Here is a 54,070-nt window from a genome sequence, read left to right on the forward strand (position 1 = left end):
GGACGTCGTGCTCGATTGCTCCGACAACTTCGCCACCCGTGAAGCGGTCAACGCCGCCTGCGTCGCTGCCGGCAGACCGCTGGTCAGCGGCGCGGCGATTCGTCTGGAAGGGCAGTTGTCGGTGTTCGACACCCGGCGCCCTGAAAGCCCCTGCTACCACTGCCTGTACGGGCATGGCAGCGAGGCGGAGCTGACGTGCAGCGAAGCGGGCGTGCTGGGGCCGCTGGTGGGGCTGGTGGGCAGCCTGCAAGCCTTGGAAGCGTTGAAGCTGCTGGCCGGCTTCGGCGAGCCGCTGATCGGCCGTCTGCTGTTGATCGACGGCTTGGGCACACGTCTGCGCGAGTTGCGGGTCAAGCGCGACCCTGCCTGCGCGGTGTGTGCCAAGCGCCATGGCTGAGCGTGCCGCGCCGGTGGGCGTGATGGATTCGGGTGTTGGCGGGCTGTCGGTGTTGCGCGAGATTCAGCACTTGTTGCCGCAGGAATCGCTGCTCTATGTCGCCGACTGTGGGCATGTGCCCTACGGCGAGAAATCGGCCGACTACATTCGTGAGCGCTGCCGGCACATTGCTGGCTTCTTTCGCGAACAGGGCGCCAAAGCCATGGTTCTGGCTTGCAACACCGCAACCGTGGCGGCAGTCGCCGACCTGCGCGGCCTCTACCCGAATTGGCCGCTGGTCGGTATGGAACCGGCGGTCAAGCCGGCGGCAGCGGCCACACGCTCGGGCGTGGTCGGCGTGTTGGCGACCACCGGTACCTTGCAAAGCGCCAAGTTCGCCGCCTTGCTCGACCGCTTCGCAGGCGACGTGCGGGTGGTCACGCAACCTTGTCCGGGGCTGGTGGAATGCATCGAGTCGGGTGACCTGCACAGCCCGCATTTGCGCCAGCTGCTGACAGGTTACGTCGAGCCGCTTCTGGCTGCCGGGTGCGACACCCTGATCCTCGGCTGCACCCACTATCCTTTCCTGCGTCCGCTGTTGGCCACCTTGGTGCCGAGCGAGATCGCCGTCATCGATACGGGCGCGGCCGTCGCGCGGCAATTGCAGCGTCTGTTGCGCGAGCGCGAGCTATTGGCCAGCGGGCCTGCCCGGGAAACCGCTTTCTGGACGAGCGCCGAGCCTCAGGCGTTCGGCGCTATCCTTCCGTTGCTTTGGGGTGGTGCTGGCAGCGTGCAACGTTTCGCACTGTAAGAAACATTGCTTGCTGTCGCCCTAGAACGACTTCAACGGCCACAGCGTTCGCAGCCCAAGGGCTTCAAAAACGATCTCTTCTTCACGGTCGGACAGCCTTGCCAGGATCTCGGCCGCAGCGCTCTGGGCCGTCCAGTGCTCTGGAATTTTGGGTACGGAATGCTTTGAGGGCGGCGCATAGGGCGTGATGACGGTCAGATCGATACCTGATGCCTTGAGCTGGGCGCGTTTGATCCGCAAGCGCTCTGGCAGACTGGTCGCGGCGCTTGCGGGAAAACTGGGATCGGACAGTTTCGCAGCGGTGTAGAGGTTGAGGATCACCGCGACGTGCGGGCGCCGGGCTTCGATCAAAAGCGGTAGCGCAGCGTCCAGATAGCGCTCCACAGCCTCGGTATTGGTTTTGATCAGCGCCTGCAAGAGCTGACCCTCGGTAATGTCGGCAGGCAAATAGTCACAGGTGCCGGCGTTGATGATCAGCGTATCCAGAGCGCCCCACTCGAGCTTCAAGCGATCGGCTTGTTGCGGGACACTGCCGTCGAGTGCCGATAGATGCCTGCCATGGCGCCTGGCCATGGCATGGAATTGCAGATTGTTGCGTCCACTGGCCGCAACGCGCACGCGTTGCTCGACCAGTTGTTCGATCAGGGCCGCGCCCAGCCCGTTAGTGCTGGCCGTGACCCAAAAACTCTGTGAATCGTCCACGATCCTGCCCCCATTGTGCTGTCAACGGGGGAGGCTTTTGAACGCCTCCAGCGCGCGTTGACGACTGCTGTCGAGACTGACTATAGGCTTTGTATACGTGTTTGTAGCAAGTCGTGTCTTCGATTTTGCGGGGAAGTGAACGCTTTTTTTGTCCAGTTGGTCGAGCTCGGGCAGCCAGTGGACGATGAAGCGTCCCTCCGGATCGAACCGCTGGGACTGTGTGACCGGGTTGAAAATACGGAAATACGGCACCGAATCCGTGCCCGTGGAGGCACTCCATTGCCAACCCCCGTTGTTCGCCGCCAAGTCGCCGTCGATCAGATGACGCATGAAGTGGCGCTCGCCTTCGCGCCAGTCGATCAACAGGTTCTTGCTCAGGAACATGGCCGTCACCATGCGCAGGCGATTATGCATCCAGCCCGTTTCGAGCAGTTGACGCATGGCGGCATCGATCAAGGGAAAGCCGGTACGCCCTTCCTGCCATGCACGCAATTCCTCAGGCGCCTTGCGCCAGGGCAACGCCTCGGTATGCGAGCGGAATGCGCGGTGCATCGACACCTGGGGGTAGCCCACCAGAATGTGCTTGTAGAATTCACGCCAGATCAATTCGCCGATCCAGGTCTGCACTCCACGATTGCCACTGTCCAATTCACCCTTGTTACACGCCAAGGCAGCGTGCAGGCATTGGCGCGGTGAAATTACGCCTGCTGCCAGGTAGGCCGACAGCTGGCTTGTGCCAGGACGGGCGGGCAGGTCGCGGGCGACATCGTAGTCTTCGATGACTTCATCGACGAAGCGCTGCAAGCGCGCCTGGGCCTCGGCTTCGCCGGCCGGCCATTGCTTGCGCAGGCCATCGCTGGGTTTATCGAAGCCTTCTACCTGGCGTGGAATGGCGTCGCTGCGAACCGACAGCGGCACTTGCGCCTTGATCGGGCCGGCGCTGTCGGGAGCGCCAACATGCAGACGCTCCATGCACACTTTCTTGAACTGCCCGAAGACCTGGAAGTAGCCGCCGCTGCGGGTCAGGATGCTGCCGGGTTTGAACAGCAGCTGGTCGAGGTAGCCGTGTGCGCCAATGCCCTCAGCTTCCAGAGCTTCGCGCACCTCGTCGTCACGGCGTTGCTCGTTGACGCCGTACTCGTCGTTCCAATGGACCGCCTTGATCTTGTGCTGCTGACAAAGATGCAGCACGGCCTTGGGTACCTGTGCCCAGGTGTCGCAAGTGCGTATCAGCAGCGGGATGTGCAGGTCATCCAGTTGCTTGCGTAACTCACGCAGGTTGCGCAACCAGAAATCGACTTTGCAGGGTGCTTCGTCGTGTTGCTGCCATTGCTTGGGGCTGACGATCCACAGGGCCAGGGTGGGGCCTCGTTCGCAGGCGGCTGCCAGTGCGGTATTGTCGGTAACGCGCAGATCGCTGCGCAGCCAGATCAACTGCATGAAGGTTCTCCAACGGCCTGGATAAGGTAATGCGGCTCAGTCACTGGGCGCGCAGACGCTGAAACTCGCGTAGCGCGTGTGGCGGGCTGTCGAACAAACATAGATTGGCAAGCGCCAACGCCTGCAACTCGGTCTCGTGGATGCTCGCTGCCAGCCCGCCCAGTAGCACGGGTTGGGTCGTCTCCTGCAATGTCTTGAACAGTACCGCGCGTTCCAGCTGGGCGCCGACGCACAGCACCACCGTGCTTGGATTCAACTGTGCGATGGCGTTGCGCAATTGCCCTAGACCGATGGGCTGCTCCAGGACCACGACGGGTTGTCCGGTGCTGCTGAGCAGCCAGGCGCATAGCCATACGTCGGCGCTGAACGAACCGTCGTCTTCCTGCACGATCAGCGTAGGTGGACCGTCGAGGAGCTGGTTGTCGTGGTAGACCCGCGCGCCTAGCTTGCTGCGCAGCCAGGTGTGGAAGAAGGCCTGCTCCAGGCGCGCGTTGAATCCGCTGCGCCAGCGCTCGGCCAGCTGAGCCATCAGTGGCAATAGCAGGTGTTCACATAGCGTTACCGAAGGGTAGAGCGCCATGACCTGGTTGAAGTGGTGGTCGAGGCTGCGTGAGGAGAGGTGGGTGACGGCATCGGCCAACTGCTGGCAGCGAACCTGCCAATCACCTTGGGGGGCGACACTGGGTTTGCGATCCAGCAACTCGCGCACTTGGCCGACCGATGCGCCGCGCGCCAACCAGTGCAGGATGTCCTGCACGCGCTGGACCTGGTCAGGACCATAAAGCCGGTGGCCCTTTGGGGTACGGTGAGGCACGAGCAGGCCATGGCGGCGTTCCCAGGCCCTGAGCGTGACCGGGTTGACTCCGGTCAAACGCGCCACATCGCGTATGGGAATCAGCTGCTCAGAGTGCATTGCGCAGTCCAAGTTTGGCCGGGTGCGGGTGCAGGTAGGCCTGCTGCATCAGATAGGGGTCGGGATGGTTGCGCAGGTGGTGCTTGAACAACGTCAACGGCACGACCAACGGCACACTGCCGTTGTGGTACTGCTCGATCAGTTGCTGCAGTTCCTGGCGGTCATCGCTGTCGAGCGCATCGCGCAGGTAGCCGGTCATGTGCTGCAGCACGTTGCAATGCGTGCCGCGGTTGGCGCAACGGCGCAGGGCCTGCATCAGGCGGCTGAAATAGCGCGCACCCACTTCGTTGGGGTCGTCATCGCGCTTGAGCGTGCCGAGCAGACGCCCGATGTCGCGGTAGGCCTGAGGGTTGTTGGCCATCAGCAGATACTTGTAGCGCGAATGGAAAGCGATGATGCCGCCACGGGTCAGGCCCTGGGCGAGCAGGGCTTGCCAGTCGATGTAGGCGTACACGCGGCTGATGAAATTCTCCCTCAGCACCGGATCGTGCAAGCGGCCTTCCTCTTCCACGGGCAGATCGGGGCGCTGCGCAGTGAAGGCTTCGGCGAAAGCGCCGCGGCCTCCCTTGAGCGCCGGGCGTCCGCCGCTCTGGTACACCTTGACTCGCTCCAGCCCGCAAGACGGCGATTTCTGCATGAACACATAGCCACAGAGGTCATCGAGGTGCTTGGCCATGTAATTGCCATATTCGCGCAGCGGTGCGGAGAAGTCCTGGCTGGCGTCGCGGGTGCCGACCACTTGCGGATGGTCCGGATCGCCGATCAGGCGGATGGGCTCACGCGGAATACCCAGGCCGATGGCCACTTCCGGGCAGACCGGCACCCAGTCGAACTGCTCGTCGAACAGCTTATGGCACAACGAAGAGGCTTTATGGCCGCCGTTGTAGCGTACGTTGTCGCCGACCAGGCATGCGCTGATGCCGATGCGGAACTTGCCAGTTGGAGAAGTCCCCGTCATTACTGCCCCCGGATTCTTGTACAAGGTAGAAAACTTATACAAGTAATACCCATGATCGCCAGGAGTCGTTCAATAAAAACGCTCGCCGCCGATCACTCCAGGTGTTCCAGCAGCCTGCGTGCCGCCTCCTGGCCGCTTAGCCAGGCACCCTCCACACGCCCGGACAGGCACCAGTCGCCGCACGCGTAGAGACCTTGATCGGGATCGCCCAAAGCTCCCCACTCGTGATTGCCGGCGGGGCGTGCGTACAACCAGCGGTGTGCCAACGAGAAGCTGGGCACCGGCACCACGCAGCCGACCAGCTCGGCGAACGCACCGCAGAGCTGCTCGATCGCCTGGTCCTTGCTCAGGTCGATGTGCTGCTTGCTCCAAGGTGCAGTCGCGTGCAACACCCACGTGTCCGGTTGGGCATCACGGCCGGGTTTGCTGGGGTTGCGCGCCAGCCAGTCGATCGGATTGTCCTGCACGAAGCAGCCCTGCATGGGCGTTGCCAAGGGTTCGGCGAAGCCCATGGCGACGGCCCAGGTCGGCTCCATCTGCACACCGGCGGCGATACCCGCAAGCTTGGGTACGGCGGCCAGCAAGGGCGTGGCCTGAGGCGCGGGCACGGCGATCACGACGCGCTCGTAGGGGCCGTGGGTCACGCCGTCGGCATCTTGCAGGTGCCAGTATTCGACGCCTCGGAACACCTCGGTGATGCGGCATTCGAACCTCACCGTCATGCCCTCCAGCAGGCCACGGGTGATGGCGCTCATGCGCGGCACACCGACCCAGCGGGTCTGTTCGTCGGGCGAAGGCGTCAGTTGGCCGCCGCGGGCGTTGTACAACTGCGGTTGCCACTCTGCGGCCCAGCCTGCCGCCACCCATTGCCGCACCTGTTCGACGAAACGCCGGTCGCGCGCAGTGAAATATTGTGCGCCCAAGTCGAGCGAGCCGGCTTCGCTGGCCTTGCTAGCCATGCGTCCGCCGCTGCCGCGACCCTTGTCGAACACGTGCACGGTCTGCCCGGCCGCTTGCAACGCCTGGGCAGCTGACAAGCCGGCAATGCCGGCACCGATGATGGCAATGGGTACAGTCATGGTGGCCTCTTGTTGAACCCCGCTTGGGTCAGCCTACGCCGCTGGGCTAACCTGTACAATGTCTTGAACTTGTATAAGGTTGTACCGCCAAATATTTCAGCCTGACCGATCAATCAGTAAGCGTTGGGTCAACCGAGCGGGATGGTCTTTGAACATGGACCACAGCTGTACAACACGAGGACACTGCAATGCATATCCTACTGACCGGCGGTACGGGGCTGATTGGTCGACACCTTTGCCGTCTCTGGAGCGCTCAAGGCCATCGCCTGACGGTCTGGAGCCGTTCGCCGCAGCAGGTGGAAAAACGCTGTGGGCCTGACGTGCGTGGGGTCGCGCGGCTCGAGGACATCGCCGACGACGAGCCGCTGGATGTGGTGGTCAACCTGGCGGGCGCCCCGATCGCCAGCCGGCCCTGGACCAGCATGCGGCGGGTGGAACTGTGGAACAGCCGCGTCACTTTGACCGAACAGCTGCTGCGCTGGCTAGAAGGCCGAACGCAGCGCCCCGAAGTGTTGGTGTCGGGTTCGGCGGTCGGCTGGTACGGCGATGGGGGCGAGCGCAAGTTGACCGAGGCTTCGGCACCGGTCAAACCCGATTTCGCCAGCCAGCTCTGCGTCGCCTGGGAAGAAACCGCTTCACGCGCACAAGGTTTGGGCATGCGCGTGGTGCTGGTGCGCACGGGCCTGGTGCTGGCCAGCGACGGCGGTCTATTGGCGCGGCTGCGCTGGCCGTTCAAGCTGGGTTTGGGCGGGCCGATCGGCAATGGTCGGCAGTGGATGCCGTGGGTGCATGTGGACGATTACGTGGCACTGGTCAATTTTCTGGTGCGAAACCGCGACGCCAGTGGTCCGTATAATGCCTGCGCGCCTGAACCCGTACGCAACCGCGATTTCAGCCAGTGCTTGGGGCGCGCGTTGCATCGACCGGCCTTCATGCCGCTGCCGGCCCCATTGCTCAAACTTGGCCTTGGCGAGTTGTCGGTACTGCTGCTGGGCGGCCAACGGGCCTATCCGGTGCGGCTGCTGGAAGCAGGTTTCAGCTTCAGCTACACCGATCTGCAACCGGCCCTGGACGATCTGTCCAAGGCTCTCTGACATTAGGATGCTGCATGACCGATCACGCCTTGCTGCTGGTCAATCTGGGCTCTCCAGCCTCGCCCTCGGTAGGTGACGTACGCCGCTACCTCGACCAGTTCCTCATGGACCCTTATGTGGTCGATCTGCCCTGGCCGCTGCGCCGCCTGCTGGTGTCGCTGATCCTGATCAAGCGGCCGGAGCAGTCGGCGCACGCCTATGGCTCGATCTGGTGGGACGAGGGTTCGCCATTGGTGGTACTGACCCGCCGGTTGCAGACCGCCATTACGCCGTATTGGCCCCATGGTCCGGTAGAGATCGCCATGCGCTACGGCCAGCCGGCGTTGCCCGAGGTACTGCAGCGTCTGGCCGCGCAGGGTGTGCGTCAGGTCACTTTGGCGCCGCTGTATCCGCAGTTCGCCGACAGCACCGTCACCACTGTCATCGAACTGGCCAAGCAGACCATCGACGAGCACAAGCTGCCGTTGCAGATGCGCGTGCTGACACCTTTCTACGACGATCCGAGCTACATCGAGGCCCTGGCCGATAGCGCCAGACCTTACCTCGACCAGGGTTACGACCACTTGTTGCTGAGCTTCCATGGCCTGCCCGAACGCCACCTGAAGAAGCTTTTCCCAAAGGGCACGCGGCACGATCTGCGCGCCGCACAGTGCTGCGTCGGCGCCAGCCCCGAAGTGCGTGCGGTGTGCTATCGCGGTCAGTGCCTGGCCACCGCCGCCGCCGTGGCCAAACGGTTGGGCATTGCCGACGGCAAATGGTCGGTGTCGTTCCAGTCGCGCTTGGGTCGCGACAAGTGGATCGAGCCCTATACTGAGAATCGCCTGGACGAGCTGGGTAAGGCCGGGGTGAAGAAACTGCTGGTCATGTGCCCGGCCTTCGTCGCCGACTGCATCGAGACGCTCGAAGAGATTGGTATGCGCGGCAGTGAACAGTTCGTCGAGGCCGGCGGGCAAGAGCTGGTGCTAGTGCCGTGCTTGAACGATGACGTGCACTGGGCGCAGGTGTTGGCGGGGCTCTGCGAGCGGGCCTGAGCCCAGAAACGCCGAACCGGCCTGGAAGGGCCGGTTCGTGTAGAAGTTGCCTTTCGATCAGGGCAATTGGTCGTCCAGCGTCTTGTTCTTCCAGCCGTCGTTGCCTGGCAGGATGAGATTCAATGCAATGGCCACCACCGCGCACAGCGCGATGCCCTTCAAACCCCAATCGTCCGGGCCGTCGCCGCTGCCGATCAGCACGCCGCCGATGCCGAACACCAGGGTCACTGAGACGATCACCAGGTTGCGCGCCTCGGCCAGGTCGATCTTGTGCCGGATCAGGGTGTTCATCCCCACTGCGGCGATCGAGCCGAACAGCAAACACAGAATGCCGCCCATGACCGGCACCGGAATGCTCTGCAACAGCGCACCGAACTTGCCGATGAAGGCCAGGGTGATGGCGAACACCGCCGCCCAGGTCATGATCTTCGGGTTGTAGTTCTTGGTCAGCATTACCGCGCCGGTCACTTCGGCATAGGTGGTGTTGGGCGGGCCGCCGAACAGGCCGGCAGCCGTGGTGGCCAGACCGTCGCCAAGCAGCGTGCGGTGCAGGCCGGGCTTTTTCAGGTAGTCGCGGCCGGTCACGCTGCCTACCGCGATCACGCCGCCGATGTGCTCGATGGCCGGCGCCAACGCGACCGGCACGATGAACAGGATCGCCTGCCAGTTGAAGGCCGGGGCGGTGAAGTTGGGCAGCTCCAACCACGGTGCGGCGGCGATCTTGGCGGTGTCTACCACACCGAAGGCGAACGCCAACGCGAAGCCCACCAGCACGCCGGAGATGATCGGCACCAGGCGGAACATGCCCTTGCCGAACACTGCCACCAGCAAGGTGGTGAGCAGGGCCGGCATGGAGATCAGCATGGCCGTCTGGTACGGCATCAGCGCCGTGCCGTCACCGTTCTTGCCCATCGCCATGTTGGCGGCGATCGGCGCCATGGCCAGACCGATGGAGATGATCACTGGGCCGATCACTACCGGCGGCAGCAGGCGGTCGATGAAGCCGGTGCCTTTGATCTTCACCATCAGGCCCATGAAGGTGTAGACGAAACCGGCCGCCATTACGCCGCCCATGGTTTCGGCCAGGCCGAACTGACCCTTGGCGAGAATGATCGGCGTGATGAAGGCGAAGCTCGATGCCAGGAACACTGGCACCTGACGCCCGGTGACCAGCTGGAACAGCAGCGTGCCGATGCCTGCCGTGAATAACGCGACGTTGGGGTCCAGGCCGGTGATCAGCGGCATCAGCACCAGCGCGCCGAATGCCACGAAGAGCATCTGCGCGCCCGAAACGACCTGGCGCCAGAGCGGGTCGTCGAAGCCGTCCTGCATGGTCAGGCGTCCTTCTGCTTGGTGCCGAAGATCTTGTCACCGGCATCGCCCAGACCCGGCACGATGTAGGAGTCTTCGTTCAAACCCTGGTCGATCGAGGCGGTGAAGATACGCACGTCCGGGTGGGCCTTTTCGACCGTGGCGATGCCTTCCGGGGCGGCCACCAGCACCATGGCGCGGATGTCCCGGCAGCCGGCGCGTTTGAGCAGGTCGATGGTCGCGACCATGGAGTTGCCGGTGGCCAGCATCGGGTCGATGATCAGGGCCAGGCGCTGGTTGATCTCCGGCGCGAGCTTTTCCAGGTAGGTGTGGGCTTGCAGGGTCTCTTCATTGCGCGCCACGCCCACGGCACTGACCTTGGCGCCCGGAATCAGGCTGAGCACGCCATCGAGCATGCCGATGCCGGCGCGCAGGATCGGCACGACGGTGATCTTCTTGCCGGCGATCTTCTCGACTGGCACCTTGCCGCACCAACCGTCGATTTCGTAGGTTTCCAGGGCCAGGTCCTGGGTGGCTTCATAGGTCAGCAGCGCGCCGACTTCCTGGGCGAGTTCGCGAAAATTCTTGGTGCTGATGTCGGCGCGGCGCATGAGGCCGAGCTTATGGCGGATCAGCGGATGGCGGATCTCACGAGTAGGCATAGAAGGGGGGCTCCGGAAGGCGGGCAAAAAAACCGCGCTAGATTAATCTATTCAGCTCGGCATGTCGTCCAGTCATTGTGGACGTTAGTGCAGATTCGCTTGATCTGCGGCGAACGGATGCGTACCTTTGCCCGCTTTTCCATTTCCAAGCCCCTGGAGCGCGCCATGTCCGCTGATCTCGAGCATATCCGTCAAGTCATGCACGAGGCTGACTGCCTGTACACCGAAGCCGAAGTGGAAGCCGCCATCGCCAAGGTCGGTGAGCACATTTCCCGCGAGCTGCACGACAAGAACCCCGTGGTGTTCTGCGTGATGAACGGCGGCCTGATCTTCGCCGGCAAACTGCTCACCCACTTGCAGTTCCCGCTGGAAGCCTCTTACCTGCACGCCACCCGCTACCGCAACCAGACCAGCGGCGGCGAGCTGTTCTGGAAGGCCAAGCCGGAAGTCTCGTTCATCGACCGCGACGTGCTGATCGTCGACGACATCCTCGACGAGGGCCATACCCTGGGTGCCATCGTCGACTTCTGCAAGCATGCCGGCGCCCGCGCCGTGCACACGGCAGTGTTGATCGACAAGGACCACGACCGCAAGGCGCGCCCCGAGCTCAAGGCCAACTTCGTCGGCTTGCCGTGCATCGACCGCTACATCTTCGGCTACGGCATGGACTACAAGGGCTACTGGCGCAACGCCAATGGCATCTTTGCCGTCAAAGGGATGTGATCCTGCGCCAGCCCGGCTTCATCGGACGATCCTCGTTCGCCGGGCTGGCGCCCTAGACCTGTTTGGATCTGCATGCGATGGGGTGTGCTAGGCTGCCGGCTCATGCCAAGGAGCCTTCCCATGCGCGCACTCGTTCCGCTGCTGCTGGCCGTCAGCCTGCCGTTATCCGCCGCGCCTCTGCACAGCCAGTTCCTGCCCCCGGACGATCAGTCCCTGCGTCAACAGGCGCCCAACGCCCAGCAGTTGCTGCAAGTCACCGACTATACGGTGGTGGTCGGGGCCCAGCGGCAGTCCGACCAGCAGCCGATTCCCATCACCTCCAGCCTGCAGATCGCGCTCAAAGGCAAGCCGCTGAACAAGGGCGCCACCCTGAGCCAGGTGCTGCTGACCTTCGATGCCGAAGGCGGCAAGAGCCTGAAGAAGCCGGTGTACGACGAAGCGGCACGGCGCTTGACCCTGACCTACCCAGTGAGCGACTACCGGGTGGTCATGGACCTGCTGCGCAACGACACCGTCTACGTGCAGTTCCTCACCTACGACAATGGCCACATCTGGGCCGACCTGCACACCGGCACGGTACGTACGCGTTGAGGGCGATCGGCGCAGGGGGGTACACTGCGGCGCTTTGACGTTCTATGACCGAATTCAGCCGGAGCCTTTGATGCGTAAAGACAAGAAGCAGGTAATTGGTGATGAGATCAGCGATGACTACATCAAGGCCTTTTTGCAGTTCGAGCCTGCCGATGGCATGACTTCGCCCTCGCTGCACAAGCTGGTCAAGGCCTACCGCGGCCTGCGCATCGACGACTTCGAGCGCTTCGTCGGCTTCTTCGTCGAAGCCGGCTTCGACCTCGACGGCAAGGACGCGCAAGGCCAAACCTTCGCCGAGCAGATCGCCGACCAGCGCACGGCGCCCGAATACATCGAGATCATCGACAAGGCCCGGCGCTGAAGTTTTCGCCGCCACAAGACAGCACCCAAAAAAAACGCCCCGAAGGGCGTTTTTCTTGCGGGCGGATCAGGCGTAGTCCTGCGCCGGGTGCGTCTCCACCATGCGCAGCGTGGTGTCGTTGTCGGCACTGATGCGCTGGTACAGCGCGGCATCGGTGGCCAACGCTTTCTCGCGGGCCGGGAAGATCGTCTGCAACTTGGCTGCCCAAGCACCCTTGGCTTGGTCGGGGAAGCAGCGCTCGATCAGCTCCAGCATGATCGACACCGTCACCGAAGCGCCAGGCGAAGCGCCGAGCAGTGCTGCCAGGCTGCCGTCCTGGGCCGCTACCAGTTCGGTGCCGAACTGCAGCACGCCGCCTTTCTTCGGATCTTTCTTGATGATCTGCACGCGCTGACCGGCCACTTCCAGGCGCCAGTCTTCGGCCTTGGCACCGGGATAGAAGCGGCGCAGCGATTCCAGACGCTGTTCCATCGACTGCATGACTTCGCTGACCAGGTATTTGGTCAGGTCCATGTTGTCGCGCGCCACGGCGAGCATCGGGCCGATGTTGCCCATGCGCACCGAGAAGGGCAGGTCGGTGAACGAGCCGTGCTTGAGGAACTTGGTGGTAAAGCCGGCGTAGGGACCGAACAGCAGCGAGGTCTTGCCGTCCACGACACGGGTGTCGAGGTGCGGCACCGACATCGGCGGCGCACCGACCGCGGCCTGGCTATAGACCTTGGCCTGGTGCTGGCGGACGATGTCCTGGTTGTCGCAGCGCAACCATTGGCCGCTGACGGGGAAGCCGCCATAGCCCTTGCTTTCCGGGATGCCCGAGGCCTGCAGCAGCGGCAGCGCCGCGCCACCGGCACCGAGGAACACGAAACGGGCGTCGACCTCGCGGCTGCCGCCGCCGTTGACGTCCTTGACGGTCACGGTCCAGCCGCTGCCGTTGCGCCGCAGGCCGGTCACCTTCTTGCTGTACTTGACCTGCGCGTCCTGGGTCTGGCCCAGGTGCTTGAGCAGTTGGTTGGTCAGGGCGCCGAAGTTGACGTCGGTGCCTTTCATGACGCGGGTGGCGGCGATGTGCTGGTCGGCCGGACGGCCTGGCATCATCAGCGGCATCCACTGCTGCATCACGGCCTTGTCTTCGGTGTATTCCATCTCGGCGAAGGCGTGGTGCTGCTTGAGCAGCTCGAAGCGCTTCTTGAGGAAGGCGATGCCCTTGTCACCTTCGACGTAGCTCAGGTGCGGGATCGGGTTGATGAAATCGCGGGGTGCGCCGAGGCTGCCGTTCTTGATCAGGTACGACCAGAACTGCCGCGAGACCTCGAACTGCGTGTTGATATGCACGGCTTTCTTGATGTCGATGCTGCCATCGGCCGCTTGCGGGGTGTAGTTCAGCTCGCACAGGCCCGCGTGGCCGGTGCCTGCGTTGTTCCAAGGGTTGGAGCTTTCCGCGGCCCCCGAGTCCATGGCTTCGACCACTTCCAGCTTGAGGGTAGGGTCGAGCTCCTTGAGCAGTACGGCCAGGGTGGCACTCATGATGCCCGCGCCTACCAGTACCACATCAACCGATTCGTTCTGCGCCATTAACGCGTCTCCACAATCTACAGCACCTAATTGACAGCACAGGATTCCCAGGATGCCAGGATCGCCATGTCCGACGTTTCGCAGTTCTTGCAATGCTCGCCGACACCGCCAATAAGCCCTTACGTTCGTCTATTGAACGCTTTTTGCCCTGCCTGCGGCAATTCGACTTATGGTCAAGGTGCCCTGCGTGCGTTATGCACCGGCCTCGACGCCCACCTTCGATGGGCATGTCGGCCGCCTGTTCGGCGCTGATGGAGACGCTTCTACCGCGTGTACACATGCCAGACTGTTCATTGCTCGCCACACTCTTGTGAAGTAGTGAATAACCCGTTTTCCACGTTCTTTTGGAAACGTGAACCTCAAAAGGCGGGCTGCGCGCTGGCAACCCGCAGGTCCATGTGCGGCCGCGTCCGAAAGATTGCGGACGACAGCCACCCTGGCCTGAGTGGAAGGCTCTCTGTGGGCGAGGCGGTGTAGGTGCCGAGGTCAAACGGCGGATGCGGGGGCCCGATCAGGAGACGTCCTTATAATCGGGGCCAGATTATAGCCAGGTCGTGGGCAGAAAAGTCGCCCGAAAGGGATTTTATTGCGACGTTTGTCAGGCGGGGAGACTGCGTGGCTGCCAATGCCCGTTTGCGTTGCGGCAAACCCTGACGCTCTGCGGCAAAGGTCGATTCAGCCAGGCCAGGCGCATTTCCGTGACCTCGACCCACGTGCCGGTGTCTGGCCGGGCGCAGCAGTGTTTGAAGGCCAGGCAATGGCCTTGTCCGTCGAGACGTACGTAGGTGCGCCGACGTGGGCGTGTGAACAGCAGGTTCCAGAGCGAGGTCATGGCAGCGATTCCTGTCGGGGGTGGCTGCAAGCGAGGTTAGCCACAGCCGGTTAAAGCATTGTGACAAGTGCGTCGGGCCAATGGCTGGCCGCCCGGGGCGTGCGTATACTGTCGCCCTTTGCGGCCTTTTCTGGAGAAACGCGCATGTTGCAACGTCTGTTGTTCGGTTTGATCGCGGTAGCCGGCCTCGGCCTGGCCGGATGTGCCCACAGCCCGCAGCAACTCAGCCCGCAGCCCAAGATCACCGCTGCGTTGGCGCCCGTCGGGCATGGCCAACCGGTGGTGGTGAGGGTGGTCGACGGCCGACCATCGCCTTCGCTCGGCACGCGCGGTGGCATGTACCCGGAAACCAGCACCATCAGCGTCAGCGGCAACGATGTGCTGCCCAAGCTGCAAGCCCAGGCCGAAGCGGCCGTGCGCCTGCTGGGCTTCACGCCCAGCGCCGGTACGTCCAGCGCGCCCAAGCTGACGGTGACCCTGGCCGAGCTCAAGTACCAGTCGCCCAAGGACAAGATGTACGTGACCGAAGCCACCATCGGCGCCACCTTCCGCGCGGATGTGGTCAACGGTGGTCGCAACTACAGCGGTCGCTACGGCGCTTCGCTGGACCAGCGCTTCGGCATGGCGCCGAATCAGGACACCAACAACAAGCTGGTCGGCGATGTGCTCAGCGATGCGCTGACGCGCCTGTTCAAGGACCAGACCATCGGCCAGATGCTGGCCCAATAAGCCCGCCCGGTTGCACGAAAAAGCCCGCGATCGCGGGCTTTTTCGTGATTGCGATTCAGGCCGCCTGCACGTGCAGGTCCAGCACGCTGATGCCGGTCAGCAGGTCCACGTCGGGCAGGTCCTGGTGGTTATGGCCGCCCAGGGCGCAATACACCAGCCATTGGCGGTCCTGCACATTGATGGCGAAGCCGTCGATCAGTGCCTGTTGTTCGTCGCTCTGGGCGATCAGGTAGAGGCGGTCCTGGTTCTGGGCGTGCAGCATGGTCACACTCCGTCGTGAGAAGGCCGATAGGGTGGCCTCTCTCCATGACGAGCGTGTGACATCGAAATTCAAGCCCCCGGTCGTCTCGACCGGGGTGGTCGGAACTTCAGCAGGCCAGGGCGTCCTGCTGCTTGACCTGGTACTGGTTGCGCACGGGCGTGGCGTACTGCAGCACCAGGTAAGGCCGCTGCTCGACCGGGCAAGCCTCCAGACGCGTTTGCCATTGGGCCTTGGCCTTCTCCAGTTCGGCGGCCGGGAACACCTGCTCGGCGGCTGGCACCTGCAAGGCGTCGTCCTTGTCGGCCCACATGGCGTAGGCCAGGTAGTGCACCGGAAACAGGCGATAGCCGCCGAGAATTTCCTGATCGATGGCCTGGGCCAGTTGCTTGGTGTCTTCGTGGTAGGCGGTGACCGGCGGCGCGAAGTGGATGTGCACCCGGCCCTTGTAACCGGTGATGCCCAGGCCGATGCTGTTGTCGTCCTCGCCCGGCGTCTTGGTGTAGCTGCCAGTCGTCGCGCGGATGTACAGCTCGCGGGCCTTTGCCAGGTCGCAGGGGTCGTACTCGTAGCTGATCGACACAGGCGTCAGGTTCAGGCTCTGGATCACGGCGCCGAAGGGTTCGTCCTTGCGGCTCATGTGGAACATCTTGAGGATCGCCGAATCGGTACGGTCGTCGCCGTCCTTGGCCCGGCCTTCGGCCTGGGCGATCCAGATCGACGCGCCGTCGTTGCGGATCGAGTGGTTGATGTAGGCCGACAGCAACTGGAACGCCGCGAGCTTTTCCCGGCGCCCGCTCAGCGAGCGGTGCACGATGAAGCTCTTGTTCAGGCGCATCATGTCGCTGACGAAGGGTCGTTGCAGCAGGTTGTCGCCGATGGCGATGCGTGGCGTCGGCAGGCCGGCATGGTAGACCGCATAGTTGACGAAGGCCGGGTCCATGACGATGTCGCGGTGGTTGGCCAGGAACAGGTACGGCGTGCCGGACTTGAGCTGCTCCACACCGGTGTAGGTGACGCCGTCGGTGGCGTTGTCGATGGTCTGGTCGACATAGTGCTCGACCTTGTCCTGCAAGGTCGATACACAGGTGACGCCAGCGAACTGCTGGCGCAGGCGCCGGGCGATCAGCGGCTTGAGCAGCCAGCCGAAGGCGCCGGCCGCACGCGGGAAACGGTAACGGGTGAGAAGGTCCAGAAAGGCCGGATCGCTGAGCAGGCGCGCCAGAACGGCAGGGACTTCAGCGTCGTCATAGGGTCGGATGGCATCGAATTCGCCCATCATGCTCTCTTGTTGGAAACGGCTAAGGTGATAGAGGCAGGGCAGGGCCCGAGAAATGGCTCGGTCGCCCGCAGGCCCTGCAGACAGAACGGCGATTATACGCACAAGTCCATGGGGAGACCGCGATGCTGGAAGAGGATGGGTACGATTGCCCGTATTGCGGCGAGAGGGTACAAACCTTGGTCGACCTGTCGGCCGGGGATCAGGTGTATACCGAAGACTGCCAAGTGTGTTGCCAGCCGGTGGTGTTCGTGTTGCAGGTCGACGGCGACCAATGGTGGCTCGAAACACGACGCGAGGACGACGCCTGATGCGGCGCATCTACGAACCGGAAAACCTCATGGAGGCGCAAATGCTGATCGGCATGCTGGCCAGCGAGGGCATCGAAGCGTTCCTTGCCGGGCGCGATCTGGTCGGCGCCACGGGCGAAGTACCGATCCATGGTCTGCTGGGGCTTGCCGTGGCCGACGAGCAGGCCGGCTACGCACGGCAGCTGATCGATGCGTACAATGCCGCCCAGCCCATGCCGGGCGACGAACCGGACAGCTATCCCGGTACGCTCATCTGCTAGGTTCCCGTATTCCCCATGTCTGGACGTTACGCGCTGTTTCGTTGGTCCCCCGCATTCGCCGCGCTGCCCGGCTTTCCCACCGACCAGCAGCCGCATTGGAACATCGCCCCCGGGGCCTCGGTGCTGATCCAGCGCTGCCTCGATGACGAGCCGTCGCTCGTTCGTGCGCGCTGGGGGCTGACCCCGCCCTGGCTCACCGACATGACCCGCACCCCGGCCCATGCCCGCGCCGAAACCCTGGCCGACCAGCCGATGTTCCGCGAACCCTTCGCCCAACGTCGCTGCCTGATGCCGGCCAACGGCTTCTACGAATGGCGCGGCAGTGTGCGCAAGCGCCCGTACTGGCTGACCTCGGGCGAAGGCGCGACCCTGTACATGGCCGCGATCTGGGAAGCCTACCCGGTGCAGGAGCAGGTCTGGCTCAGCTGTGCGATGGTCACCCAGGCGGCGATGAACCAGCGCCGCCCGCTGTTGCTCGACGCCGCCGGCCAGGCCGCTTGGCTCGACGCCGAGACACCGCTGGCGCGCTTGCACGAGCTGCTCGCGCAGCCGCCCGCCGTGCTTCGGGAACGCGCCCTGGCCAACCTGGTCAATGATCCCAGCCTCGACGCGCCGCAGTGCCTGACGCCTGCATGAGCGTGCACCAGTAAATTCGCCAACCAGACCCTAGCGGCGCCCCATCTGTGCGCCTAGGATAGGCGCCACGTAAAAAGGAGTTTCTCAATGCGTAAGATCTTTCTCGTCAGCCTGCTGAGCGCAGGCGTCGTGCTGGGCGGCTGCCAGGCGGTGAACACCACCTCGGGCGACTCGGTGGGCGTACAGCGCAAGCAATACATGTTCAGCATGCTGTCGACCGACGAAGTCAACCAGATGTACGCCCAGTCGTATCAGAAGACCCTCAGCGAGGCGTCGAGCCAAGGCGCCCTGGCCAAGAACAGCGCCGATGCGCGCCGCGTCCAGGCCATCGCCGACCGGCTGATCGCTCAGGCACCGAAATTGCGCCCCGATTCGGCGCAGTGGAAGTGGGAAGTCAACGTCATCCAGAGCGACGAGCTCAACGCCAACTGCGGCCCTGGCGGCAAGATCATCGTCTACACCGGGCTGATCGATAAGCTCAAGTTGACCGACGATGAAATCGCCGCCGTCATGGGCCATGAAATCGCCCACGCCTTGCGCGAGCACGGTCGCGAGGCCATGTCCAAAGCCTATGGCGTGCAGATGGCACGCAATGGCGCCGGCGCCTTGCTGGGCCTGGGCGAGGGCGGTCTGGCCGTGGCCGACACCGTGGTCAACTACGCCATGACCCTGCCCAACAGCCGCGCCAACGAGAACGAGGCCGACCTGCTCGGCCTGGAACTGGCAGCCCGTGGCGGCTACAACCCCAATGCCGCCATCACTTTGTGGAACAAGATGAGCAAGGCGTCCGAAGGTTCGCCGCCCGAGTTCATGAGCACCCACCCGGCCTCGGAAAGCCGGATCGCCGCATTGCAAGCGGCCATTCCCAAGGTGATGCCGCTGTATCAGGCAGCGAAGAAGTAACACCTCCCGCCCGCTTGCGTTGGGGCGGGTCTGCACGTCAGACCCGACCCAACCGGCACCTGCGGTGCGATCAGCCCACCCAGCCGCTGGTCTTCATCGCCGAATACACAGCCACCAACGCCAAGACCACGAACGCCGTCGCCGCCAGGCGTCGAATCAGCGTCAGCGGCAGCTTGTCGGCTGCGAAATTACCCGCCAGCACCACCGGCACGTTGGCGATCAACATCCCCAGCGTCGTGCCGATGATGACCATGATCAGGTCCGGATACTGCGCCGCCAGCATGACCGTGGCCACCTGGGTCTTGTCGCCGATCTCGGCCAGGAAGAAGGCGATCAACGTGGTCAGGAACGGGCCGAAACGCCGCGTGTTGCCGGCCTCGTCATCGTCCATCTTGTCTGGCACCAGGGTCCACAAGGCCGTGGCGGTGAAGCTGGCCGCCAGCACCCAGTGCAGCACCGCTTCGCTGAAGAAACTGCTGAACCAGGCGCCCACGGCACCGGCGGCGGCATGGTTGGCGAGGGTGGCGGCGACGATGCCGGCGATGATCGGCCAGGGCTTGCGGAAGCGTGCGGCGAGAATGAGGGCGAGCAGTTGCGTCTTGTCGCCGATTTCGGCGAGGGCAACGATGGCGGTGGGGACCAGCAGGGATTCCAACATCAGGGTTCCTACGGGGGCGGGTCGACACGGCTATGACACGTACGACCTTCCCGCCCCGGGTAAGGTGTGCGTGTCATAGGTCTTGTCAAACCCCGGACCCGTCTGTGCGGGTCCTTGGGTCGCACGCGCCATGGTCGGAGGACCAAGCATGTTGACGCGTACCGGGCGAGCGCTGGGCTCGCGGGAGACTACTCCCCTAGGACGGGGCGGATTCTGCCTAGGCCGAGCGCATTCGGCAAGCGCTGATTGTTATCTGCGCGTTGCCTGGTAAATGCGGAAGCCGGCGTCTTCGGTCAGTATCGAACAGTTGCCCAAAGCCGCCTCGATCAGCGGTTTGTAACGCAGGAAGGTATTGGCGACCAAGCGCATTTCGCCGCCTTTTCGCAGATGTTCGCCTGATTTTTCCATCAAGGCTTCCGAGGCGCGGTAGTCCGTGTGGACACCGGTATGGAACGGCGGATTGCTCAGGATCAGGTCCAGTTCCACTGGCGCATGGTCGATACCGTCGCCGCTGATGACGTCGGCGTCCAGGCCATTGGCCGCCAGTGTCAAACGGCTGCTGGCCACGGCAAAGGCGTCGACGTCCAGCAGCGACACCTGGCTTTCGGGGTAACGGCGCTTGACGATCGCCCCCAGTACGCCGGCCCCGCAACCAAAATCCAGCACCTTGCCGGTGGGCAAATCTTCCAGGTGTTGCAACAGCAGCGCCGTACCGCGGTCCAGGCGCCCATGGCTGAACACGCCGGGCAGACTGAGCACCTGCAACGGGCCGTCGGCCAGCGGCAGTTCGAAGCGCTGGGCCAGATCGTTCAGCACCGGCGCGACAGGGGCGCGTTCGACGGTGACCTGCCACAGTTGGCAGTGGCGGGCGCTGTCGAGTTTGCGCGGGGTGCCGAAGGCTTTCAGGGTCTTGGCAGCGCCTTCGATGCCGCCGCGTTTTTCGCCGACCAGGAACAGTTCGCGTCCGGGCAGCCGCGCGGCGAGGGCGTCGAGCAGGTAGCTGGCCAGCTCGCGGGATTTGGGCAGAAACACCACCGCCGCCTCGAAGTCCACCGCCGGTACGTCGGTGCCGTAGTGGCTGCGCCCGGCGAAACGGCTGTCGAGCAGGGCGTGGTCGCCGGCGTGCCAGGTCCAAGCCTGGGCGTTGGGCAGGCGGCCGAGCAGGTCGTCCGGAGCGGCCCCTGCGATGAGCAGCGGGCCTTGGAACAGCTCTGCCTGGCGGAGCAACACTTCACTGCGCGGGTCCATGGACGGCGTCTCCTGGAAAAAAGCGCGGAGTGTAACAGAGCCGCGCCAGCCCCCTCAGCCCACCGTACGCCGCGGCTGCCCGGCGAAGAACGCCTGGGCGTTCTCGGCGAGTTGGCCGACGATGCGCTGCCGCGCCTCAACCGCGCCCCAGGCCGAATGGGGTGTGACGATCAGGCGTGGTATGTCGCCGGCCAGCAAAGGGTTGCCGTTGACGGGCGGCTCGACGCTCAGCACATCCGTCGCCGCCCCGCCTAGATGGCCGCTGCGCAGGGCGTCGGCCAGTGCCTGTTCGTCGATCAATCCACCGCGCGCCGTGTTGATCACCAGCGCGCCCGGTTTGAGCAAGGCCAGCTCGGCCGCCCCGAGCATGTTCCGCGTCTGCTCGGTGAGCGGGCAATGCAAGGTCAGCGCATCGACCTGCGGCAGCAGCTCGGCCAGCGGCAGGCGGTCGTCACGGGTGGGGCGGCCGGGTACCTGGCCACTGAGCACGCGCATGCCGAAGGCTTCGGCCAGGCGCGCCACGGCGCTGCCCAGCTCGCCATGGCCGAGCAGGCCAAGCGTCTTGCCTTCGAGTTCGACGATGGGGAAGTCCAGCAGGCAGAACTGCGGGGCAGCGGCCCAGCGGCCGCCTGCGACCGCGCGCTGGTAGTCGCACAGGCGTGTGGCCAGGGCCAGGAGCAGGGCCAGGGTGTGCTGGGCGACCGACGGCGTGCCGTAGCCCTGGCAGTTGCACACCGTGACACCCTGGGCGCGTGCGGCCTTGAGGTCGACATTGTTGGTGCCGGTGGCGGCCACCAGGATCAGTCGCACCTGTGGGTTGGCGGCCAGCACTTCGGCGTCGATCACCACCTTGTTGGTGATGATCACTTCGGCGCCTTGCAGGCGCTGCGCGACGTCGCCTGGCGCGGTGGCCTCGTGCAAGCGCAGCTCGTCGAAGGCGCTGGACAGCGGGGCGAGGTCGAGATCGCCCAGGTCGAGGGAGGCAAGGTCGAGAAACACGGCGCGACGCAGACTGGGCATGGGGGCTCCGGTGGTCGGATGGGAGGGCAGGGATGTCAATCAACCTGAAGGGGGTGGGGGTGTCAAGGCGGGCAGCTGGCTTTGGGCAAGGCGCATCGAGGGATCGAGCGCAAATGCCCATCGCATCGGTGATGTGACCGACCCCCCTCGTCGAACACCGACTTCGGCTGGCCGCGCAGGTCGCTTCGGCAGCGCAGCGCGTTGCGCGCGGACGTGTGATCGGCACCCAGGCTGGGCATAATGCGGCACCGCGTGCGGCAACTGAGTGGCACCTTGCCATTGTGTAGAAATCAGCCATGCTTCACTCCGCCCAGGCCCGCTCCACTGTAGCGCCGAAGGGGTGGATATCCAGCTTGCATCTGGGGAAATCGAGGCCGCTGCCCAGGCTGGCCTCAGTCTCGGCAGGGGATGTTCGGAAACGGATGAAACGCCTGGCACCTGGGCGTGCCTTGAGCATTGCTGAGTGCACTCGTTGCCATAACAAGAAACGACACGGAGTAAGGTCGATGAAATCTGCCAACATCCTCTGGCGCCGGGCCAAGTTGCCCCTGGCCGCCAGCCTCGCTTCAACCCTTGCCGGCCCTGCGTTCGGGGTCAACTTCAACATCGGCGAGATCGAGGGCCAGTTCGACTCGTCGCTGTCGATCGGCGCCAGTTGGTCCACGGCCAGCCCCAACAGGAACCTGATCGGCGTCAACAACGGCGGCAAGGGCCTGTCGCAGACCTCCGACGATGGCCACCTCAACTTCAAGCGCGGCGAGACCTTCTCGAAGATCTTCAAGGGCATCCACGACCTGGAGCTCAAGTACGGCGATACCGGCGTGTTCGTGCGCGGCAAGTACTGGTACGACTTCGAACTCAAAGACGAAGGCCGCGAGTTCAAGGACATCAGCGACTCCAACCGCAAGGAAGGCGCCAAATCGTCGGGCGCCGAACTGCTCGACGCCTTCGTCTACCACAACTATTCGATCGGCGATCAACCGGGTTCGGTGCGTTTCGGCAAGCAGGTGGTGAGCTGGGGCGAAAGCACCTTCATCGGTAGCGGCATCAACGCCATCAACCCCATCGACGTATCGGCCTTTCGCCGGCCCGGCGCCGAGATCAAGGAAGGCCTGATTCCGGTCAACATGTTCTACGTGTCGCAGAGCCTGACCGACAACCTGTCCGCCGAGGCCTTCTACCAGTTGGAATGGGACCAGACGGTGGTGGACAACTGCGGCACCTTCTTCTCCCAGGCCGACATCATCGCCGACGGCTGCGACGGCAACCTGCGCGTGCTCAACAGCAGCCGCACCTTGCCGGCCGCTGCCCGGGGCTTTCTCGCCAGCCAGGGCGTCAATGTCAATGAAGAGGGCGTGCTGGTGCGCCGTGGCGCGGACCGCGATGCCCGCGACAGCGGCCAGTTCGGCGTGGCGTTGCGCTACATGTTCGAGCCGCTGGACACCGAATTCGGCGCCTACTTCATGAACTACCACAGCCGTGCGCCGATCTTCAGCGCCACCGGCGCGCCGGTCTCGGCGTTCCGCGGCGTGGGCGGCCTACCGGCGGCCTTGCGGCCCTTGGCGCCTTTGGTGATCGCCGGCAGTTCGCAGTACTTCGTCGAGTACCCGGAAGACATCCGCCTGTACGGCCTGAGCTTCTCCACCACGCTGCCAACTGGCACGGCGTGGAGCGGCGAGGTGAGCTACCGGCCCAACGCACCGGTGCAGCTCAACACCACCGACATCCTCTATTCCGGCGTACGGCCACTGGGCGGGGCGCTGAGCAACGCCTCCCTGCTCAACGGCGTGCCGGGCCAGGACCTGCACGGCTACCGGCGCAAGGAAGTGACCCAGTTCCAGACCACCCTCACGCACTTCTTCGACCAGGTGATGGGTGCGAGCCGCATGACGGTGGTCGGCGAGCTGGGCGTGACCCATGTGGGCGGGCTGGAAAGCGCCTACGACACCCGTTACGGCCGCGATCCGGTGTTCGGCCCCGGCCCCTTGCCGGCCACCGGTGGGCAGAACACCTGCCAGGCGCTCAACGCCAGCACCCTCGGTGGGGCGGGCGCAGGCGCTTCCACGGCCAACCTCAACCGCAAGTGCGAGAACGACGGTTACACCACCAGCACCTCGTGGGGTTATCGCACGCGGGTGATCTGGGAGTACCCGGACGTCTTCGCCGGGGTCAACCTCAAACCCAGCGTGGCCTGGTCCCACGACGTGTCCGGCTACTCGCCAGGTCCCGGCGGCAACTTCGAGGAGGGCCGCAAGGCCGTCAGCCTGGGGGTGGATGCCGAATACCAGAACACCTACACCACCAGCCTGTCGTACACCAACTTCTTCGACGGCAAGTACAGCACCGTGGATGACCGCGACTTCGTCGCCCTCAGCTTCGGCGTGAACTTCTAAGCACTCGATCAGGATGACAAACGCATGAAGACTTCCTCACGCTTGTTTTGCGCCGGTGCCCTCGGCCTGTCCTTGCTCAGCAGTAGCGTCATGGCGGCGGTTTCCGCCGAAGAAGCGGCCAAGCTCGGCACCACCCTGACGCCCATGGGCGCCGAGAAGGCCGGCAACGCCGACGGCTCGATCGGACCGTGGGAGCCACTGTCCAAGACCGCCGGCAGCGTCGACGGCAAAGGTTTCCTCGCCGACCCGTACGGCAGCGAGAAACCGCTGTTCACCATCACCGCGCAGAACGTCGAGCAGTACAAGGCCAAGCTGTCGCCCGGCCAATTGGCGATGTTCAAGAGCTACCCCGACACCTACCGTCTGCCGGTGTACAAGACCCACCGCGGCGCCACGGTGCCGGACGAGGTGTTCGCCGCGATCAAGCAGAACGCCACCAAGACCACCCTGGTCGAGGGCGGCAACGGCTTGCAGGACTTCCAGACCGCGATTCCCTTCCCCTTGCCCAAGTCGGGCCTGGAGGTGATCTGGAACCACATCACCCGTTACCGCGGCGGTAGCGTCACGCGCCTGGTGGCGCAGGTCACGCCGCAGCAGAACGGCTCCTACAGCGCCGTGTCGTTCCAGGACCAGTTCGTGTTCCGCGACCGCCTCAAGGACTACGATCCGGCCAACCCGGGCAATGTGCTGTTCTACTTCAAGCAGAAGGTCACCGCGCCCGCGCGCCTGGCCGGCACGGTGTTGCTGGTCCACGAGACCCTCGACCAGGTCAAGGACCCACGCAAGGCCTGGATCTACAACGCCGGCCAGCGCCGCGTGCGGCAGGCGCCGCAGGTGTCGTACGACGGGCCGGGCACGGCGGCCGACGGCCTGCGCACCTCCGACAACCTCGACATGTTCAACGGCGCCCCCGACCGCTACGACTGGAAGCTGGAGGGCAAGAAGGAGCTGTACATCGCCTCCAACGCCTTCAAGCTCGACTCGCCCAGCCTCAAGTACGAGCAGATCGTCAAGGCCGGGCACATCAACCAGGACCTCACCCGCTACGAACTGCGCCGCGTCTGGCACGTGGTCGCGACCCTCAAGCCCGGCCAGCGGCACATCTATGCCAAGCGCGACTTCTACATCGACGAAGACACCTGGCAAGCCGCGGTGATCGACCAGTACGACGGCCGTAACCAACTGTGGCGGGTCTCGGAAGCCCATGCGCAGCCGTACTACAACGTTCAGGTGCCGTGGTACACCTTGGAGGCGATCTACGACCTGCAATCCAAGCGCTACCTGGCCCTGGGCATGAAGAACGAAGAAAAGCGCGCGTACGACTTCGGCTTCAGTGCCAACAAGAGCGACTTCCAACCCGCCGCCCTGCGCCAGGACGGCGTGCGTTGAAACCAGCGCTGCGGGAGCGGCCCTGCGCCGTCTTCCGCGGCGCGTGAGATTTGCCATTCAGTTTTCACGCCGCCGGCCGATACACAGGCCGGCGGCTACGCGTTCGCGCGCACCCTATGTCCAACTTCCTACTACAACAGGGCGTGTTGATGCTGCAGTACGGGCAAAAAAGCTTTCTGATCGTCGACGACTACACGGACTTTCGCACCGCCACGCGCTCCATGCTGCGTGAATTGGGTGCTCGTGAAGTCGATACCGCCGACAGTGGCGAGCAGGCGATACGCCTGTGTGCGCAGAAGCGCTACGACTTCATCCTCCAGGACTTCCACCTGGGCGATGGCAAGAAGAACGGCCAGCAGGTGCTCGAAGACCTGATTCTCGACAAGCAGATCAGCCATGAGTGCGTGTTCGTCATGGTCACGGCCGAGAGCAGCCAGTCGATCGTGCTCAGCGCCCTGGAGCACGAGCCCGACGCCTACATCACCAAACCCTTCAACCGCGTCGGCCTGGCTCAGCGGTTGGAGAAGCTGGTGCAGCGCAAAGCCTTGCTCAAGCCCATCCTGCAAGCGCTGGACCGCGGCCGCCCGGCCGAGGTGCTGGCCGCCTGCACCGAGGTGTGCAAGCAGGACCCGCGCTTCGCACCGCTGTGCCTGCGCTACCGGGCCGACGCATTGCGCGACCTGAACCGCTTCGACGAGCTGGAAAAGTACCTCACCGCCATCCTCGCCAGCCGCCCGCAGCCCTGGGTGTACGCGGCGCTCGGCAAGCTGCTGCACAAGCGCGGACGCAACGCCCAGGCCCAGGGCGTTTTCGAACAGGCGCTCAAGGCCTTCCCGATCATGCCCAACCTGTACGACGGCATGGTCGAGGTGCTGATCGCCCAAGGCGACAACCGCCGCGCGCAAGGCCTGCTGGAAGAAGCGGTGCGCTTGTCGCCACTGTCGGTCAAGCGCCAGGCGACCCTGGGCAAGCTGGCCTATGAGAACGAAGATTTCGACAGCGCCGCCAAAGCCTTCCGCCAGGCGGTGAACCAGGGGCAAAGCTCGCGCTATAAAGACCCGGAAAGCAACCTCGGCCTGGCCCAGGCGTTGATGAGCCGCAGCGCGGGCGGGCTGGATGCGCGCACCCGGGTGGAAATCAACAACGCCTTGGGCGAAGTGGCCAAGGACTATCCCGAAGACCAGGGTATGCAGGTGCGTGCGCGGATGATGAAGGCCGCTAGCCTGGTGCAGGCCGGCGACGCCGAGTCGGCCGCCAAGCTCACCGAGCAGGCCGTGCAGCGGCTGGGCAAGATGAACCAGTTCTTCTCCGTCGAATCGGCGCTGACCGTAGCGGCGCAGATGAAGGCGATGGGGCAGGGGGCAGCCGCCAAGTCGGTGCTCAAGGCCTGCGTCGAGTCCTATGGCGACGACCCGAAGGTGATGGAGAGCGTCGGCAAGCTGACCGAAGATCCCGACGTGCTCAACGCCGTGGCCGATGCCGTGGACCTCAACCGCCAGGGCGTGCGCGCCTACCAGGCCGGCCACCTCGAACTGGCGCTGAGCATGTTCCGCCGCGCGCTGGCGCTGCAAGGCAAGAACATCAGCATCGCACTGAATACCGCCCAGGCGCTGCTGCGCGTGGCCGGCGACAAACTGACCCCGGAGGTCATCGAGGAATGCCGCGCCTGCCTCGGCAGCGTGGCCGGTATTCCCCCCGGTGACAGCCGTTACGATCGTTACCGCAAGCTGCATATCCGAGTGTTCGGCGCATGAATCAGACAGACCAGGGGCTGGATTTTTCCACGGTGATCGCCTCCACCGTGCATGACATGAAGAACTCGCTTTCGGCGCTGATCCAGGCCCATCACCAGTGGCTGGAACGCATTCCCGATGCATTGCGCGAAGGCAGCGAACTGGGTGTGGTCGAGCATGAGCTGAGCCACCTCAACGGCATGCTGGTGCAGCTGCTCGGGCTGTACAAGCTGAACGTCAACCAGTTGCCGATCTGCCCGGACTACCACGAGCTCGACGATTTCCTCGAAGCGCAACTGGCGGTCCATGAGGACGTCATCAAGCACCGCGGCATCGTCGCCACCTGGCGCCTGGACAGCGCAGCGCCGCTGGCCTTCTTCGACCGTGAACTGGTGGCTTCGGTGGTCTCGAACATGCTCACCAACGCCATCCGCCATGCCGACAAGGCGCTGGTGCTGAGCATCGAAGAGGCCGGAACGGAGCTGGTGATCTGCATCAACGACGACGGCCCGGGCTACCCCCAGCGCCTGATCGAGCAACAGCTCGACTACGTGCCCGGCATCGACCAGAGCAGCGGCAGCACCGGCCTTGGCCTGTACTTCGCCGCACGCATCGCGGCGCTGCACGAACAGAGCGGGGTGCAGGGGCGGATCGAGATCGCCAATGGTGGGGAGTTGGGTGGGGGGTTGTTCAAGTTGTATTTGCCTTGAGGGTCGTTAGAGCGCGAGGGCTGGCATTGCGCTGGCCTTATCGCATGTGGGAGATGCGTATCTGAAATTGACGGTCATAAACGATGTACTGATCGTGTCTTTTAAGGAGCTTTGAACATGAAATGTCCTGTTTGCGGCGCTGCGGAACTGATCCAGGATACGCGTGACCTGCCGTATATCTACAAAGGCGAAAGCACCACGATTTCCTCCGTCACAGGCGAATTCTGTCCGGCATGCGATGAGTCCGTGCTCGGGTTGCCTGAGTCGGATCGGGTCATGAAGGAAATGGGCGCTTTTGCCAAGCAGGTCAACGCAGCGATTGTCGATCCCGTCTTCATCGCAACGGTGCGCAAAAAGCTCTTGCTCGATCAGCGCGAAGCCGCCGAGTTGTTCGGCGGAGGCGTCAATGCTTTTTCGCGTTATGAAAATGGTAAAACCAAGCCCCCATTGGCGCTGGTGCAGTTGCTGAAGGTGCTGGATCGCCATCCCGAACTGCTGAATGAAGTCAGAGGCGGTTGAGCGCATGGGGGGCAACTGGGGGGGGTAGCCTTTTCCACAAATAAGAATACTGCGACGCCTACTCGGCGCTCTTGTAGTCAGTGATACGGGAATTTTCCTCCCCCGACACACTCCAACCCCGGTACGGATCGCCCGCCGATCGCTGCAACTTTTCATCCTGCCTCAGGAGCTTGCCCATGTTTTCCATGCGTCCCTTGATCGTCCTTGCCACTGCGGCTGCGTTGATGTCCGGCTGTGCCAGCCAGAACCCTTACGAGAACCAGGGCCAGGCACAAGGCTCGGGCGGCGTGAGCAAGACCGCCAAGTACGGCGGCCTGGGTGCCCTGGCCGGTGCCGTGGCAGGTGCTGCCATCGACCATAACCACCGTGGCAAGGGTGCACTGATCGGCGCCGCCGCCGTGGGCGCCGCCGCTGCCGGTTACGGCTATTACGCCGACCGCCAGGAGAAAGCCCTGCGTGAAAGCATGGCCAACACCGGTGTAGAAGTGCAGCGCGAAGGCGATCAGATCAAGCTGATCATGCCGGGCAACATCACCTTCGCCACCGATTCGGCCAGCATCGCGCCGAGCTTCTATTCGCCGCTGAACAACCTGGCGAACTCGTTCAAGCAGTTCAACCAGAACACCATCGAGGTGGTCGGCTTTACCGACAGCACCGGTGCCCGCCAGCACAATATGGACCTGTCCCAACGCCGCGCGCAGTCGGTCGGCACCTACCTGACCTCCCAAGGCGTGGACGCTTCGCGTGTGACCGTGCGCGGTCTGGGCCCGGACCAGCCGGTCGCGAGCAACGCCGACGCCAATGGCCGTGCGCAGAACCGCCGCGTAGAAGTCAACCTCAAGCCGATTCCCGGCCAGGACTATCAGCAACCGGCCCAGCAGCAAGGCCAGGTGCAGCAATACCCTTGATGCGCTGAATCCCTGACACCAGCGGGGCAGTTCGGGAGACCGACTGCCCCGCTGTGCGTTTCAGAGCGCCTGGCTGGCCTGGATCGCGGTCAGGGCGATGGTGTGCACGATGTCGTCGACCTGCGCGCCGCGCGGCAGGTCGTTCACCGGCTTGCGCAGCCCTTGCAGCATCGGGCCCAGGCTGACGCCGTCGGCGCTGCGCTGCACGGCCTTGTGTGTGGTGTTGCCGGTGTTCAGGTCGGGGAACACGAATACCGTGGCGCGGCCGGCTACGGCGCTGCCCGGCGCCAGTTGGCGGGCGACGTCCGGGTTGGCGGCCGCGTCGTACTGCAGCGGGCCGTCGATCAACAGACCTGGTACCGCGCTTTGCGCCAGGCGTGTGGCCTCGCGCACCTTGCCCACTTCCTCGTCGCTGGCCGAGTCGCTGGAATAGCTGATCATCGCCACCCGCGGTGCGATGCCGAACGAATCCGCCGACGCCGCGCTCTGCCGGGCGATCTCCGCGAGCTCCTCGGCGCTGGGATGGGGGTTCATCACGCAGTCGCCATAGACCAGCACCTGGTCGGGGAACAGCATGAAGAACACCGAAGACACCAGGCTGCACCCCGGCGCGGTCTTGATCAGTTGCAGCGCCGGGCGAATGGTGTTGGCCGTGGAGTGCACCAGGCCCGAAACCAGCCCGTCGACCTCGCCCAAGGCCAGCATCACCGTAGCCAGCACCACCGGGTCTTCGAGCTGCTGTTCGGCCATCGGTGCGTTGAGGTTTTTGCTCTTGCGCAGGGCCACCATCGGCTCCACATAGCGGCTGCGGATCGACTCGGGGTCGAGGATTTCCAGGTCGGCCGGCAGGTCGATGCCTTGTGCGCGGGCTACGGCTTGGACGTCTTCGGGGCGTGCAAGCAACACGCAGCGGGCGATGCCGCGCGCCTGGCACAAGGCCGCCGCCTGCACCAGCAAGGGCTCTGCGCCTTCAGGCAGGACGATGCGCTTGTTGGCCTGTTGCGCACGTTGGATCAGTTGGTAGCGGAACACCGCCGGCGACAGGCGCAGCTCGCGGGGCGTGCCGCAACGCTGGTGCAGCCAGGCGGCGTCCAGGTGGCTGGCGACGAAATCGGTAATGACCTCGGCGCGCTCGCGGTCGTCGATGGGGATCTCGCGGTTCAGCGAATTGAGTCGGGTCGCGGTGTCGTAAGAGCCGGTGCTTACCGACAGAATCGGCAGCCCCGCCTGCAAGGCCCCGCGGCACAGCTCAAGAATGCGTGCGTCGGGCTTGCTGTCGCTGGTCAGTAGCAGCCCGGCCAGGGGCACGCCGTTGATCGCAGCCAGGCTCACGGCCAGGATAATGTCGTCGCGGTCACCGGGCGTCACTACCAAGGTGCCGGGCTTGAGCAGCGGCACGGTGTTGGCCACGGTACGGGCGCAGATGATGATGGTGTTCATGCGCCGCTGTTCGTAGTCGCCGGCGTTGAGCACCTGGGCGCCGAGCAGATCGGCCACGTCGCGTGTGCGCGGTGCGTTCAGCTCGGCCTGGAAGGGGATGCAGCCGAGCAGACGGAAATCGCCGCCGCGCAGCAGCGGCGAGTGCTCGCGCAAGCGGTGGGCGAAGTCGGCCATGGGTTCGTCGGAGCGCACCTTGTTGAGGATCACCCCCAGCACCTTCGGGTCGCGCGGGCCGCCGAACAGCTGCGCCTGCAGCTCGACCCGTCCGGACAGCTCGCTGAGCACTTCGTTTTCCGGGGCCGAAACCAGGATCACCTCGGCGTCCAGGCTCTTGGCCAGGTGCTGGTTGACCCGTGCCGCGTAGCTGGCGTGCCGAGTGGGCACCATGCCCTCGACCACCACCACGTCCTTGCCGACGCAGGCTTGCTGGTACAGGCGCACGATGGCTTCGAGCAACTCATCGAGCTGGCCGTCACCAAGCATGCGCTCGACCTGGGCCAGGCTCAGCGGCGTGGGTGGTTGAATGCCATGGGTGCGCGCCACCAGCTCGGTGGAGCGCTCGGGGCCGATGTCGCCGGGGTGCGGCTGGGCCACCGGTTTGAGGAAGCCGACCTTGAGCCCGGCGCGTTCCAGCGTGCGCACCAGGCCCAGGCTGATCGAAGTCAGACCGACGGCGAAATCGGTCGGTGCGATGAAAAATGTCTGCATGTGTGCGTCTCGGCTATAGGCGGGCACAGAATCAATCGGCAAGGGTAGCGCCATCGGCCCCCTGGGCGCACCAACCGCAGGCGAAGGGCTGACCAATGCGCCGTTGCCGCGCTTGCGGGTCGAGCACCCACGGGCGCGATTGCCAAGGCGGTTGGTGACGCAGGTGCTGGGTATGGCCACAGGACAACTGCACGACCCAGTGTCCCTCCTGGTCGAGGTGCCAACCGGTGATACGACCGTTCGGTCGTCCATGGCTACCGTTGGGTCGTGCCGGAGCCAGGGCCGGTTCGCAATCGGGCGATGCGTTGGTTACACTTCCAGGTTCTACATTCTTTTGCAAAGGTCTCGCCCCATGCTGATCGCCGCCAACAAGGCTGTCTCTATCGAATATACCCTGACCAACGAAGCTGGTGAGGTCATCGACAGCTCCGCCGGCGGTGCGCCGTTGGTGTACCTGCACGGTGCTTCGAACATCATCCCAGGCTTGGAAAAGCAGCTCGAAGGCAAGCAGGCCGGCGACGAACTGAACGTCACCGTCGAGCCCGAAGAAGCCTACGGCGAATACTCGGCCGAATTGGTCAGCACCCTCAACCGCAGCCTGTTCGAAGGCGTCGACGAGCTGGAAGTGGGCATGCAGTTCCACGCTTCGGCGCCGGACGGCCAGATGCAGATCGTCACCATCCGCGACGTCGACGGCGACGACGTGACCGTCGACGGCAACCACCCGCTGGCCGGCCAGCGTCTGAACTTCCAGGTCAAGGTCGTCGACGTGCGCGATGCTTCCGAAGAAGAAGTCGCCCACGGCCATGTGCACGGCGAAGGTGGTCATCACCACTGATCGTTCTGCGCTAAGCTCAGAACGTCGCCAGGCGCTCGGCCAAGCCGGACATTCCCACGGGAAGTCGACCGGCTTGGCCCGGCGCCTTTTTGCTGGGCCCGGTTTGCCCACAGCGCAATGCGTGAAGCCATCGAGGGAGAGATTCATGAGTGCATTTCATCAGGTGAAGCTGCAGGCGCTGCAAGGTGGCGAACTGTCGCTCGCGCCATTCAAAGGCCAGGTGGTGCTGGTGGTCAATGTGGCCTCCAAATGTGGCCTGACACCGCAATATGCCGCTCTGGAGCAATTGCAGCAGCGCTATGGTGCCCAAGGTTTCAGCGTGCTGGGCCTGCCGTGCAACCAGTTCGCCGGCCAGGAACCGGGCAGCGAACAGGACATCCAGACCTTTTGCGAAACGCACTACGGCGTGAGCTTCCCGCTGTCGGCCAAACTCGAGGTCAACGGCCCGCAGCGGCATGCGCTGTATCGCTTGCTGGCCGGGGAGGGCGCGGAGTTCCCAGGCGACATCAGCTGGAATTTCGAGAAATTCCTGGTGGGCAAGGACGGTCGCGTGCTGGCGCGCTTCTCGCCCCGTACTGCGCCAGACGATCCAGCGTTAGTGCAGGCGATCGAGAAAGCGCTGGCCTGAGCGTTGCAGGGTCAGCGCCCGTCCATCATGGATAGGCCTGGTCCAGCGTCCCTTGTGCGCCATGCGCCAGACACGCCTGCACCAGGTAGGCCTCGAACCGTTCGACGACCCCCGGCCAGCCCTGCTGCAGGGCATGGTGCCGGGCGTTGAGGCGTACGCGTCGCACGCTCTCGTGGTCTTCGAGCAGCCAGCACGCCGCCTCGATGAAGCCGGCACTATCGCCAGGCATGGCAACTGCGCCGCTGTGCCCATGCCGAACGTGCTGGGCGGCGGCCTGGTCGAACGCCACCACCGCCAACCCCGATGCCATGGCTTCGAGCACCAAATTGCCGAGGGTCTCGGTCAGGCTGGGAAACAGAAACAGGTCGCCACTGGCGTAATGCTCGGCCAAGGCTTCGCCCCATTGCGCACCGCAAAACACGGCGTCGGGCCAGCGCTGGGCGAGCACGTCGCGTTGCGGCCCCTCACCGACCAGAACCAAGCGTACGCGTCGGTGCGGGCAGGTCTGCTGCAAAGCCGCCAGGCAGGGTTCGAGCAGGTCCAGATTGTTTTCCGCCGCCAGTCGGCCCACGTGCAGAACGGCAATGTCTTCGGGGCTCAGCCCCCAACGCTCGCGCAGCGACGGGCTGCGCCGCGCGGGGTTGAACAGGTGGGCATCGACGCCAGGCGTCAGCAGTTCCACCCGCTCGAAGCCACGGCGTTGCAGAGCCAGGCGCTGACTGGCGCTGGGCACCAGGGTGATTGCGGTACGGCGATGGAAACCGCGCAGGTAGCAGGTCAGTGCGCGGGCTAGCAAACCTGAGCCGCAGGATCCAGCGGATGGCGCGAAATGCCCATGAAAGCCACTGACCACTGCAATGCCCAGACGCCGCGCCGCACGCAGTGCGCTCAAGCCGAGCGGGCCGTGGGTGGCGATGTACAGGACATCGGGCCGTTGCCGCCGCCAACGCCGCCAAAGTATGTGCATCGGCACTCGGCCCCATTGCAGACCCGCATGGCCGGGCAAGGGCAGGCCTGCCACCAGCAGCAGATCGGGCCCTTCTTGGCCGGGCGCGTCGCCGGCTTGGCGCGGTCGAACGATTTCCACACGGTGCCCACGCCGGCGTAGCCCCTCGGTCAGGTGAGCCAGGGTCTTGGCTACGCCATTGGTTTCAGATGCGAAGGATCCGCTGACCAAGGCGATGTACATAGGTGGTGTGTTCATGCGAAAAGTGTCCACCTAGCCCGTTGCCATTGCGTGACAGGCACGTGGCAGATACTTGAACGACAGGGCGTGACGGGCTGAAGAATATTTCATCGAGCACCCCTCAAGAACCGCGCAGCGCCAGCCGATGGAGAGGCATCAAATGACAGGTGCTCGGGTGAGTGTGATGTTCAACAAGAAATTGAAGCAGGAAATGCAGCAACTGCGCGAAGACCTGCTTTCGGTCGAGCAGGTCAAGGACAGCCTCGACAGTGAAATGCTGGTCATCCAGCTCGACCCGGACGGTCGTATCCAGCACGTCAACGAAAACTTCGCCAGGGAAATGCACTACAAGCCCGAGCAACTGCTGGGCCGTGCCCTCGAAGACTTCGTGCCCGCCCATGTACGCTCGCTGGACTTCTACCAGCGCATGCACAAGGCCTTGAGCCGCGGCGAGCACCTGCACGGCGCCTTCCGCCTCCTGCGCGGCAACGGCGAGGAAGCCTGGTTGCGCTCGATCCTGCAACCGGTACGCGGCAGCGATGGCCGCCTCAAGTATTTCAGCCTGCACTCCAGCGACCTTACCCGTACCATCAAGACCTCCCGCGAGCACGAAAGCCTGATCAAGGCGCTGATGCGCTCCACCGCGGTGATCGAATTCACCCTCGACGGCGAAGTGCTGACCGCCAACGACCGCTTCCTGCAATCGCTGGGCTATCGCCTCGAACAGGTACGCGGCCGCCACCACCGCATGTTCTGCGAGCCGCAGGAAGCCAACTCGCCCGATTATCAGGCCTTCTGGGACAAGCTGCGCCGCGGCGAGTACATCGCCGACCGCTTCAAGCGTGTCGATGCCCACGGCAATACGGTGTGGCTGGAAGCCTCTTACAACCCGATCTTCGATGCCCACGACGTGCTCTACAAAGTGGTCAAGTTCGCCACGGTGATCACCGATCAGGTCAACCGCGAGCAGGCTGTGGCGCAGGCCGCCGACATCGCCTACTCGACCTCGCTCGACACCGACGCCAGCGCCAACAAGGCCACCGGCGTGATGGGCCAGAGCGTCGAGGTGATGCGCGGGCTGGAGGCGTCGATGCAGCGCGCTGCCGAGAGCATTCAGGCGCTGGACAAGCAGTCGAAGGTGATCGGCGCGATCATCAAGACCATCAGCGACATCGCCAGCCAGACCAACCTGCTGGCCCTCAACGCGGCCATCGAGGCCGCCCGCGCCGGTGAGCAGGGACGTGGCTTCGCCGTGGTGGCCGACGAGGTGCGCCAACTCGCTTCGCGCACCAGCAGCGCCACCGAAGAGATCGCCCGTGTGGTGCAGCAGAACGAGCAGCTCGCGCAAGCGGCCGTGGACATCATCGACACCAGCAAGCGCCAGGCCGAGCAAGGCCTGAGCCTGGCCGACGAAACCGGCCGGGTGATCGACGAGATCCAGGATGGGGCCAAGAAGGTGGTGGACGCGGTAGGGCAGTTCTCCAATCAGCTCAATGGCTGATGCCGCTGTCCCGGCTACTGGAAAGTAGCCGGGGCCTCGCTTCGGAAACCTTGACGTTGCCTGCGCTCAGAGCGGGGGGGGCAGGTGCGCACATCGACTGGCTGTCCAACCGCGGGAACAGCCGTTTGGCGGCCTGGCCGCTCGGCCAAGGGCGCGGCTACCGCCAGCCCATCGCCCACACCTGGGCATCGCGCAGCACTCGCCAGTCCAGCCACTCGCTGCGCCCGCTGTGCACGGCTTGTAACTCCACCCGCAGCAGGACGCCGGCTTCGTCATGCTCCAGGTCGGTCACCAGAAAGTGCTTTTCACGGTTGACCGGCTGCGTCGCGGTCCATTTCGATAGCTTGAGTTTGGCGGGGCTGAAGCGATTCATGGACGGCTCCTGTGGGCGGGATGGCATGGGCTCAGACTCGATGCTCGGGCGTCTTCGCGACCCGGCCATCGTCCTTCTCCCGCACCCAGAACAAGGTCGCGCCAGCCACCGCCGCCGGCATCATCAGGATGTTCACGCCCGGAATCAGCAGCGCCAGGTAGGTCACCCCACCGAAGCTCAGCGACTGCCAGCGTTTGCTGCGCAACCAGGCGAGCATGTCTTGCCAGCTCATCTTGTTGTTGTCGGCCGGGTAGTCGATGTACTGGATGGCCATCATCCACACGCCGAAAATCAGCCACAGCGGCGCAGCGACGACGTTGACCACCGGAATCAACGAGAGGACGAATAACCCCAGCGCCCGCGGCAGGAAATAGCCCAGCTTGCGCATTTCGCGGGAAAAGGTGCGCGGCACCATCGCCGCCAACTCGCCCCAGCTGAAAGGCGGGAAATGGTCTTCGCCACGGGCCACCACCTCGACCTTTTCCGCGAGGAAACCGTTGAAGGGCGCGGCCACGATGTTGGCCACCAAAGTGAAGCTGAAGAACACCATCAGCACCACCAAGGCCACGAACAGCGGCCAGAGGATGTAGGACAGAAAGCTCAGCCATTGCGGCAGGCTGGGCATCAGGGTATCGACCCACAGGTCGAACTGGTGGTAGGCGAAATACACCAGGCCACCGAACAGCAGCAGGTTGATGGTCAAGGGCAGCAGCACGAAAAGCCGCAGGCCGGGGCTCAACACCAGCTTCAAGCCTTCGCGCAGGTACTGCGGGCCGGACAGAACAGGGGCGGGCATGGACAGCTCCAGAAAGGTCGGGGAAACCGCGCTGACCTTACCGAGTTTGCCGGGTGCGGGGAAGGCATGCGGCAGCCTCCGACGCTGCCAGTAATTGGTCAGGCCGCCCTTGGCGGTGCATAGCGCTTGCCTATGGAGTGGATTGTCTAAGGATATTTCCTTACTCTCTGCCACCTCGCTACAGTCTGCCCCACAGCTTTCTGCGGCCCGTGCGGCCCGACATCGCACAGGCCCTTCAATTCCAGCCTGCCCACCCGGCGCCCGACGCCGGCCCTGGCAGATCTACAGGAGTTCGACATGTCCGAAGTTCGTCATTCGCGGGTCATCATTCTGGGTTCCGGCCCTGCCGGCTACAGCGCGGCGGTGTACGCGGCCCGTGCCAACCTCAAGCCGCTGCTGATCACCGGCATGCAGGCCGGCGGCCAGTTGACCACCACCACCGAAGTCGACAACTGGCCGGGCGACCCCCATGGCCTGACCGGCCCGGCACTGATGCAGCGCATGCAGGAGCACGCCGAGCGTTTCGAGACCGAGATCGTCTTCGACCACATCAACGCCGTGGACCTGGCCAGCAAGCCGCACACCCTGACCGGTGACAACGGCACCTACACCTGCGATGCGCTGATCGTCGCCACCGGCGCCAGCGCCCGTTACCTGGGCCTGCCGTCGGAAGAGGCGTTCATGGGCAAGGGCGTGTCGGCCTGCGCCACCTGCGACGGCTTCTTCTACCGCAACAAGCCGGTCGCCGTGGTCGGCGGTGGTAACACCGCCGTGGAAGAGGCGCTGTACCTGGCCAACATCGCCAGCAAGGTCACCTTGATTCACCGCCGCGATACCTTCCGTGCCGAGAAGATCCTGATCGACAAGCTCAACGCCCGCGTGGCCGAAGGCAAGATCGAGCTCAAGCTCAACGCCAACCTCGACGAAGTGCTGGGCGACACTATGGGCGTGACGGGTGCGCGGTTGAAGAACAACGATGGCAGCTTCGACGAAATCACCGTCGACGGCGTCTTCATCGCCATCGGCCACACTCCCAACACCTCGCTGTTCGAGGGCCAGCTGACCCTCAAGGACGGCTACCTGGTGGTCAACGGCGGCCGTGAAGGCAATGCCACCGCCACTAACGTCGAGGGCGTGTTCGCTGCAGGCGACGTGGCCGACCACGTCTACCGCCAGGCGATCACCTCGGCCGGTGCTGGCTGCATGGCGGCGCTGGATGTCGAGCGCTACCTGGACGGCTTGGCCGAAGCCTCGTTCTGATCGCTGTGTAGCAGATGGCCGGAGTACCGGCCGTCTGCTGCTAAAGGCTCAAGCGCATCGACAGGTCGACGGCTTTGACGTCCTTGGTCAGGGCGCCGATCGAGATATAGTCCACGCCGGTCTCGGCGATCACCCGCAACGTCTGTTCGTTCACGCCACCGCTGGCCTCCAGCTTGGCCTTGCCGGCATTCAGGCGCACCGCTTCGCGCATCTCATCCAGGCTCAGTTCGTCGAGCATGACGATATCCGCCCCGGCCTCCAGCGCCTGGCGCAGCTCTTCCAGACTTTCCACTTCGATCTCCACCGGCTTGCCCGGCGCGATGCGCTGTGCGGCCTGCACGGCCTCGGCCACGCCCCCGCAGGCGGCGATGTGGTTTTCCTTGATCAAAAATGCGTCGTACAGGCCGATGCGGTGGTTGTGGCAGCCGCCGCAGGTCACGGCGTACTTCTGCGCCAGACGCAACCCCGGCAAGGTCTTGCGCGTGTCGAGCAGGCGCACGCCCGTGCCTTCGACCAAGCTTGCCAAGGCCTGGGCGCGGGTGGCCACGCCAGACAGCAGTTGCAGGAAATTCAAGGCCGCACGCTCGCCACTGAGCAGCGAACGGGCCGGGCCTTCGAGGTGGAACAGCGCCTGGTCGGCGGCGGCATGTTGGCCGTCGGTCACCTGCCAGTGCACCGCCACGCGTGGGTCGAGCTGGCGAAACACCGCATCGACCCAGGCCGTGCCAGCGACCACGCAGGCCTCACGGGTGATGATGGTGGCTTTGGCCAGGCGTTCGGCGGGGATCAACTGGGCGGTTATGTCACCGTTGCCGATGTCTTCGAGCAGCGCCCGGCGCACGTTGGCTTCGATTTCGGCGGTCAGGTCGGCGAGGCGTAGGTTCGGCATGGTCGGCTCCACAGGCAAAGTGCCGGCGATTATAGGGCAGGGCAGCCGCCTGTACACCCGCCAGACCGAAGTGGCCCGCACCTGCCCGTGCCCTTATACTCGCGCCGCCGCCATTGTGACGCTGCGCACATCTTTCGGCCCAGGAAGCGACCTTTGATCGGTTCGCCGGAGACCGGGGAACATCTGCCGGTCATCAGTATCGAACCCCGCAGCGATCGTCCCGCCATGAATACGATTTCTCTGGCCTCACGCACCTCGTCAAGGATTGACCCTTTCTCATGAACAGCAAGGAGCTCGACATGCGGCACGAAGGCAATGTGATCCCACTGGCCTCGGCCCTCGACCGCCGCACGGCGTCGCTTGCGCCCGGCTTGCCGGTGTTGCTGTTGCGGGTACGTGATCGCGCTGCCGTGCATTTGAGCAAGGACGTGCAGACCCTGTTCGATGCGGCCGAAGAAGTCCTGCTCGAACGGCTCGACAAAATTCGCGACATGGCCGAGCAGCAGCGCGCCCAGCAGATCACGCGCAACGTCCGTCTCAAGCGCAAGCATGTCGAATTCGAGCTGCTCGATGCGTTCCACCAGGCCATCGCAGGATTGGCGCAGGGCACCGGCAAAGCCCTGTTCGACAATGACCTGGTGCGGGTGCCGCAACCCCGTCTGGCGCGCACCGACAATGCCCAGACCTTGGCCATGGTCGCACGAGCGCACGGCCGCGAAGGCGTTGCGCTCGACCAACTGAACGCCCGTTTGGAAGCGTTGCTCGAGAGGCCGCTGACGCTGGCGCGCGGCAATCCGCTGAGCCCGGCCTGCCTGTGCCGGTACTTCGCCCAGGCCTGTGGCGAGCTGCGTGTGGATGAAGCGACTACCGCCGTGCTGTTCGACCTGTTCGACCGGCACGTTCTGGGCCGGCTGGGCACGCTTTACGACGAGGCCAATCAGTTGCTGGCGGGCTCAGGCGTGCTGCCAGCGCTCGCGCCTGCCGCTGCGGCGTACGGCATGCGGCGCCCGCCACGGTCCGGCACGCCGACGCTGACGGCCGGGCAGGGGCAGGCGACCGCTCTGCAAGCGGCAGGCCAAGCGTTCTTCGCTTCCATGCAAGGGTGGCTGGCACCGCTGCGCGGGCAGCTCACCCCACGATTGCGCGCCACCGGCGCCACTGCAGTCACTGCCCAGGACTTGGCCCGCATGCTGTCGCATCTGCAGCGCCACAGTGCGGTTGAAGCCGGCATCGGCGCCTTCGACCTTGGCGAAGAGTTGCAGCGCCTGTTGCTCAAGATCAGCGCGCGCAGCGGCACACGGCGCTGTCTGGGCCAGGCTGAGGAAGACACCATCAACCTGCTGGGGCGCGTGTTCGCCGCTTTCGCGCAGGACCCTGGTTTGCATCCACGCATGCGCGCCTTGCTCGCGCGGCTGCACCTGCCGCTGCTCAAGGTGGCGGTGCTCGACAAAAGCCTGCTGACCCGCGCCAGCCATCCGGCACGGCGCCTGTTCAACGAGTTGGCCAGTACCGCCATCGGCTGCCAAGGCGAGGCCGACAGTCTCTGCCTGCGTCTGGAAAACGTGGTGCAACGCGTGCTCGACGACACCGTCGAGGACAGCTCGGCCTTCAAGAGCCAATTGGACACCTTTCTCGCCGCCAGCCTGGAAGAGCGTCGTCGCAACGATTTGCTCGAACAGCGCGCCCGTGACGCGGAAGAGGGCCACCTGCGCATGCAGCGGGCGCGGCACGATGTCGAAGCTGCGCTCGACCGGCGTCTACGTGGCAAGCGCTTGCCGCTGAGCGTGCTGAGCTTGGTTCAGGACGCCTGGAGCCAGGTGCTGTTGATGGCCTGGCTCAAGCACGGTGTGCAGTCCGCAACCTGGGAGGAGGCACTGCTGACCGTCGAACAGTTGCTCGCAAGTATTGCCCCGCACACCCGTGCCGAAGCGCGCGACCGTCTGTTGGCGGGCCTGCCGGCGCTGCTCAAGGCGTTGCGCGAGGGCCTGGGCAGCATCGCCCTCGATTCGTCGACCAGTCGGGAGTTCTTCTGCGAACTGGAGCGCCTGCATGTGCAGGCCTGCACGCAGGCAGGCGATGAGGCCGCCGTACCTGACCCGAGCTGGATAAAGATCACCGAGCCGATTCGCTTGCCAGGCGCCGAACCGCTTCCGGCATTCAATGAGGCCGACGACGTGCCGCCTTGCGCCTTCAAGATGCTCGAGCGCCTGCGCATCGGCACATGGGTCGAGGTGCGCGAAGCCGACAGCGTACTGCGTTGCCGGCTTCTGGCGCGTGTGGAAGGCAGCGACCGTTACGTGTTCGCCAACCATGAGGGCGTGAAACTGCGCGAATGGCATCGCGTGGCCCTGGCGCGGGCCGTGCACCATGGCGAGGTGCGCTTGCTCAACGGCGGCCGCGCTTTCGACCGCGCCCTGCGCAAAGCGCTCCACCAACTGAGCGCTGGCCAGACGCGCTGACCGCTCGAAAACCCGGCCCTCGTTCATTCACAGGCCGGGTAACGCAGCGCATACTGGGCGCCCCCAGACGCCTCACAGGATCGGCTTCCATGCACCTGGACCCTGCCACTGGCTGGTTCCGCGACGTGACGCACTGCCCGTCGCCCAACTGCAATGCGCGCCCGCTCGGCCAAGCGCCGTCTTTGTTGGTCATCCACAACATCAGCCTGCCGCCGGCGTGCTTCGGCACCGGCAAGGTGCAGGCCTTCTTCCAGAACCGCCTCGACCCGGACGAACACCCTTATTTCCAGGGTATCCAGCACCTGACCGTGTCGGCGCACCTGTTCGTCGAGCGCGATGGGGCCGTGACGCAGTTCGTGTCCTTGCTCGAACGCGCCTGGCATGCCGGGGTGTCGATCTTCGAGGGCCGTGAGGGGTGTAACGATTTTTCCATCGGGATCGAATTGGAAGGGACCGACACGTTGCCCTACACCGATGCCCAGTATCGGGTGCTCGAACGCCTGACCCGACAGATACGCAATGCCTGGCCTTCGATCGACGGCGCGCGCATCTGCGGCCATAGCGACATCGCCCCGCAGCGCAAGACCGATCCAGGCCCGGCTTTCGACTGGCCGCGCTACCGCGCGGCCTTGGCCATTGACGAGGACGACGCATGAGTTTTCTGGTGTTGGTGCTGGTGGTATGGATCGAGAAGTTCTCGGCCCTGCGCCACCGCGTGCAACGCGACGCTTTCTTTCGCGGCGAGCTGGTGCGCCTGGAGCGTAGCGGCAAGTTCCACCCCTGGTTGAGCCTGGCGCTTCTGGTGCTGGCGCCGGTGGCCTTGCTGGTGGGGGTGTTGCACGTGCTGGAGCCGGTGGCCTATGGCCTGCTGGTACTGCCGGTACATCTGCTGGTGCTGCTCTACAGCTTGGGCCGGGGCGATGCCAAGGCGGCGCTCGGCCCGTTGCGCGACGCCTGGCGCCGTGGCGACGAACAGGCCGCGCTGCATGTCGCCGAACGCGATCTGGGCCTGCACGCCGAGGGGGCCGACGATTTGCTCGGGCAGGTACAGCACTATCTGGCGTGGCAGGTCTATCAAGGCTTCTTCGCGGTGATCTTCTGGTATTGCCTACTGGGCCCGGCCGCGGCCTTGGCCTACCGTCTGCTGGCGTTGAGCACCGCACATAGCCGGCATGCCGCGCTGCAGGCGCGCGCCGAGCGGCTGCGCCATCTCATGGACTGGTTGCCGGTGCGGGTGTTGGGCGTGAGTTTCGCCCTGGTCGGCCATTTCGTCGCCGTGGGCCGGGCGATGCTGCCGGAGTTGCTCGACCTGCACCGACGTGCTTCTGCGTTGGTGGCCGATTGGGCACTGGCGGCGATTGACGTGCCCGCGCAGGCTGTGCCCGAGCAGGGTCAGACGCGTCTGAATGGGCTGTGGGAGTTGCTGCTGCGCAGCGCCGCGCTGTGGTACGTCGTCTTCGCGCTGTGGACGATCCTGCGCTAGCGCCAGGCTCGTGCCGGCTTAGTCGGCCCAGCCGAACAACGTGCAGGCATTGGCGGTGGTGGCCTCGGCCAGCCGCTGCGGCTCCATGCCGATGATCTCGGCCAGTGCCTGGGCGATGCTGGGCAGGTGCGCAGGGCTGTTGCGCTGGCCGGGAAACATGGCGGGCGCCATGTCCGGCGCATCGGTCTCCAGCACCAGGCTCTCCAGTGGCAGGCGCGGCAGCACCTTGCGCAGGCGCAACGCCTGCGGCCAGGTGGCCGCACCGCCCAGGCCCAGCAGAAAACCGAGCTTGATGTACTCGCGGGCCTGCTCGTAGCTGCCTGCAAAAGCATGAATGATGCCGCCACGCGGCAGCTTGTAGCGTTTCAGGGTGGCGATGACCTCGGCATGGCTGCGGCGCACGTGCAGCAGCGCCGGCAGTTGGCAATCCTTGGCCAGTTGCAGTTGCGCCTCGAACCAGCCCTGCTGCCGTTGGCGATCCAGTTCGGGCAGGTAGAAATCCAGACCGAATTCGCCGACCGCGCACAGGCGCGGGTCGCCACGCAAGCGGTCGAGCCAGTCGTGCAGCTGTTGCAGGTGCTCGACGCGGTGCGCCTCCAGGTACACCGGGTGCAGACCGAACGCCGCATGCAGGCCGGGGTGGGCACAGACCGTGTCCCACACCCGCTGCCAATTGGCCTGCTCCACCCCCAGCACCACAGAGCGCTCCACCCCGGCCGCCCGGGCCTGGCCGAGCAAGGGCGCGCGGTCGGCGTCGAAGTCGGGGAAATCCAGGTGGGTGTGGGTGTCGATCAGGCGCATGCTCAGGCCAGGTGCAAGCGTTGTTTGAAGGTGCGCGCCACGGCGTGTACGCCAGGCTGGTAGTGCTTGCTTTCGATGGCGGCGACGGCCAGATCCAGGGCGGTGGCGGCGATCAAACCGTGCTGCTGGGCCATGGCGTTGACCGGCAGCGGCAGGAAGTCGAGCAGTTGATTGTCGCCGAAGGTGCCCAATTGCAGGGCACGGGCGCCTGGCGCCTGGCCATGCAGGGCGTCGAACACCCCTTGCAGCAGCACGTAGGAGGTGGTCACCAAGGCGTCGGGCAGGCCGCCCATCTCCTCGATCAGTTGGGTCATCAGGCGCTGGCCGCAAGCGCGGCTGAACGCCTCGCCCTGGTAGCGGCGCACCTCGCCCGAGTGCTGGCCCACGGCGGCGTCGAAGCCCGCCAGACGCGCCTGGCTGACCGACAGCTCCGGGCGTGCGCCGATCAGGGCGATGCGCTGCGGGGCGTCGCGCAACAGGCTTTGGGTCAGCAGCAGGCTGGCGTGGTGGTCGTCGCTGACCACCGAGCAGAACTGCGCCGGGTCCAGGCTGCGGTCGATGCCGATCACCGGCAGGCCCTTGGCTTGCACTTCGCGGTAGCTGTGGTCGTCGGCCGGCAGGCAACTGGCGACGAACAGGGCGTCGCAGCGCCGTGCGCGGAACAGCTGTTGCAGTTGCCGTTCGCTGTCGGGCTGGTCGTCGCTGCTGGCGATCAGCAATTGGTAGCCACGGGCACGGGCGCCGGCTTCCAGCTGCTTGGCGATGCGCGCGTAGCTGGGGTTTTCCAGGTCGGGCAGGATGAAGCCCAGGGTACGGGTGTGACGGCTGCGCAGGCCGGCGGCCTGGGGGTTGGGCATGAAGCCATGGGCCTCGACCACGGCGCGCACGCGCTCCACGGTAGCGCTGCTGATGCGCTGCTGTTCGGCCTTGCCATTGATGACGTAGCTGGCGGTCGTCACTGACACACCGGCCAGACGGGCGATATCGCTGAGTTTCACCGAATGTTCCTTGTTATGACCTGGAAAGGACCGCGTGGTCTGTTGCCATGGTTTTACCCACACCTCCAAGGCTACGCAGACGACCCATGTCGCTATTGTCCGACAAGCTGGGGCTGTTTAGTCGCAAGATTATCGAGTAACGTGGCCGCCGAATCAGATTAAACGTTTCAGCCTCGGAATACTGCCCTCTTTCCTTCCGCGCTGTAACCACGTCGCGATGCAAACGAGCGGTCTGTGACCCATTCTGGTGAGCAGGCGGTGCGCCTGTATCGGTCGCAACCCAACGTCAGCATCCACAACAATACCTCGGGCTCCGAAGCGAGCCGGAAAAGGAGTAGGTCATGCTCGAGCTCGCCAAAGAGCAGATAGCGATGGGCCAGGTAGCGGCCGACAAGGCCCAGGCATTACGCCTTCTGGCAGACCGGCTGGTCGCCGACGGTCTGGTCGCCGAAGGCTACCTTGAAGGGCTGCAAGCCCGCGAGGCACAAGGCTCGACCTTCCTGGGCCAAGGCATCGCCATTCCCCACGGCACCCCACAGACCCGCGACCTGGTGTTCAGCACCGGCGTGCGCCTGTTGCAGTTCCCCGACGGCGTCGACTGGGGCGACGGCCAGCGCGTGTACCTGGCCATCGGCATCGCCGCGCGTTCGGACGAGCACCTGCGTCTGCTGCAACTGCTGACCCGCGCCCTCGGCGAAACCGACCTGGCCGAAGCCCTGCGCCGCGCCAGTTCCGCTGAAGCCCTGCTCAAGCTGCTGCAAGGCGCGCCCAAAGAACTCGCCCTGGACGCGCAACTGGTCAACTTGGGCCTGGCGGCCGACGACTTCGACGAGCTGAGCTGGCGCGGGGCGCGACTGCTGCAAAAGGCCGGTTGTGTCGAGCCCGGCTTCGCCGCGGCCTTGCAACAGGCCGAACCGCTGCCGCTTGGCGAGGGCCTGTGGTGGTTGAACAGCGACCGTCAGGTGCTGCAACCGGGCCTGGCCTTCATCACCCCGCAGCAACCCCTGCGCTACCGCGACCAGCCACTCAATGGCCTGTTCTGCCTGGCGAGCCTGGGTGCCGCACACCAGGCCTTGCTCGAACGGCTGTGCGAAGTGCTCATCGAAGGCCGCGGCCAGAGCCTCTACCAAGCCACCGACAGCCGCACCGTGCTGCAAGTGCTGGGCGGCGAAGTGCTGCCCGACTGGCCCAGCGTGCGCATCGTGCTGGCCAATGCCCACGGTCTGCACGCGCGCCCGGCCAAGGTGCTGGCGCAATTGGCGAAAAGCTTCGACGGCGACATCCGCCTGCGCGTGGTGGACACCGGCGAAGCCGCCGTGTCGGCCAAGAGCCTGAGCCGGCTGCTCAGCCTCGGTGCCCGTCGTGGCCAGACACTGGAGCTGCTGGCCGAGCCGCAGATCGCAGGCGATGCCTTGCCGGCCCTGCTCGACGCCATCACCCAAGGCCTGGGCGAAACCGTCGAGCCGCTCGACCAGGCCCCCGCCGCACAGCCGCCAGCCGTAGTTGCCCCGGCTGCGGCGCCCGCACAGGCGCCCCAGCCCGGCAGCCAGATCCAAGGCGTGGCCGCTTCGCCGGGCATCGCCACCGGGCCTGCCCACGTCTGCGTGGAACGTGCCCTCGATTACCCACTGCGCGGCGTCTCGCCCGCGCACGAGCGCCAACGCCTGGGTGAAGCCCAGGCAGTGGTCGATGCCGAGTTGCAGGCACTGATCGCGCGCAGCGAAGCGACCATCGGCGACATCTTCATCACCCACCAGGAAATGCTCGCCGACCCGGCGTTGGGCGAAGAGGTCGAGCTGCGCCTGGGGCAGGGCGAAAGCGCCGAAGCGGCCTGGATGGCGGTGATCGATGCGGCCGCGCGCCAGCAGGAAGCGCTGCACGATGCCTTGCTCGCCGAACGGGCCGCCGATTTGCGCGACGTTGGCCGGCGTGTGCTGGGCCAACTGTGCGGCGTGCAGGATGCGCGTGAGCCGCAGCAGCCCTACGTGCTGGTGATGGCCGAAGTCGGCCCGTCCGACGTCGCCCGTCTGGACCCGGCGCGCGTGGCCGGCATCGTCACCGCCTATGGCGGTGCGACCGCACACAGCGCCATCGTCGCCCGTGCCCTGGGCATCCCGGCGGTGGTGGGCGCAGGCGCGTCGATCCTGCTGCTCGAATCGGGCACGCCGCTGCTGCTCGACGGCCAACGTGGCCGCGTCAGTGTGGCGCCGCCCGAAACCGAAGTGCAGCGCGCCCTGGCCGAACGCGACCAGCGCGAGCAACGTTTGCAGGCAGCCTGGGCCGAGCGCCATCGCCCGGCCGTGACCCGTGACGGCCACGCCATGGAAGTGTTCGCCAACATCGGCGAGAGCGCCGGCATCGACAAGGTGCTGGAGCAGGGCGCCGAAGGCATCGGCCTGCTGCGCACCGAACTGGTGTTCATGGGCCATTCCCAGGCGCCGGACGTGGCCACCCAGGAGGCCGAGTACCGCCGTGTGCTCGATGGCCTGGGCGGGCGCCCGCTGGTGGTGCGCACGCTGGACGTGGGCGGCGACAAGCCGTTGCCCTACTGGCCGATCGAAGCGGAAGAAAACCCCTTCCTCGGTGTGCGCGGCGTGCGCCTGACCCTGCAACGTCCGCAGATCATGGAAGACCAGTTGCGCGCCTTGTTGCGTGCTGCCGACAACCGCCCCTTGCGGATCATGTTCCCCATGGTCGGGCAGATGCACGAATGGCGTGAAGCCAAGGCCATGGTCGAGCGCCTGCGCGTGGAGATTCCGGTGGCCGACCTGCAGGTCGGCATCATGGTCGAGGTGCCCTCGGCGGCGCTGCTGGCGCCGCAACTGGCCCGCGAGGTGGACTTCTTCAGCGTCGGCACCAACGACCTGACCCAGTACGCCCTGGCCATCGACCGCGGCCACCCGAGCCTGTCGGCCCAGGCCGACGGTCTGCACCCGGCGGTGCTGCAACTGATCGACATGACCGTGCGTGCCGCCCATGCCCATGGCAAATGGGTCGGCGTCTGCGGCGAGCTGGCTGCCGACGCCCAGGCCGTGGCGATCCTGCTGGGCCTGGAGGTGGACGAACTGAGCGTGGCCGCACGCAGCATCGCCGAGGTCAAGGCGTTGGTGCGCGAGACCGATTTCCAGGCGGCGCGCGCATTGGCGCAGGCCGCCTTGCAACAAGGCAGCGCCGCCTCCGTGCGCGCGCTGGTGGAGCGTAGCTGATGGCCAAGATCCTCACCCTGACCCTCAACCCGGCGCTGGACCTCACCGTCAGCCTCGAGCGCCTGCGCCCGGGCGCGGTCAACCGCGCCCACAGCCAGCACAGCCATGCCGCCGGCAAGGGCCTGAACGTGGCGCAGGTGCTGGCCGATCTGGGCCACGACCTCACCGTCGGCGGCTTCCTCGGGCGCGACAACCTGCAGCCGTTCGAAGCGCTGATCGAGCGCCGCGGCTTCGGCGACTGCTTCGTGCGCGTCGATGGCGAGACCCGCAGCAACCTCAAGCTGGTCGAGGCCGACGGCCAGGTGACCGACATCAACGGTCAAGGCCCGCAAGTGGACGATGCCGCGCAGGCGGCCTTGTTGCACCATCTGCACAAGATCGCCCCCGACTTCGACGCCATAGTGGTCGCCGGCAGCCTGCCGCGCGGCATCGACCTGGCCTGGTTCGAGCGCCTGCTGCGCCAGCTGGTCGGTCAAGGGCTCAAGGTCGTGCTCGACACCAGCGGCGAAGCCCTCCGTGTGGGCCTGGGCTGCTCGCCCTGGCTGGTCAAGCCCAACGTCGAGGAACTGGGCGACGTACTCGGCCAGGCGTTGCCCGACCGCGCAGCGCAACGGGTTGCCGCTGAGCGGCTGCTGGATGCAGGCGTGGAGCACGTGGTGCTGTCCAATGGCGAGCACGGTCTGAGCTGGTTCAGCGCCGCGCGCACGCTGCATGCGCTGCCGCCGCCGGTGAAGGTGGCCAGTACCGTAGGCGCCGGCGATTCGCTGGTGGCCGGGATGCTGCATGGCCTGTTGCAGGGCGAAGCCCCCGAGCAGAGCCTGCGCCGGGCCACGGCCATCGCCGCCCAGGCCGTGACTCAGGTCGGCTTCGGCATCGACGACCACGCGCAACTGGCCCGCCTGGAAGCGGCCGTGCGGATACAAGAACAACAGGAGAGTGGCCAATGAACCTTGCCATCGTCACCGCCTGCCCGAACGGGCAGGTGTCCAGCGTGCTCAGCGCACGCCTGCTCACCGCCGAGGCGCAGCGCCGCGGCTGGAGCACCAGCGTCGAGGTGGCCGACGCCGAACACCCCGAACAGCGCCTGAGCGCCGAGCAGATCGCCGCCGCCGACTGGGTGCTGGTGATCGCCACCGGCCCCCTGGACCTGTCGCGCTTCGTCGGCAAGCGCGTGTTCCAGAGCACGCCCGCGCAAGCCCTGGCCGACCGCGAACGATTCCTCGACGAGGCCGCCGCCAGTGCCCAGGTGCTGACGGCCTCCGACATCGCCGAGCCTGCCGCGAACGTCAGCGCCTCGGCTGCCGCCCAGCCGCGGCTGGTCGCCGTCACCGCCTGCCCGACGGGCGTGGCGCACACCTTCATGGCCGCCGAAGCCTTGCAACAGGCGGCAGCGCAGAAGGGCTGGCAACTGACCGTGGAAACCCAGGGCTCGGTGGGCGCACGCAACCCCTTGTCGACCGAGGCCATCGCCGACGCCGACGTGGTGCTGTTGGCTGCCGACATCGAGGTGCCCACCGCGCGCTTCGCCGGCAAGCGCATCTACCGCTGCGGCACGGGCATCGCCCTCAAGCAGGCGGCCGCGACGTTGGACAAGGCACTGGCCGAGGGCAAGGTCGAGAGCGCAGGCGATGCCGGCGCCGCACCAGCCAAAGCGGAGAAGGCCGGGGTCTACAAGCACCTGCTGACCGGGGTGTCGTTCATGCTGCCGATGGTGGTGGCCGGTGGCCTGTTGATCGCGCTGTCGTTCGTGTTCGGCATCAATGCCCATGAAGTGCCGGGCAGCTTGCCGGCCGCGCTGATGCAGATCGGTGGCGAGGCGGCGTTCAAGCTGATGGTGCCGCTGCTGGCGGGCTACATCGCCTGGTCCATCGCCGACCGCCCGGGCCTGGCGCCCGGCATGATCGGTGGCCTGTTGGCCAGCACCCTGGGCGCGGGTTTCATCGGCGGCATCGCCGCGGGCTTTCTCGCCGGCTACAGCGCCAAGGCCATCGCCCGCTGGGTACGCTTGCCCAGCAGCCTGGAAGCGCTCAAGCCGATCCTGATCATTCCGCTGCTGGCCAGCCTGTTCACGGGCTTGGTGATGATCTACGTGGTCGGCCAGCCAGTGGCGGCGATGCTCGCGGGCTTGACCCACTTCCTCGACAGCATGGGCACCACCAATGCCATCCTCCTAGGGGTGTTGCTGGGCGGGATGATGTGCGTCGACCTTGGCGGGCCGATCAACAAGGCGTCCTACGCCTTCTCGGTCGGCCTGCTGGCCTCGTCGAGCTATGCGCCCATGGCGGCGACCATGGCTGCCGGCATGGTGCCGCCGATCGGTCTTGGCATCGCCACCTTCATCGCCCGGCGCAAGTTCGCCCAGAGCGAGCGTGAGGCCGGCAAGGCAGCTTTCGTACTGGGGTTGTGCTTCATTTCCGAAGGTGCGATTCCTTTCGCCGCCAAGGACCCCCTGCGGGTGATCCCGGCCAGCATCGCCGGTGGTGCGCTGACCGGCGCGCTGTCGATGTACTTCGGTTGCAAGCTGATGGCGCCCCATGGCGGGCTGTTCGTGATGCTCATTCCCAATGCGATCAACCACGCGGCGCTGTACCTGCTGGCAATCGTGGCGGGCAGCCTGGTCACGGCAGTGGTATACGCCCTGATCAAGCGTGGCGAGCCGGTGGAGTTGGCGGTGGCGGCCCCGCCGCGTTGAATGCGGTGCCCGCAGCTGGCGGGCGTTGGCAAGGTTGACCGACAGGGGCGCTTAGGCGCCCCTGTCGCGTTTCAGCGGCGGGGTGGAGCCGTGCGCAATGGCTTGAGCAGATCGATCAGGCCGTTGTGGTCGATCTCGTGCATCAAGGCCAACAGGCCCCCCAGCTCGCCGGGTGGAAAGCCTTTGCGGGCGAACCAGGCCAGGTAGTCGCCCGGCAGGTCGGCGAGCAGGCGGCCTTGATACTTGCCGAACGGCATGCTGCGGGTCACCAGCAGCTTAAGGGTGTCAGGGTTCATGCGGGCCACCGGATACGAATGAGTCGCGACCCTACTGCAAACTGCACGACCGGCCAAGGCCAATCATGCAGAACGCGACGCATGGCGTTCTGCCCTTATCTCCTAAGTAATTGATTTATAGGTAATTATTTTTTCGTCAAACCTGGCACGAAGGCTGCTCCTATCTATTCACTAACCATCAAGGAGTTTGAGTCATGAGCGATACCAACAAAGATGTGATCGATGTCCTCAACGACCTGATCGAGTACAGCAAGGACGGCGAGAAAGGCTTCAGAAAGTCGGCTGAAGACGTCAAAAGCCTCCGTTTGAAAGAATTCCTCACCGCCCGTGCCGCAGGCTGCGCACAAGCTGTGACCGAGCTGCAAGCCGAAGTCAGCCATCTGGGCGGCAAGCCAGAAGACTCCACAAGCTTCACCGGCGACCTGCACCGCGCCTGGATCGACTTGAAGACCACGTTCACCAGCCACGATGACGAAGCTGTGCTGAACGAAACCGAGCGTGGCCAGGATTACGCGCTGAAAGCCTACCGTGAAGCCCGCGAGAAGCTGACCAAACTCAACGTCCAAGCCGCTGCCAACAGCCTGGTGCTGGTCGAGAAGCAGCTGCAAGGCGTGCAGCAGAACCATGACGAAGTGAAAGCGCTGCGCGACCAAGTCCGCGCCCAGTCCTAAGACTGCGCTTCCTCTACCCGGTTGCGGCCATAGGCCTTGGCCCGGTAGAGCGCCTCGTCAGCCAAACCCAGTACGGTCGAAAGGTCGCACTGGGTTTTTGGTGTGTGCACGGCAATGCCGATGCTGACGGTGATCGCCACGCTGCCGTCACCGAATGCCGGCAGCTCTTCGACCGAGGCTCTGATCCGTTCGGCGATCAGCCAAGCGCCTGACGCGTCCGTTTCCGGCAGCACCAGCTGGAACTCTTCGCCACCGTAGCGCGCCGCCAGGTCGGCCGGGCGCCGGATGCACCGGCGCAGCGCCAGCGCCACTTCGCGCAGCGCATGGTCGCCGCCGGCATGGCCATGGCGCTGGTTGAACGCCTTGAAGTGGTCGATATCCACCATCAATACCGCCAGTGGCTTGCCGCTGCGCTGGGCGCGCGACCATTCCAGCTTGAGCACTTCGTCGAGACGACGACGGTTGGGTAGACCGGTGAGGCTGTCGGTCGCCGCCAGTTCGGCGAGGCTATGTTCGGCGCGCTGGCGGCGGCGCAGCTCTCTACCGAGCAAGACGCTCAGCCAGAGAATGCCCACGCACAACACGCCGGTCGCAGCGCCTACCAACCGGGCTGTGCGTCGCCAGGAGTGCAACACGTCGTCGGCCGAGTGCACCACCAGCACGATCAGCGGCAGGTTCGCCACTTTGGCGAAGGTGTAGATGCGCTGGGCGCCGCCACGGGCTTGCGAAGCGGCGGTGAAACTACCGTTCTGCTCGGCCAGAATGCGTTGGAAGTTGACCCGTTGCAGGTAGTTGCCACCCACTTGCGGGTCGGTATCGCGCACCGGTTGGCGCGCCAGTAGTTGGCCGTCGGTGCTAAGCAGGTTGACGCTGCTTTCCTTGCCGATGTCCAGGCGTTGGAACAATGCGTCGAAATAAGCCAGCGGCAGGGCGCCCAGTGCGACCCCCATGAAAGCGCCGCTCGCAGACGAAATGCGCCGACTGAAATTGAGGCACCAGCCCTGCTCGTCGAGCTGCCGCCGCGACGGTGGCGTGAGCATGAGGCCCAGGCCCGGCTGCGCGCGGTGCGCCTGGAAGGCGGCGGTGTTGGCGAAGTCGGCCAGCAGGGGGACTTTGCCGGACGATCGCCCCCGCACCTTGCCCTGAGCGTCCAGCCACAACAGCTCGCCTTGCCCTGGCGTGGTGACGGCCTGACGGAACAGGATCTGCTGGCGCAGTTCGGGCGCCAGGCTCGACAGTTGCGGGTGCAGCACGCCCCACATCATTCCGCGCAGGGATTGGTCGTACAGCTCGGCGTTGCGCAGCACATCGTTTTCGATCAACTGCACGATGTTGTTCGACGCCTGCACGGCTGACCGCTCGACACTGTCACGTTCGCGCAGCAGCAGATAGCCGACGATCGAGACGATGGCGAACACGGCCAGAAAACTGCCCAGGGTCAGGGCCTGTACGGGGCGGGATCTGAACAGCGCGAGCAGTGGCGCAGGCGTGGGCACGTCGAGCTCCCTGAGCAAGAACGTCATGAACGGGGGGCGACATTCTAGGCAGCAGACCCATCCGCCTCAAGTCATGTACCCATGGCCTGTGTTGGCCGAGCGGGCTTTGCCGGGTCAGGCGGTCTGCGCTTGCCACGGCTCCACGTTGGGCAGGCGAACGGCTGGATGCTGTCGGCGTGCCATATGTGGACGCCCTGAGGCGAGGGGCAAGCGCACGCGGAGCGGTCCAGCACGGCTAAGCCGGGGGGGGGCGGCTTGCCGCGCTTTTGCGAGGAACTATTGCGAAGGGTGTAACAGGCCACGCAGATTGCGCTGCGCGATCAGCTGTCGGCGCGGTCGCTGCTCAGCGCTTTGGCCGCTGTCCGTTCGCTGCTGTCACCGTCGTCGCCCTGTTGCGCGAACTGCGCTTGGGCCTGCTCGGCCAGCGCCTGGTTACGCGCCGCAAAAGCGGGGGATTCTTCGGCCCGCGCCAAAGGCGACAGCACCAATGCCGACAGGATGAACGCGCTGGCAATACCCATGCTATTGGACATTTCGAACTACCTTCTTGCTGAGCAAGTGCTATGTGGATGGTGTTACGGTAGTCCTGGCGCGAAGCAGGAAAAAGCGTCAGGTGCAATAAGCACTTTTACCAATTGAGTAAGAATTGGGCGTTGGCATGTGTTCGGGAAAGCTGTCGGACTGGTCAGAACCTGCATGCCAGAGAGGCTGCCTGACCGCAGACCAGGCTCGCTCACGCGATCCCTTGTCTACGCACGGATAGGGCAGCCTTCAGCCGGCCCGATCAGCGGTCAAAATCCGATGAACGTATAATACTCGGGCGTCTGCGCCGTAACGTGCAGCCCACAGGTGCCGGCAGCTTCGGCCAGGTCGGGCGCCTCCACGTGCACCTGCCAGGCTTGGGCATTGCCACTGATGGGATGCTCCAGCGCCTGCGC

Annotated in this window: 54 protein-coding genes and 2 pseudogenes (2 of these 56 running past the window's edge); 30 read left to right on the forward strand and 26 right to left on the reverse strand. The window is 65.0% G+C overall.

Annotation, left to right across the window (positions count from 1 at the left end):
• A protein-coding gene (locus tag ACSMEV_RS07170) for a molybdopterin-synthase adenylyltransferase MoeB (protein ID WP_459207808.1) crosses the window boundary here: on the forward strand, positions 1 to 397 show its 3' portion. Its footprint begins 359 nt before the window's first position; the window shows 397 of its 756 coding nt (coding positions 360-756); the start codon falls outside the window, past its left edge; the stop codon is at positions 395 to 397.
• The gene (murI, locus tag ACSMEV_RS07175; RefSeq protein ID WP_459207809.1) at positions 390 to 1,187 is read left to right on the forward strand and encodes a glutamate racemase; all 798 of its coding nucleotides are present in this window, start codon (positions 390 to 392) and stop codon (positions 1,185 to 1,187) included. The genes ACSMEV_RS07170 and murI overlap by 8 nt, the downstream gene beginning before the upstream one ends.
• A gap of 21 nt (positions 1,188 to 1,208) precedes the next feature.
• Here murI and ACSMEV_RS07180 read toward each other — a convergent pair whose 3' ends face one another.
• From ACSMEV_RS07180 to ACSMEV_RS07200, 5 genes are all read right to left on the reverse strand, one after another.
• Positions 1,209 to 1,889 carry an SDR family NAD(P)-dependent oxidoreductase gene (locus ACSMEV_RS07180; RefSeq protein WP_459207810.1) on the reverse strand — a complete coding sequence of 227 codons (681 nt, stop codon included), beginning with the start codon at positions 1,887 to 1,889 and terminating at the stop codon, positions 1,209 to 1,211.
• A gap of 21 nt (positions 1,890 to 1,910) precedes the next feature.
• Positions 1,911 to 3,329, reverse strand: coding sequence for a deoxyribodipyrimidine photo-lyase (gene phrB / locus ACSMEV_RS07185; RefSeq protein WP_459207811.1), 1,419 nt, complete (start codon positions 3,327 to 3,329; stop codon positions 1,911 to 1,913).
• Between the two features lie 40 nt (positions 3,330 to 3,369).
• Positions 3,370 to 4,242: a MerR family transcriptional regulator gene (locus ACSMEV_RS07190; RefSeq protein ID WP_459207812.1), complete on the reverse strand. Its 873-nt coding sequence runs from the start codon at positions 4,240 to 4,242 to the stop codon at positions 3,370 to 3,372.
• A complete protein-coding gene (locus tag ACSMEV_RS07195; protein ID WP_459207813.1) occupies positions 4,232 to 5,200 on the reverse strand; it encodes a YbgA family protein in 969 nt (322 codons plus the stop codon). The genes ACSMEV_RS07190 and ACSMEV_RS07195 overlap by 11 nt, the downstream gene beginning before the upstream one ends.
• A 92-nt stretch (positions 5,201 to 5,292) precedes the next feature.
• A complete protein-coding gene (locus ACSMEV_RS07200; protein ID WP_459207814.1) occupies positions 5,293 to 6,279 on the reverse strand; it encodes an NAD(P)/FAD-dependent oxidoreductase in 987 nt (328 codons plus the stop codon).
• A gap of 188 nt (positions 6,280 to 6,467) precedes the next feature.
• On the opposite strand from ACSMEV_RS07200, the gene ACSMEV_RS07205 reads away from it, so the two are divergent.
• Positions 6,468 to 7,373 (forward strand): TIGR01777 family oxidoreductase, encoded by a 906-nt coding sequence (locus ACSMEV_RS07205; RefSeq protein ID WP_459207815.1) that lies wholly within the window; start codon positions 6,468 to 6,470, stop codon positions 7,371 to 7,373.
• A gap of 14 nt (positions 7,374 to 7,387) precedes the next feature.
• On the forward strand, positions 7,388 to 8,404 hold the full coding sequence (gene hemH / locus ACSMEV_RS07210; protein WP_459207816.1) for a ferrochelatase: 1,017 nt from the start codon (positions 7,388 to 7,390) through the stop codon (positions 8,402 to 8,404).
• Between the two features lie 57 nt (positions 8,405 to 8,461).
• Here the strand turns inward: hemH and ACSMEV_RS07215 are convergent, their stop codons facing one another.
• Both ACSMEV_RS07215 and upp read right to left on the reverse strand, forming a co-directional pair.
• A complete protein-coding gene (locus ACSMEV_RS07215) occupies positions 8,462 to 9,736 on the reverse strand; it encodes a uracil-xanthine permease family protein (protein WP_459207817.1) in 1,275 nt (424 codons plus the stop codon).
• Positions 9,737 to 9,738: 2 nt separating this feature from the next.
• Positions 9,739 to 10,377: a uracil phosphoribosyltransferase gene (upp, locus tag ACSMEV_RS07220; RefSeq protein ID WP_296265666.1), complete on the reverse strand. Its 639-nt coding sequence runs from the start codon at positions 10,375 to 10,377 to the stop codon at positions 9,739 to 9,741.
• Positions 10,378 to 10,542: 165 nt separating this feature from the next.
• On the opposite strand from upp, the gene ACSMEV_RS07225 reads away from it, so the two are divergent.
• From ACSMEV_RS07225 to ACSMEV_RS07235, 3 genes are all read left to right on the forward strand, one after another.
• On the forward strand, positions 10,543 to 11,100 hold the full coding sequence (locus ACSMEV_RS07225; protein WP_296265668.1) for a hypoxanthine-guanine phosphoribosyltransferase: 558 nt from the start codon (positions 10,543 to 10,545) through the stop codon (positions 11,098 to 11,100).
• 120 nt (positions 11,101 to 11,220) lie between these two features.
• Positions 11,221 to 11,691 carry a hypothetical protein gene (locus tag ACSMEV_RS07230; RefSeq protein WP_459207818.1) on the forward strand — a complete coding sequence of 157 codons (471 nt, stop codon included), beginning with the start codon at positions 11,221 to 11,223 and terminating at the stop codon, positions 11,689 to 11,691.
• Between the two features lie 70 nt (positions 11,692 to 11,761).
• A complete protein-coding gene (locus ACSMEV_RS07235; RefSeq protein WP_459207819.1) occupies positions 11,762 to 12,052 on the forward strand; it encodes a PA4642 family protein in 291 nt (96 codons plus the stop codon).
• Between the two features lie 66 nt (positions 12,053 to 12,118).
• On the opposite strand, the gene mqo is transcribed toward ACSMEV_RS07235, so the two are convergent.
• Both mqo and ACSMEV_RS07245 read right to left on the reverse strand, forming a co-directional pair.
• Positions 12,119 to 13,624, reverse strand: coding sequence for a malate dehydrogenase (quinone) (gene mqo / locus ACSMEV_RS07240; RefSeq protein WP_459207820.1), 1,506 nt, complete (start codon positions 13,622 to 13,624; stop codon positions 12,119 to 12,121).
• A 598-nt stretch (positions 13,625 to 14,222) separates the two neighbouring features.
• Positions 14,223 to 14,456 (reverse strand): hypothetical protein, encoded by a 234-nt coding sequence (locus ACSMEV_RS07245; RefSeq protein WP_459207821.1) that lies wholly within the window; start codon positions 14,454 to 14,456, stop codon positions 14,223 to 14,225.
• A gap of 144 nt (positions 14,457 to 14,600) precedes the next feature.
• Between ACSMEV_RS07245 and ACSMEV_RS07250 the strand changes: the two genes are divergently transcribed.
• A complete protein-coding gene (locus ACSMEV_RS07250) occupies positions 14,601 to 15,185 on the forward strand; it encodes a YajG family lipoprotein (RefSeq protein WP_459207822.1) in 585 nt (194 codons plus the stop codon).
• A 55-nt stretch (positions 15,186 to 15,240) separates the two neighbouring features.
• Here the strand turns inward: ACSMEV_RS07250 and ACSMEV_RS07255 are convergent, their stop codons facing one another.
• The gene (locus tag ACSMEV_RS07255) at positions 15,241 to 15,447 is read right to left on the reverse strand and encodes a hypothetical protein (protein WP_459207823.1); all 207 of its coding nucleotides are present in this window, start codon (positions 15,445 to 15,447) and stop codon (positions 15,241 to 15,243) included.
• Positions 15,448 to 15,553: 106 nt separating this feature from the next.
• The gene (locus tag ACSMEV_RS07260; RefSeq protein ID WP_459208302.1) at positions 15,554 to 16,723 is read right to left on the reverse strand and encodes a 1-acyl-sn-glycerol-3-phosphate acyltransferase; all 1,170 of its coding nucleotides are present in this window, start codon (positions 16,721 to 16,723) and stop codon (positions 15,554 to 15,556) included.
• 125 nt (positions 16,724 to 16,848) lie between these two features.
• Here ACSMEV_RS07260 and ACSMEV_RS07265 point away from each other — a divergent pair, with 125 nt between their 5' ends.
• From ACSMEV_RS07265 to ACSMEV_RS07280, 4 genes are all read left to right on the forward strand, one after another.
• Positions 16,849 to 17,034 (forward strand): CPXCG motif-containing cysteine-rich protein, encoded by a 186-nt coding sequence (locus ACSMEV_RS07265; protein WP_296265681.1) that lies wholly within the window; start codon positions 16,849 to 16,851, stop codon positions 17,032 to 17,034.
• Positions 17,034 to 17,294, forward strand: a complete 261-nt coding sequence (locus ACSMEV_RS07270; protein WP_459207824.1) for a putative signal transducing protein — start codon at positions 17,034 to 17,036, stop codon at positions 17,292 to 17,294. The genes ACSMEV_RS07265 and ACSMEV_RS07270 overlap by 1 nt, the downstream gene beginning before the upstream one ends.
• A gap of 15 nt (positions 17,295 to 17,309) precedes the next feature.
• Positions 17,310 to 17,930 (forward strand): SOS response-associated peptidase, encoded by a 621-nt coding sequence (locus ACSMEV_RS07275; RefSeq protein WP_459207825.1) that lies wholly within the window; start codon positions 17,310 to 17,312, stop codon positions 17,928 to 17,930.
• Between the two features lie 87 nt (positions 17,931 to 18,017).
• Positions 18,018 to 18,833 (forward strand): M48 family metallopeptidase, encoded by an 816-nt coding sequence (locus tag ACSMEV_RS07280; RefSeq protein WP_459207826.1) that lies wholly within the window; start codon positions 18,018 to 18,020, stop codon positions 18,831 to 18,833.
• A gap of 70 nt (positions 18,834 to 18,903) precedes the next feature.
• Here ACSMEV_RS07280 and ACSMEV_RS07285 read toward each other — a convergent pair whose 3' ends face one another.
• The 3 genes from ACSMEV_RS07285 to ACSMEV_RS07295 all read right to left on the reverse strand — a co-directional run bounded on the left by ACSMEV_RS07285 (position 18,904) and on the right by ACSMEV_RS07295 (position 21,759).
• Positions 18,904 to 19,488 (reverse strand): TMEM165/GDT1 family protein, encoded by a 585-nt coding sequence (locus tag ACSMEV_RS07285; RefSeq protein ID WP_296265750.1) that lies wholly within the window; start codon positions 19,486 to 19,488, stop codon positions 18,904 to 18,906.
• A 252-nt stretch (positions 19,489 to 19,740) separates the two neighbouring features.
• Positions 19,741 to 20,739 carry a methyltransferase gene (locus ACSMEV_RS07290; RefSeq protein WP_459207827.1) on the reverse strand — a complete coding sequence of 333 codons (999 nt, stop codon included), beginning with the start codon at positions 20,737 to 20,739 and terminating at the stop codon, positions 19,741 to 19,743.
• 54 nt (positions 20,740 to 20,793) lie between these two features.
• Positions 20,794 to 21,759, reverse strand: a complete 966-nt coding sequence (locus tag ACSMEV_RS07295; RefSeq protein WP_459207828.1) for a 2-hydroxyacid dehydrogenase — start codon at positions 21,757 to 21,759, stop codon at positions 20,794 to 20,796.
• A gap of 506 nt (positions 21,760 to 22,265) precedes the next feature.
• Between ACSMEV_RS07295 and ACSMEV_RS07300 the strand changes: the two genes are divergently transcribed.
• The 6 genes from ACSMEV_RS07300 (at position 22,266) to ACSMEV_RS07325 (ending at position 29,411) form a co-directional block, all read left to right on the forward strand.
• Positions 22,266 to 24,152 (forward strand): DUF1302 domain-containing protein, encoded by a 1,887-nt coding sequence (locus tag ACSMEV_RS07300; protein ID WP_459207829.1) that lies wholly within the window; start codon positions 22,266 to 22,268, stop codon positions 24,150 to 24,152.
• A 24-nt stretch (positions 24,153 to 24,176) separates the two neighbouring features.
• A complete protein-coding gene (locus ACSMEV_RS07305; RefSeq protein ID WP_459207830.1) occupies positions 24,177 to 25,541 on the forward strand; it encodes a DUF1329 domain-containing protein in 1,365 nt (454 codons plus the stop codon).
• A gap of 149 nt (positions 25,542 to 25,690) precedes the next feature.
• A complete protein-coding gene (locus tag ACSMEV_RS07310; protein ID WP_459208303.1) occupies positions 25,691 to 27,295 on the forward strand; it encodes a response regulator in 1,605 nt (534 codons plus the stop codon).
• Complete coding sequence (locus tag ACSMEV_RS07315; protein ID WP_459207831.1) at positions 27,292 to 27,984, forward strand: sensor histidine kinase; 693 nt, start codon at positions 27,292 to 27,294, stop codon at positions 27,982 to 27,984. The genes ACSMEV_RS07310 and ACSMEV_RS07315 overlap by 4 nt, the downstream gene beginning before the upstream one ends.
• Positions 27,985 to 28,101: 117 nt before the next feature.
• Positions 28,102 to 28,503 carry a type II toxin-antitoxin system MqsA family antitoxin gene (locus tag ACSMEV_RS07320; protein ID WP_459207832.1) on the forward strand — a complete coding sequence of 134 codons (402 nt, stop codon included), beginning with the start codon at positions 28,102 to 28,104 and terminating at the stop codon, positions 28,501 to 28,503.
• A 176-nt stretch (positions 28,504 to 28,679) separates the two neighbouring features.
• Positions 28,680 to 29,411: an OmpA family protein gene (locus ACSMEV_RS07325; protein ID WP_296265707.1), complete on the forward strand. Its 732-nt coding sequence runs from the start codon at positions 28,680 to 28,682 to the stop codon at positions 29,409 to 29,411.
• A gap of 60 nt (positions 29,412 to 29,471) precedes the next feature.
• Here the strand turns inward: ACSMEV_RS07325 and pta are convergent, their stop codons facing one another.
• Positions 29,472 to 31,559 carry a phosphate acetyltransferase gene (gene pta, locus ACSMEV_RS07330; RefSeq protein WP_459207833.1) on the reverse strand — a complete coding sequence of 696 codons (2,088 nt, stop codon included), beginning with the start codon at positions 31,557 to 31,559 and terminating at the stop codon, positions 29,472 to 29,474.
• A 31-nt stretch (positions 31,560 to 31,590) separates the two neighbouring features.
• A pseudogene (locus tag ACSMEV_RS07335) lies at positions 31,591 to 31,913 on the reverse strand (DUF3565 domain-containing protein).
• Between ACSMEV_RS07335 and ACSMEV_RS07340 the strand changes: the two are divergent.
• On the forward strand, positions 31,912 to 32,397 hold the full coding sequence (locus tag ACSMEV_RS07340) for an FKBP-type peptidyl-prolyl cis-trans isomerase (protein ID WP_296265711.1): 486 nt from the start codon (positions 31,912 to 31,914) through the stop codon (positions 32,395 to 32,397). The pseudogene ACSMEV_RS07335 and the gene ACSMEV_RS07340 overlap by 2 nt on opposite strands.
• A gap of 145 nt (positions 32,398 to 32,542) precedes the next feature.
• Positions 32,543 to 33,025 (forward strand): glutathione peroxidase, encoded by a 483-nt coding sequence (locus ACSMEV_RS07345; RefSeq protein WP_459207834.1) that lies wholly within the window; start codon positions 32,543 to 32,545, stop codon positions 33,023 to 33,025.
• Positions 33,026 to 33,050: 25 nt separating this feature from the next.
• On the opposite strand, the gene ACSMEV_RS07350 is transcribed toward ACSMEV_RS07345, so the two are convergent.
• Positions 33,051 to 34,229 (reverse strand): glycosyltransferase family 4 protein, encoded by a 1,179-nt coding sequence (locus ACSMEV_RS07350; protein ID WP_459207835.1) that lies wholly within the window; start codon positions 34,227 to 34,229, stop codon positions 33,051 to 33,053.
• 256 nt (positions 34,230 to 34,485) lie between these two features.
• Here ACSMEV_RS07350 and ACSMEV_RS07355 point away from each other — a divergent pair.
• Both ACSMEV_RS07355 and ACSMEV_RS07360 read left to right on the forward strand, forming a co-directional pair.
• Positions 34,486 to 35,172 (forward strand): annotated as a pseudogene (locus ACSMEV_RS07355) (PAS domain-containing protein); the annotation flags it as partial.
• A 129-nt stretch (positions 35,173 to 35,301) separates the two neighbouring features.
• Complete coding sequence (locus tag ACSMEV_RS07360; protein ID WP_414707822.1) at positions 35,302 to 35,712, forward strand: methyl-accepting chemotaxis protein; 411 nt, start codon at positions 35,302 to 35,304, stop codon at positions 35,710 to 35,712.
• Positions 35,713 to 35,869: 157 nt separating this feature from the next.
• Here the strand turns inward: ACSMEV_RS07360 and ACSMEV_RS07365 are convergent, their stop codons facing one another.
• Together ACSMEV_RS07365 and cysZ are read right to left on the reverse strand one after the other, a co-directional pair.
• On the reverse strand, positions 35,870 to 36,085 hold the full coding sequence (locus ACSMEV_RS07365; protein WP_023534670.1) for a TIGR02450 family Trp-rich protein: 216 nt from the start codon (positions 36,083 to 36,085) through the stop codon (positions 35,870 to 35,872).
• A gap of 31 nt (positions 36,086 to 36,116) precedes the next feature.
• The gene (gene cysZ / locus ACSMEV_RS07370) at positions 36,117 to 36,881 is read right to left on the reverse strand and encodes a sulfate transporter CysZ (RefSeq protein WP_459207836.1); all 765 of its coding nucleotides are present in this window, start codon (positions 36,879 to 36,881) and stop codon (positions 36,117 to 36,119) included.
• Positions 36,882 to 37,178: 297 nt separating this feature from the next.
• Between cysZ and trxB the strand changes: the two genes are divergently transcribed.
• Entirely contained in the window at positions 37,179 to 38,141 is a 963-nt protein-coding gene (gene trxB, locus ACSMEV_RS07375; protein WP_459207837.1) for a thioredoxin-disulfide reductase, read from the forward strand.
• A gap of 40 nt (positions 38,142 to 38,181) precedes the next feature.
• Here trxB and nadC read toward each other — a convergent pair whose 3' ends face one another.
• Positions 38,182 to 39,030: a carboxylating nicotinate-nucleotide diphosphorylase gene (nadC, locus tag ACSMEV_RS07380; RefSeq protein WP_459207838.1), complete on the reverse strand. Its 849-nt coding sequence runs from the start codon at positions 39,028 to 39,030 to the stop codon at positions 38,182 to 38,184.
• Positions 39,031 to 39,308: 278 nt separating this feature from the next.
• On the opposite strand from nadC, the gene ACSMEV_RS07385 reads away from it, so the two are divergent.
• The 3 genes from ACSMEV_RS07385 to ampE all read left to right on the forward strand — a co-directional run bounded on the left by ACSMEV_RS07385 (position 39,309) and on the right by ampE (position 42,972).
• Positions 39,309 to 41,489 (forward strand): DUF1631 family protein, encoded by a 2,181-nt coding sequence (locus ACSMEV_RS07385; RefSeq protein ID WP_459207839.1) that lies wholly within the window; start codon positions 39,309 to 39,311, stop codon positions 41,487 to 41,489.
• Between the two features lie 89 nt (positions 41,490 to 41,578).
• On the forward strand, positions 41,579 to 42,145 hold the full coding sequence (gene ampD / locus ACSMEV_RS07390; protein WP_459207840.1) for a 1,6-anhydro-N-acetylmuramyl-L-alanine amidase AmpD: 567 nt from the start codon (positions 41,579 to 41,581) through the stop codon (positions 42,143 to 42,145).
• Positions 42,142 to 42,972 carry a regulatory signaling modulator protein AmpE gene (gene ampE / locus ACSMEV_RS07395; protein WP_459207841.1) on the forward strand — a complete coding sequence of 277 codons (831 nt, stop codon included), beginning with the start codon at positions 42,142 to 42,144 and terminating at the stop codon, positions 42,970 to 42,972. The genes ampD and ampE overlap by 4 nt, the downstream gene beginning before the upstream one ends.
• An 18-nt stretch (positions 42,973 to 42,990) precedes the next feature.
• Here the strand turns inward: ampE and ACSMEV_RS07400 are convergent, their stop codons facing one another.
• Positions 42,991 to 43,773, reverse strand: a complete 783-nt coding sequence (locus ACSMEV_RS07400) for a TatD family hydrolase (RefSeq protein WP_459207842.1) — start codon at positions 43,771 to 43,773, stop codon at positions 42,991 to 42,993.
• 2 nt (positions 43,774 to 43,775) lie between these two features.
• Positions 43,776 to 44,771: a catabolite repressor/activator gene (cra, locus tag ACSMEV_RS07405; protein WP_459207843.1), complete on the reverse strand. Its 996-nt coding sequence runs from the start codon at positions 44,769 to 44,771 to the stop codon at positions 43,776 to 43,778.
• Positions 44,772 to 45,112: 341 nt separating this feature from the next.
• Between cra and ptsP the strand changes: the two genes are divergently transcribed.
• From ptsP to ACSMEV_RS07420, 3 genes are read left to right on the forward strand one after another with little or no spacing between them, the layout of a single operon-like run.
• Complete coding sequence (ptsP, locus tag ACSMEV_RS07410; protein WP_459207844.1) at positions 45,113 to 47,977, forward strand: phosphoenolpyruvate--protein phosphotransferase; 2,865 nt, start codon at positions 45,113 to 45,115, stop codon at positions 47,975 to 47,977.
• Entirely contained in the window at positions 47,977 to 48,924 is a 948-nt protein-coding gene (gene pfkB, locus ACSMEV_RS07415) for a 1-phosphofructokinase (protein ID WP_459207845.1), read from the forward strand. Before ptsP ends, pfkB begins: the two co-directional genes overlap by 1 nt.
• Complete coding sequence (locus tag ACSMEV_RS07420; RefSeq protein WP_459207846.1) at positions 48,921 to 50,669, forward strand: PTS fructose-like transporter subunit IIB; 1,749 nt, start codon at positions 48,921 to 48,923, stop codon at positions 50,667 to 50,669. The genes pfkB and ACSMEV_RS07420 overlap by 4 nt, the downstream gene beginning before the upstream one ends.
• Positions 50,670 to 50,740: 71 nt before the next feature.
• Here the strand turns inward: ACSMEV_RS07420 and ACSMEV_RS07425 are convergent, their stop codons facing one another.
• Positions 50,741 to 50,965 carry a DUF3820 family protein gene (locus ACSMEV_RS07425; protein WP_314493759.1) on the reverse strand — a complete coding sequence of 75 codons (225 nt, stop codon included), beginning with the start codon at positions 50,963 to 50,965 and terminating at the stop codon, positions 50,741 to 50,743.
• Between the two features lie 194 nt (positions 50,966 to 51,159).
• Here ACSMEV_RS07425 and ACSMEV_RS07430 point away from each other — a divergent pair, with 194 nt between their 5' ends.
• Entirely contained in the window at positions 51,160 to 51,636 is a 477-nt protein-coding gene (locus tag ACSMEV_RS07430) for a ferritin-like domain-containing protein (RefSeq protein ID WP_459207847.1), read from the forward strand.
• Here ACSMEV_RS07430 and ACSMEV_RS07435 read toward each other — a convergent pair.
• From ACSMEV_RS07435 to ACSMEV_RS07445, 3 genes are all read right to left on the reverse strand, one after another.
• Entirely contained in the window at positions 51,633 to 53,132 is a 1,500-nt protein-coding gene (locus ACSMEV_RS07435) for a GGDEF domain-containing protein (RefSeq protein ID WP_459208304.1), read from the reverse strand. The genes ACSMEV_RS07430 and ACSMEV_RS07435 overlap by 4 nt on opposite strands.
• A 320-nt stretch (positions 53,133 to 53,452) precedes the next feature.
• Positions 53,453 to 53,665 carry a hypothetical protein gene (locus ACSMEV_RS07440; RefSeq protein ID WP_459207848.1) on the reverse strand — a complete coding sequence of 71 codons (213 nt, stop codon included), beginning with the start codon at positions 53,663 to 53,665 and terminating at the stop codon, positions 53,453 to 53,455.
• Positions 53,666 to 53,923: 258 nt separating this feature from the next.
• Positions 53,924 to 54,070: the final stretch of a YkgJ family cysteine cluster protein gene (locus tag ACSMEV_RS07445; RefSeq protein ID WP_459207849.1), read on the reverse strand. The gene runs 588 nt beyond the window's last position; 147 of the gene's 735 nt are visible here — the last part of the coding sequence; its start codon lies off the right edge, out of view; it ends in the stop codon at positions 53,924 to 53,926.

The sequence above is a fragment of the Pseudomonas sp. MLB6B genome (genome assembly GCF_054508135.1).

What these genes read in the sequence shown, in the direction of transcription:
- ACSMEV_RS07195 (WP_459207813.1), bottom strand. Translation starts at nt 5,200, where the DNA reads ATGACGGGGACTTCTCCAACTGGCAAGTTCCGCATCGGCATCAGCGCA.
- ACSMEV_RS07360 (WP_414707822.1), top strand. Translation starts at nt 35,302, where the DNA reads ATGCAGCGCGCTGCCGAGAGCATTCAGGCGCTGGACAAGCAGTCGAAG.
- ACSMEV_RS07255 (WP_459207823.1), bottom strand. Translation starts at nt 15,447, where the DNA reads ATGCTGCACGCCCAGAACCAGGACCGCCTCTACCTGATCGCCCAGAGC.
- trxB (WP_459207837.1), top strand. Translation starts at nt 37,179, where the DNA reads ATGTCCGAAGTTCGTCATTCGCGGGTCATCATTCTGGGTTCCGGCCCT.
- ACSMEV_RS07200 (WP_459207814.1), bottom strand. Translation starts at nt 6,279, where the DNA reads ATGACTGTACCCATTGCCATCATCGGTGCCGGCATTGCCGGCTTGTCA.
- ACSMEV_RS07260 (WP_459208302.1), bottom strand. Translation starts at nt 16,723, where the DNA reads ATGGGCGAATTCGATGCCATCCGACCCTATGACGACGCTGAAGTCCCT.
- ACSMEV_RS07385 (WP_459207839.1), top strand. Translation starts at nt 39,309, where the DNA reads ATGAACAGCAAGGAGCTCGACATGCGGCACGAAGGCAATGTGATCCCA.
- ACSMEV_RS07205 (WP_459207815.1), top strand. Translation starts at nt 6,468, where the DNA reads ATGCATATCCTACTGACCGGCGGTACGGGGCTGATTGGTCGACACCTT.
- mqo (WP_459207820.1), bottom strand. Translation starts at nt 13,624, where the DNA reads ATGGCGCAGAACGAATCGGTTGATGTGGTACTGGTAGGCGCGGGCATC.
- ACSMEV_RS07305 (WP_459207830.1), top strand. Translation starts at nt 24,177, where the DNA reads ATGAAGACTTCCTCACGCTTGTTTTGCGCCGGTGCCCTCGGCCTGTCC.
- ACSMEV_RS07345 (WP_459207834.1), top strand. Translation starts at nt 32,543, where the DNA reads ATGAGTGCATTTCATCAGGTGAAGCTGCAGGCGCTGCAAGGTGGCGAA.
- ACSMEV_RS07280 (WP_459207826.1), top strand. Translation starts at nt 18,018, where the DNA reads ATGCGTAAGATCTTTCTCGTCAGCCTGCTGAGCGCAGGCGTCGTGCTG.
- pta (WP_459207833.1), bottom strand. Translation starts at nt 31,559, where the DNA reads ATGCAGACATTTTTCATCGCACCGACCGATTTCGCCGTCGGTCTGACT.
- ACSMEV_RS07265 (WP_296265681.1), top strand. Translation starts at nt 16,849, where the DNA reads ATGCTGGAAGAGGATGGGTACGATTGCCCGTATTGCGGCGAGAGGGTA.
- ACSMEV_RS07290 (WP_459207827.1), bottom strand. Translation starts at nt 20,739, where the DNA reads ATGGACCCGCGCAGTGAAGTGTTGCTCCGCCAGGCAGAGCTGTTCCAA.
- ACSMEV_RS07420 (WP_459207846.1), top strand. Translation starts at nt 48,921, where the DNA reads ATGAACCTTGCCATCGTCACCGCCTGCCCGAACGGGCAGGTGTCCAGC.
- ACSMEV_RS07440 (WP_459207848.1), bottom strand. Translation starts at nt 53,665, where the DNA reads ATGTCCAATAGCATGGGTATTGCCAGCGCGTTCATCCTGTCGGCATTG.
- ACSMEV_RS07215 (WP_459207817.1), bottom strand. Translation starts at nt 9,736, where the DNA reads ATGCAGGACGGCTTCGACGACCCGCTCTGGCGCCAGGTCGTTTCGGGC.
- ACSMEV_RS07275 (WP_459207825.1), top strand. Translation starts at nt 17,310, where the DNA reads ATGTCTGGACGTTACGCGCTGTTTCGTTGGTCCCCCGCATTCGCCGCG.
- upp (WP_296265666.1), bottom strand. Translation starts at nt 10,377, where the DNA reads ATGCCTACTCGTGAGATCCGCCATCCGCTGATCCGCCATAAGCTCGGC.
- ACSMEV_RS07365 (WP_023534670.1), bottom strand. Translation starts at nt 36,085, where the DNA reads ATGAATCGCTTCAGCCCCGCCAAACTCAAGCTATCGAAATGGACCGCG.
- cysZ (WP_459207836.1), bottom strand. Translation starts at nt 36,881, where the DNA reads ATGCCCGCCCCTGTTCTGTCCGGCCCGCAGTACCTGCGCGAAGGCTTG.
- ACSMEV_RS07430 (WP_459207847.1), top strand. Translation starts at nt 51,160, where the DNA reads ATGAGCGATACCAACAAAGATGTGATCGATGTCCTCAACGACCTGATC.
- ACSMEV_RS07310 (WP_459208303.1), top strand. Translation starts at nt 25,691, where the DNA reads ATGCTGCAGTACGGGCAAAAAAGCTTTCTGATCGTCGACGACTACACG.
- hemH (WP_459207816.1), top strand. Translation starts at nt 7,388, where the DNA reads ATGACCGATCACGCCTTGCTGCTGGTCAATCTGGGCTCTCCAGCCTCG.
- phrB (WP_459207811.1), bottom strand. Translation starts at nt 3,329, where the DNA reads ATGCAGTTGATCTGGCTGCGCAGCGATCTGCGCGTTACCGACAATACC.
- ACSMEV_RS07315 (WP_459207831.1), top strand. Translation starts at nt 27,292, where the DNA reads ATGAATCAGACAGACCAGGGGCTGGATTTTTCCACGGTGATCGCCTCC.
- ACSMEV_RS07400 (WP_459207842.1), bottom strand. Translation starts at nt 43,773, where the DNA reads ATGCGCCTGATCGACACCCACACCCACCTGGATTTCCCCGACTTCGAC.
- nadC (WP_459207838.1), bottom strand. Translation starts at nt 39,030, where the DNA reads ATGCCGAACCTACGCCTCGCCGACCTGACCGCCGAAATCGAAGCCAAC.
- ptsP (WP_459207844.1), top strand. Translation starts at nt 45,113, where the DNA reads ATGCTCGAGCTCGCCAAAGAGCAGATAGCGATGGGCCAGGTAGCGGCC.
- ACSMEV_RS07235 (WP_459207819.1), top strand. Translation starts at nt 11,762, where the DNA reads ATGCGTAAAGACAAGAAGCAGGTAATTGGTGATGAGATCAGCGATGAC.
- ampD (WP_459207840.1), top strand. Translation starts at nt 41,579, where the DNA reads ATGCACCTGGACCCTGCCACTGGCTGGTTCCGCGACGTGACGCACTGC.
- ACSMEV_RS07340 (WP_296265711.1), top strand. Translation starts at nt 31,912, where the DNA reads ATGCTGATCGCCGCCAACAAGGCTGTCTCTATCGAATATACCCTGACC.
- ACSMEV_RS07250 (WP_459207822.1), top strand. Translation starts at nt 14,601, where the DNA reads ATGTTGCAACGTCTGTTGTTCGGTTTGATCGCGGTAGCCGGCCTCGGC.
- ACSMEV_RS07325 (WP_296265707.1), top strand. Translation starts at nt 28,680, where the DNA reads ATGTTTTCCATGCGTCCCTTGATCGTCCTTGCCACTGCGGCTGCGTTG.
- ACSMEV_RS07270 (WP_459207824.1), top strand. Translation starts at nt 17,034, where the DNA reads ATGCGGCGCATCTACGAACCGGAAAACCTCATGGAGGCGCAAATGCTG.
- ACSMEV_RS07245 (WP_459207821.1), bottom strand. Translation starts at nt 14,456, where the DNA reads ATGACCTCGCTCTGGAACCTGCTGTTCACACGCCCACGTCGGCGCACC.
- pfkB (WP_459207845.1), top strand. Translation starts at nt 47,977, where the DNA reads ATGGCCAAGATCCTCACCCTGACCCTCAACCCGGCGCTGGACCTCACC.
- ampE (WP_459207841.1), top strand. Translation starts at nt 42,142, where the DNA reads ATGAGTTTTCTGGTGTTGGTGCTGGTGGTATGGATCGAGAAGTTCTCG.
- murI (WP_459207809.1), top strand. Translation starts at nt 390, where the DNA reads ATGGCTGAGCGTGCCGCGCCGGTGGGCGTGATGGATTCGGGTGTTGGC.
- ACSMEV_RS07350 (WP_459207835.1), bottom strand. Translation starts at nt 34,229, where the DNA reads ATGAACACACCACCTATGTACATCGCCTTGGTCAGCGGATCCTTCGCA.
- ACSMEV_RS07300 (WP_459207829.1), top strand. Translation starts at nt 22,266, where the DNA reads ATGAAATCTGCCAACATCCTCTGGCGCCGGGCCAAGTTGCCCCTGGCC.
- ACSMEV_RS07295 (WP_459207828.1), bottom strand. Translation starts at nt 21,759, where the DNA reads ATGCCCAGTCTGCGTCGCGCCGTGTTTCTCGACCTTGCCTCCCTCGAC.
- ACSMEV_RS07230 (WP_459207818.1), top strand. Translation starts at nt 11,221, where the DNA reads ATGCGCGCACTCGTTCCGCTGCTGCTGGCCGTCAGCCTGCCGTTATCC.
- ACSMEV_RS07190 (WP_459207812.1), bottom strand. Translation starts at nt 4,242, where the DNA reads ATGCACTCTGAGCAGCTGATTCCCATACGCGATGTGGCGCGTTTGACC.
- ACSMEV_RS07425 (WP_314493759.1), bottom strand. Translation starts at nt 50,965, where the DNA reads ATGAACCCTGACACCCTTAAGCTGCTGGTGACCCGCAGCATGCCGTTC.
- ACSMEV_RS07320 (WP_459207832.1), top strand. Translation starts at nt 28,102, where the DNA reads ATGAAATGTCCTGTTTGCGGCGCTGCGGAACTGATCCAGGATACGCGT.
- ACSMEV_RS07225 (WP_296265668.1), top strand. Translation starts at nt 10,543, where the DNA reads ATGTCCGCTGATCTCGAGCATATCCGTCAAGTCATGCACGAGGCTGAC.